General features: G+C 71.2%; 55 protein-coding genes and 2 pseudogenes (2 of these 57 only partly in view). 17 read left to right on the forward strand and 40 right to left on the reverse strand.

The window, feature by feature from the left end:
* Positions 1–898, reverse strand: a pseudogene (locus tag ACM26Y_RS17615) (HD domain-containing phosphohydrolase) (it extends 670 nt beyond the left edge of the window).
* A 125-nt stretch (positions 899–1023) separates the two neighbouring features.
* Here ACM26Y_RS17615 and ACM26Y_RS17620 point away from each other — a divergent pair.
* Positions 1024–1755, forward strand: coding sequence for a hypothetical protein (locus ACM26Y_RS17620; protein ID WP_416061480.1), 732 nt, complete (start codon positions 1024–1026; stop codon positions 1753–1755).
* A 54-nt stretch (positions 1756–1809) separates the two neighbouring features.
* Positions 1810–2238: a hypothetical protein gene (locus ACM26Y_RS17625; protein WP_416061481.1), complete on the forward strand. Its 429-nt coding sequence runs from the start codon at positions 1810–1812 to the stop codon at positions 2236–2238.
* 57 nt (positions 2239–2295) lie between these two features.
* Here the strand turns inward: ACM26Y_RS17625 and ACM26Y_RS17630 are convergent, their stop codons facing one another.
* From ACM26Y_RS17630 to mftA, 7 genes are read right to left on the reverse strand one after another with little or no spacing between them, the layout of a single operon-like run.
* Entirely contained in the window at positions 2296–4260 is a 1965-nt protein-coding gene (locus ACM26Y_RS17630) for a mycofactocin system FadH/OYE family oxidoreductase 2 (protein WP_416061482.1), read from the reverse strand.
* The gene (locus ACM26Y_RS17635; protein ID WP_371383524.1) at positions 4257–5069 is read right to left on the reverse strand and encodes a mycofactocin-coupled SDR family oxidoreductase; all 813 of its coding nucleotides are present in this window, start codon (positions 5067–5069) and stop codon (positions 4257–4259) included. Before ACM26Y_RS17635 ends, ACM26Y_RS17630 begins: the two co-directional genes overlap by 4 nt.
* Positions 5070–5106: 37 nt before the next feature.
* Positions 5107–7005 (reverse strand): mycofactocin system FadH/OYE family oxidoreductase 1, encoded by a 1899-nt coding sequence (locus ACM26Y_RS17640; protein ID WP_416061483.1) that lies wholly within the window; start codon positions 7003–7005, stop codon positions 5107–5109.
* Between the two features lie 16 nt (positions 7006–7021).
* The gene (gene mftD / locus ACM26Y_RS17645) at positions 7022–8197 is read right to left on the reverse strand and encodes a pre-mycofactocin synthase MftD (protein ID WP_416061484.1); all 1176 of its coding nucleotides are present in this window, start codon (positions 8195–8197) and stop codon (positions 7022–7024) included.
* Between the two features lie 38 nt (positions 8198–8235).
* Positions 8236–9483, reverse strand: coding sequence for a mycofactocin radical SAM maturase (gene mftC / locus ACM26Y_RS17650; protein ID WP_003937691.1), 1248 nt, complete (start codon positions 9481–9483; stop codon positions 8236–8238).
* A 46-nt stretch (positions 9484–9529) separates the two neighbouring features.
* Positions 9530–9865 (reverse strand): mycofactocin biosynthesis chaperone MftB, encoded by a 336-nt coding sequence (mftB, locus tag ACM26Y_RS17655; RefSeq protein ID WP_289378820.1) that lies wholly within the window; start codon positions 9863–9865, stop codon positions 9530–9532.
* Positions 9850–9945 (reverse strand): mycofactocin precursor MftA, encoded by a 96-nt coding sequence (gene mftA / locus ACM26Y_RS17660; protein ID WP_003937689.1) that lies wholly within the window; start codon positions 9943–9945, stop codon positions 9850–9852. The genes mftB and mftA overlap by 16 nt, the downstream gene beginning before the upstream one ends.
* A gap of 124 nt (positions 9946–10069) precedes the next feature.
* Between mftA and mftR the strand changes: the two genes are divergently transcribed.
* Together mftR and mftM are read left to right on the forward strand one after the other, a co-directional pair.
* Entirely contained in the window at positions 10070–10729 is a 660-nt protein-coding gene (gene mftR, locus ACM26Y_RS17665; protein WP_003937688.1) for a mycofactocin system transcriptional regulator, read from the forward strand.
* The gene (mftM, locus tag ACM26Y_RS17670; protein ID WP_416061485.1) at positions 10726–11535 is read left to right on the forward strand and encodes a mycofactocin oligosaccharide methyltransferase MftM; all 810 of its coding nucleotides are present in this window, start codon (positions 10726–10728) and stop codon (positions 11533–11535) included. Before mftR ends, mftM begins: the two co-directional genes overlap by 4 nt.
* A 97-nt stretch (positions 11536–11632) precedes the next feature.
* On the opposite strand, the gene ACM26Y_RS17675 is transcribed toward mftM, so the two are convergent.
* Positions 11633–13267, reverse strand: coding sequence for an ABC transporter permease (locus tag ACM26Y_RS17675; protein ID WP_289378825.1), 1635 nt, complete (start codon positions 13265–13267; stop codon positions 11633–11635).
* Entirely contained in the window at positions 13264–14226 is a 963-nt protein-coding gene (locus tag ACM26Y_RS17680; protein ID WP_416061486.1) for an ATP-binding cassette domain-containing protein, read from the reverse strand. Before ACM26Y_RS17680 ends, ACM26Y_RS17675 begins: the two co-directional genes overlap by 4 nt.
* Before the next feature lie 156 nt (positions 14227–14382).
* On the opposite strand from ACM26Y_RS17680, the gene ACM26Y_RS17685 reads away from it, so the two are divergent.
* Positions 14383–15600: a lipase family protein gene (locus tag ACM26Y_RS17685; RefSeq protein ID WP_416061487.1), complete on the forward strand. Its 1218-nt coding sequence runs from the start codon at positions 14383–14385 to the stop codon at positions 15598–15600.
* A gap of 285 nt (positions 15601–15885) precedes the next feature.
* A complete protein-coding gene (locus ACM26Y_RS17690) occupies positions 15886–16371 on the forward strand; it encodes a hypothetical protein (RefSeq protein ID WP_416061488.1) in 486 nt (161 codons plus the stop codon).
* A gap of 20 nt (positions 16372–16391) precedes the next feature.
* Here ACM26Y_RS17690 and ACM26Y_RS17695 read toward each other — a convergent pair whose 3' ends face one another.
* From ACM26Y_RS17695 to mdo, 6 genes are all read right to left on the reverse strand, one after another.
* Entirely contained in the window at positions 16392–17060 is a 669-nt protein-coding gene (locus ACM26Y_RS17695) for a MadR family response regulator transcription factor (protein WP_003937682.1), read from the reverse strand.
* Positions 17057–18496 (reverse strand): MadS family sensor histidine kinase, encoded by a 1440-nt coding sequence (locus ACM26Y_RS17700; protein WP_416061489.1) that lies wholly within the window; start codon positions 18494–18496, stop codon positions 17057–17059. Before ACM26Y_RS17700 ends, ACM26Y_RS17695 begins: the two co-directional genes overlap by 4 nt.
* Positions 18493–19668 (reverse strand): iron-containing alcohol dehydrogenase, encoded by a 1176-nt coding sequence (locus ACM26Y_RS17705; protein ID WP_003937680.1) that lies wholly within the window; start codon positions 19666–19668, stop codon positions 18493–18495. The genes ACM26Y_RS17700 and ACM26Y_RS17705 overlap by 4 nt, the downstream gene beginning before the upstream one ends.
* Before the next feature lie 245 nt (positions 19669–19913).
* Entirely contained in the window at positions 19914–21422 is a 1509-nt protein-coding gene (gene madC, locus ACM26Y_RS17710; protein ID WP_416063702.1) for a MadC family VWA domain-containing protein, read from the reverse strand.
* A 100-nt stretch (positions 21423–21522) separates the two neighbouring features.
* Complete coding sequence (locus tag ACM26Y_RS17715) at positions 21523–22647, reverse strand: MadB family AAA-type ATPase (RefSeq protein ID WP_416061490.1); 1125 nt, start codon at positions 22645–22647, stop codon at positions 21523–21525.
* 88 nt (positions 22648–22735) lie between these two features.
* Positions 22736–24007, reverse strand: coding sequence for an NDMA-dependent methanol dehydrogenase (mdo, locus tag ACM26Y_RS17720; protein ID WP_054374918.1), 1272 nt, complete (start codon positions 24005–24007; stop codon positions 22736–22738).
* A 318-nt stretch (positions 24008–24325) separates the two neighbouring features.
* Here mdo and ACM26Y_RS17725 point away from each other — a divergent pair, with 318 nt between their 5' ends.
* Positions 24326–25381, forward strand: coding sequence for a 2Fe-2S iron-sulfur cluster-binding protein (locus ACM26Y_RS17725; RefSeq protein WP_416061491.1), 1056 nt, complete (start codon positions 24326–24328; stop codon positions 25379–25381).
* Between the two features lie 25 nt (positions 25382–25406).
* Here the strand turns inward: ACM26Y_RS17725 and ACM26Y_RS17730 are convergent, their stop codons facing one another.
* On the reverse strand, positions 25407–26654 hold the full coding sequence (locus tag ACM26Y_RS17730; protein WP_416061492.1) for an MFS transporter: 1248 nt from the start codon (positions 26652–26654) through the stop codon (positions 25407–25409).
* A 227-nt stretch (positions 26655–26881) separates the two neighbouring features.
* Between ACM26Y_RS17730 and ACM26Y_RS17735 the strand changes: the two genes are divergently transcribed.
* Together ACM26Y_RS17735 and ACM26Y_RS17740 are read left to right on the forward strand one after the other, a co-directional pair.
* Entirely contained in the window at positions 26882–27247 is a 366-nt protein-coding gene (locus ACM26Y_RS17735; protein WP_003937674.1) for an SPW repeat domain-containing protein, read from the forward strand.
* 97 nt (positions 27248–27344) lie between these two features.
* A complete protein-coding gene (locus ACM26Y_RS17740; protein WP_054374916.1) occupies positions 27345–27956 on the forward strand; it encodes a TetR/AcrR family transcriptional regulator in 612 nt (203 codons plus the stop codon).
* Positions 27957–27969: 13 nt separating this feature from the next.
* Here the strand turns inward: ACM26Y_RS17740 and ACM26Y_RS17745 are convergent, their stop codons facing one another.
* Both ACM26Y_RS17745 and ACM26Y_RS17750 read right to left on the reverse strand, forming a co-directional pair.
* Entirely contained in the window at positions 27970–28785 is an 816-nt protein-coding gene (locus ACM26Y_RS17745; RefSeq protein WP_416061493.1) for a glutamate racemase, read from the reverse strand.
* A gap of 31 nt (positions 28786–28816) precedes the next feature.
* A complete protein-coding gene (locus tag ACM26Y_RS17750; protein ID WP_416061494.1) occupies positions 28817–30007 on the reverse strand; it encodes an NAD(P)/FAD-dependent oxidoreductase in 1191 nt (396 codons plus the stop codon).
* A gap of 181 nt (positions 30008–30188) precedes the next feature.
* Between ACM26Y_RS17750 and ACM26Y_RS17755 the strand changes: the two genes are divergently transcribed.
* Genes ACM26Y_RS17755 through ACM26Y_RS17775 form a run of 5 tightly spaced genes read left to right on the forward strand, consistent with a single transcriptional unit; the run spans position 30189 to position 32751 of the window.
* Entirely contained in the window at positions 30189–30650 is a 462-nt protein-coding gene (locus ACM26Y_RS17755) for an Asp23/Gls24 family envelope stress response protein (protein WP_003937670.1), read from the forward strand.
* Entirely contained in the window at positions 30647–30964 is a 318-nt protein-coding gene (locus tag ACM26Y_RS17760) for a hypothetical protein (RefSeq protein WP_054374914.1), read from the forward strand. The genes ACM26Y_RS17755 and ACM26Y_RS17760 overlap by 4 nt, the downstream gene beginning before the upstream one ends.
* Positions 30961–31155 carry a hypothetical protein gene (locus tag ACM26Y_RS17765; RefSeq protein ID WP_054374913.1) on the forward strand — a complete coding sequence of 65 codons (195 nt, stop codon included), beginning with the start codon at positions 30961–30963 and terminating at the stop codon, positions 31153–31155. Before ACM26Y_RS17760 ends, ACM26Y_RS17765 begins: the two co-directional genes overlap by 4 nt.
* Entirely contained in the window at positions 31148–32185 is a 1038-nt protein-coding gene (locus ACM26Y_RS17770; protein ID WP_416061495.1) for a DUF6286 domain-containing protein, read from the forward strand. Before ACM26Y_RS17765 ends, ACM26Y_RS17770 begins: the two co-directional genes overlap by 8 nt.
* Positions 32182–32751, forward strand: a complete 570-nt coding sequence (locus ACM26Y_RS17775) for a hypothetical protein (RefSeq protein ID WP_003937666.1) — start codon at positions 32182–32184, stop codon at positions 32749–32751. Before ACM26Y_RS17770 ends, ACM26Y_RS17775 begins: the two co-directional genes overlap by 4 nt.
* 236 nt (positions 32752–32987) lie before the next feature.
* Here the strand turns inward: ACM26Y_RS17775 and tuf are convergent, their stop codons facing one another.
* From tuf to ACM26Y_RS17855, 16 genes and pseudogenes are all read right to left on the reverse strand, one after another.
* Positions 32988–34178 carry an elongation factor Tu gene (gene tuf / locus ACM26Y_RS17780; protein ID WP_003937665.1) on the reverse strand — a complete coding sequence of 397 codons (1191 nt, stop codon included), beginning with the start codon at positions 34176–34178 and terminating at the stop codon, positions 32988–32990.
* Positions 34179–34273: 95 nt separating this feature from the next.
* On the reverse strand, positions 34274–36376 hold the full coding sequence (fusA, locus tag ACM26Y_RS17785) for an elongation factor G (protein ID WP_003937664.1): 2103 nt from the start codon (positions 36374–36376) through the stop codon (positions 34274–34276).
* A 147-nt stretch (positions 36377–36523) separates the two neighbouring features.
* On the reverse strand, positions 36524–36994 hold the full coding sequence (gene rpsG / locus ACM26Y_RS17790) for a 30S ribosomal protein S7 (RefSeq protein ID WP_003937663.1): 471 nt from the start codon (positions 36992–36994) through the stop codon (positions 36524–36526).
* A complete protein-coding gene (gene rpsL / locus ACM26Y_RS17795) occupies positions 36994–37368 on the reverse strand; it encodes a 30S ribosomal protein S12 (protein WP_003937662.1) in 375 nt (124 codons plus the stop codon). Before rpsL ends, rpsG begins: the two co-directional genes overlap by 1 nt.
* Positions 37369–37678: 310 nt before the next feature.
* Complete coding sequence (locus ACM26Y_RS17800) at positions 37679–38203, reverse strand: DUF3558 domain-containing protein (protein ID WP_407041299.1); 525 nt, start codon at positions 38201–38203, stop codon at positions 37679–37681.
* 8 nt (positions 38204–38211) lie between these two features.
* A complete protein-coding gene (locus ACM26Y_RS17805) occupies positions 38212–38754 on the reverse strand; it encodes a DUF3558 domain-containing protein (protein ID WP_003937660.1) in 543 nt (180 codons plus the stop codon).
* Positions 38755–38763: 9 nt separating this feature from the next.
* On the reverse strand, positions 38764–39393 hold the full coding sequence (locus ACM26Y_RS17810) for a TetR/AcrR family transcriptional regulator (RefSeq protein WP_003937659.1): 630 nt from the start codon (positions 39391–39393) through the stop codon (positions 38764–38766).
* Positions 39390–40046, reverse strand: a complete 657-nt coding sequence (locus ACM26Y_RS17815) for a TetR/AcrR family transcriptional regulator (protein ID WP_003937658.1) — start codon at positions 40044–40046, stop codon at positions 39390–39392. Before ACM26Y_RS17815 ends, ACM26Y_RS17810 begins: the two co-directional genes overlap by 4 nt.
* 162 nt (positions 40047–40208) lie before the next feature.
* A complete protein-coding gene (locus tag ACM26Y_RS17820) occupies positions 40209–40988 on the reverse strand; it encodes an enoyl-CoA hydratase family protein (protein ID WP_371383500.1) in 780 nt (259 codons plus the stop codon).
* A 10-nt stretch (positions 40989–40998) separates the two neighbouring features.
* Positions 40999–42159, reverse strand: coding sequence for an acyl-CoA dehydrogenase family protein (locus ACM26Y_RS17825; protein WP_054373963.1), 1161 nt, complete (start codon positions 42157–42159; stop codon positions 40999–41001).
* A 2-nt stretch (positions 42160–42161) separates the two neighbouring features.
* Positions 42162–43181: a biotin/lipoyl-containing protein gene (locus ACM26Y_RS17830; protein WP_416063703.1), complete on the reverse strand. Its 1020-nt coding sequence runs from the start codon at positions 43179–43181 to the stop codon at positions 42162–42164.
* An 81-nt stretch (positions 43182–43262) separates the two neighbouring features.
* Positions 43263–44357 (reverse strand): annotated as a pseudogene (locus ACM26Y_RS17835) (biotin carboxylase N-terminal domain-containing protein); the annotation flags it as partial.
* A 7-nt stretch (positions 44358–44364) separates the two neighbouring features.
* The gene (locus ACM26Y_RS17840) at positions 44365–45963 is read right to left on the reverse strand and encodes an acyl-CoA carboxylase subunit beta (RefSeq protein ID WP_416061496.1); all 1599 of its coding nucleotides are present in this window, start codon (positions 45961–45963) and stop codon (positions 44365–44367) included.
* The gene (locus ACM26Y_RS17845; protein WP_003937653.1) at positions 45960–47108 is read right to left on the reverse strand and encodes an acyl-CoA dehydrogenase family protein; all 1149 of its coding nucleotides are present in this window, start codon (positions 47106–47108) and stop codon (positions 45960–45962) included. The genes ACM26Y_RS17840 and ACM26Y_RS17845 overlap by 4 nt, the downstream gene beginning before the upstream one ends.
* Complete coding sequence (locus ACM26Y_RS17850; RefSeq protein ID WP_003937652.1) at positions 47105–48865, reverse strand: acyclic terpene utilization AtuA family protein; 1761 nt, start codon at positions 48863–48865, stop codon at positions 47105–47107. Before ACM26Y_RS17850 ends, ACM26Y_RS17845 begins: the two co-directional genes overlap by 4 nt.
* The gene (locus tag ACM26Y_RS17855; RefSeq protein ID WP_416061497.1) at positions 48862–49653 is read right to left on the reverse strand and encodes a TIGR03084 family metal-binding protein; all 792 of its coding nucleotides are present in this window, start codon (positions 49651–49653) and stop codon (positions 48862–48864) included. The genes ACM26Y_RS17850 and ACM26Y_RS17855 overlap by 4 nt, the downstream gene beginning before the upstream one ends.
* A gap of 146 nt (positions 49654–49799) precedes the next feature.
* Between ACM26Y_RS17855 and ACM26Y_RS17860 the strand changes: the two genes are divergently transcribed.
* The gene (locus ACM26Y_RS17860) at positions 49800–50681 is read left to right on the forward strand and encodes an EamA family transporter (protein WP_416061498.1); all 882 of its coding nucleotides are present in this window, start codon (positions 49800–49802) and stop codon (positions 50679–50681) included.
* Between the two features lie 83 nt (positions 50682–50764).
* On the opposite strand, the gene ACM26Y_RS17865 is transcribed toward ACM26Y_RS17860, so the two are convergent.
* Complete coding sequence (locus ACM26Y_RS17865) at positions 50765–52411, reverse strand: MFS transporter (protein WP_416063704.1); 1647 nt, start codon at positions 52409–52411, stop codon at positions 50765–50767.
* Positions 52412–52513: 102 nt separating this feature from the next.
* A complete protein-coding gene (locus ACM26Y_RS17870) occupies positions 52514–53431 on the reverse strand; it encodes a LysR family transcriptional regulator (protein WP_416061499.1) in 918 nt (305 codons plus the stop codon).
* A gap of 63 nt (positions 53432–53494) precedes the next feature.
* Here ACM26Y_RS17870 and ACM26Y_RS17875 point away from each other — a divergent pair, with 63 nt between their 5' ends.
* Both ACM26Y_RS17875 and ACM26Y_RS17880 read left to right on the forward strand, forming a co-directional pair.
* Positions 53495–53932, forward strand: a complete 438-nt coding sequence (locus ACM26Y_RS17875; protein ID WP_054373972.1) for a PaaI family thioesterase — start codon at positions 53495–53497, stop codon at positions 53930–53932.
* Positions 53933–53988: 56 nt separating this feature from the next.
* Positions 53989–54795: a class I SAM-dependent methyltransferase gene (locus tag ACM26Y_RS17880; RefSeq protein WP_416061500.1), complete on the forward strand. Its 807-nt coding sequence runs from the start codon at positions 53989–53991 to the stop codon at positions 54793–54795.
* Between the two features lie 91 nt (positions 54796–54886).
* Here the strand turns inward: ACM26Y_RS17880 and ACM26Y_RS17885 are convergent, their stop codons facing one another.
* The 3 genes in view from ACM26Y_RS17885 to ACM26Y_RS17895 are tightly spaced (at most 59 nt apart) and all read right to left on the reverse strand, a layout consistent with a single transcriptional unit that may run on beyond the window.
* Positions 54887–55207: a DUF202 domain-containing protein gene (locus tag ACM26Y_RS17885; protein ID WP_371383494.1), complete on the reverse strand. Its 321-nt coding sequence runs from the start codon at positions 55205–55207 to the stop codon at positions 54887–54889.
* 22 nt (positions 55208–55229) lie between these two features.
* On the reverse strand, positions 55230–55598 hold the full coding sequence (locus ACM26Y_RS17890) for a YidH family protein (protein WP_003937644.1): 369 nt from the start codon (positions 55596–55598) through the stop codon (positions 55230–55232).
* 59 nt (positions 55599–55657) lie between these two features.
* Positions 55658–55882: the final stretch of a ubiquinol-cytochrome c reductase iron-sulfur subunit gene (locus ACM26Y_RS17895; RefSeq protein WP_003937643.1), read on the reverse strand. Its footprint extends 228 nt past the window's final position; only the last 225 of its 453 coding nucleotides appear in the window; its start codon lies off the right edge, out of view; its stop codon occupies positions 55658–55660.

Here is a 55882-nt window from a genome sequence, read left to right on the forward strand (position 1 = left end):
CCGCCGTCGCCGCCAGATCGGCCACCGACCGCGAATGACCGAGCAGGAAAGGCACTTTCAGGTCGACGAAGTCGGCCATCGCGCGCAGCAGCGCGTCGAGTTCGTCGCCGGCGAGGACGCACTCGCGGTCGGGTGCCCGACCCAGTGCCGCCGCCCATGCGTCCTGTTCGAGCAGATCGTGGGTGAACTCGTCCGCGCCCTCCCGGAACACCTGTGCCACCCGCGGACAGAACTGAGTCCCGCTGCGCGCCCGTGCGACCTCGACGGCCCGCCCCGGCCCGCCGGCCCGCAGATGGACCTCGCAGACCTCCGCCAGGTGCACGATGTGCATCTCGAGCGGGATGTCGTCGCCGCGCACTCCCGCGGGCAGGCCGGCGCCGTCCCATCGTTCGAACGCGAAGGCCAGGGCCGCACCGACCTGCCGGTCGAGGCCCACCCGGTCGGACAGCGCTCCCGCCGAGGCGCAGTGCGAACCGATCAGTTCGGCCATGCGGCGGCGGGCGGTCAGCAGGAACGCGGCGACCTCGAGTCCGCGACGCGGCCCGTCGGTCCCGCGCCCGACGTGGCTCGTCAGCATCCGCAGGAACGGCAGCCCCGTCATGTCGACCCCGTAGGTGTCGGCGCGGAGCGCGATGTCGTCGCCGAACAACTGCGCCAGTTCGTGCGAGTCGGCGTGGCATCCGATCCAGGCGACGAGGTTCGCGTAGTAGACGACGGCCTGCTGCCGGGCGTCCAGGCCCATGCGCTCGGCGATCCGTCCGGCCAGCACGGCGGAGCGGAGCATGTGTTCCATGGGCTGCCCCAGGCCCAGGTCGATCGCCAGGGACAGCGCTGCGAGCAACTCGGCACGCCGCGGCCCGTCCCGCGGCCCCGGAGACGACCCGCTCCTGCGCTGCACGGCCCCATTGTCCTCCGCTGCGGGAGCCGGGGCGCCCGGCGGGCAAAGATGAGGCATCGGCCCCATGCCTTCCGGACACGACGCCGCGCACGATCGGAACACGCGCAACGCCGAAGGAGGACGACATGAAGACCACACCGCAAGCAGCCGCCGAGGAGCCTCGCGCCCTGGCCCGGGTCGCCGGTGAGCGGTTCACCGGATACGCGGTGATCGGGGCACCGTTCGCCGGCGGGCACTGTCTGGCACTGCGCCGGTTCACCGCCGGGTCGGTGGGCCCGGCCTTCACCGCGGTCTGGCACCGCGCCCCGGACGGCCGGTGGACCATCTACAGCGATGCCGCGCCGGAGCACGGATGCGCCCGCTACCTCGGCGCCGCCCTCAGCCGGACGGTGCGCACCGACGTCGCCGCCGAATGGACCGACCCGTCCCGATTGCACATCACGGCGGGCGACGACGTCGTCTGGGACGTGCAGGTGACCTCGTCGCCGTCCACCGCCCTGGCGACCCTGGCCGGCCGGCTCCTGCCCGACCGGGCACGGCACAATCCCGCGGTCCTGGCCGGGGTGGCACGCGTCGCCGGCCCGGTCCTGGGCGCCGGCCGGATCCGCCTCACCGGCAACGTGCCGAACGGCCAGTGGTTCCGTGCCGCTCCGCGCCGGTTGTGGTCCGTCCGCACCCTCGCCGCGACGGTGCGTGGCGTCGACCTCGGTGCCGACGGGCCGCTGCCCGAACAGGAGCGGCTCGGCGATTTCCGCATCCCCCAGCGCGCCCTGTTCGCGACCGTCGACGCCTGGTTCGAACCGTTCGATCCCGAGCGGCACGCACCGGCGTGCCCGGGCGGTGCGCTCACCTGCTGACCCGCGCCGGCACTTGCGCGTGCGATGATCTTGTGGACCATCGAGGGGGTGCCATTGACTGAAAGCATCGTGCCGGGGACGAGTAGACGAACCGCACGGGGAGGGTCCGACGATCCCGTGTACGTGCCGCTGCGCAGCGTCTCCGGAGCGGCGACGACGCTGCAGGAGGCGGTGGCGCGACAGAGCGCTACGGACTACTACGAGGTTCGCGCGGCGATGGATGCGGAGTACTACTGGCGCGCCGTGGTGCAGACCTTCCAGATCGCCGACGAGTCGTTCCTGCACGCCTCCCGCGGCACCCAGGACGGTGCCGACATCTCCGCCCACGTGATGGCCCGGGCCGCGGACTGGGTGGCGAAGACGGAACTGGCCGTGGAGGGCACCCGGATGTACGGGGCCCTGGTCGCGTTCACGCAGGGCGTGGGCGACGGGTATGCGGCAGTCGAGTCCTGGGCCGAGGCCACCAAGCGCGCGAGCCGGTAGGCCGCTGCGCGGCCCGTGCGTGTTTCCGGTAGCGGTGGCTACCGGAAACACGCACGGCTAGAGGCGGGTCGCGGCGCGCTCACCCTCCACGATCGCGGCGTCCGCGCGTCGCGGGGTGACTGCGTCGCCGATCCGCACGACGTGGAAGGCACTGCCGCGCAGCGCCGTCCAGAGTTCGTCCACCGGATCCTGATGGGTGGCCACCACCACCGCAGCCACCGTGCGCCGGTGCGCGACGGCGGTCGGGTGGTGCCGCAGCGCGACGTCGAGCCGGCCGTCGCGTTCGTCGACGGCGGTGACGAGGGTGTCGGTCAGCTGTTCGATGCCGTGTGCGTGCGCCCGGCGGGTCCAGCCCTCCATGTCGAGGGTCAGCCCGAGGTCCTGGCCGACGATCATCCCGGCCGTGCAGACGGTGACCGCGGCGCCGCGTTCGGCGAGCAACTCCGCCACCGACGTCGCATGGTGGAAGCCCAGGTCGTCGACGACGAGGACGTCGCCGTGCGGAGACACCCGGCCGTCGAGCACGTCGCGGACGTCGACGACGAGGCCGGTGTCGCCGGCCCAGTCCGGTCGCCGCGGTCGCGCACCGGTCGCGACGACGACCGCGTCGGGACGCGCGTCGCGCACGACGGCGGCGTCGACGTGCACGCCGGTGCGCATCTCCACGCCCGCGCGCCGGCACTCGGCCTCGAGACTGCGGACCAGACCGGCCAGTTCGCCGCGGCCCGGCGCGGTCGCGGCCGTGCGGATCTGCCCGCCCAGCACGTCCGTGCTCTCGCAGAGGGTGACCCGGTGCCCGCGCTGCGCGGCGGTCGCGGCGGCGCGCAGCCCGGCCGGTCCGCCCCCGACGACGAGGACCCGCCGGCCGGGACGGCGGGGCTCGGGCAGCGGCTGCGCCTCGCGTCCGGCGCGGGGGTTGGCCACGCAGCCGATCCACCGCCCGAGGCCGACCCGGCCGATGCACTCCTGGTTGCAGGCCAGGCACGGGCGCACGTCGTCGCCGGCGAGGGCCTCGGCGGCGAAGTCGGGATCGGCGATCTGGCCGCGTACGACGCCGACGAGGTCGCAGCGCCCCTCGGCGAGCGCCGCCTCGGCCTGCGCCGGGGTCGTGAAGCGCCCGACGCCGACGACCGGCAGGCGCACCCGCCGCCGGATCGCGTCGGGCACGAACAGCGCGTAGCCGTGCGGCGTCGCCATGGAAGCCTCGATCAGGTGCAGCGTCTCGGTGGCCACACCGATCGAGGTGTTGACGTAGTCGACGTGCCCGCTGTCCTCGACCAGGGCGGCGAGGGCGACGGCGTCGTCGAGGGTGATCCCGCCGTCGGTGCCGTCGTGCCCGCTGAGCCGGACCCCCACGACCAGGGCGGGCCCGACCGCCGCGCGCAGCGCCTCGACGACCTCGAGCAGGAACCGGGCCCGGTTCCGGAGCGGGCCGCCGTACCGGTCGGTGCGGCGGTTGGTGCCGGGCGAGAGGAACTGCCGCACGATCGACGCCTGCGAGCACTGCAGTTCGACACCGTCGAACCCGCCGGCACGGCAGTGTTCGGCGACGCGGGCGTACCCGTCGACGAGCTCGCGGATCTCGTGCTCCTCGACGGCCTTGGGCACCTCCCGGAACAGCGGGTCGGGCACAGCGCTGGGGGCCCACAGGGGCAGGCCGGTGTACATGCCGGAGCCCTGGGCGCCGTTGTGGTTGAGCTGTGCGAGGATTCGCCCACCGTGGGCGTGTACGGCCTCGGTGATCCGCCGGTAGCCGGGCACCACGGCGGGGTCGTAGCCCCGGATGAGCTTCTCGTAGGGCCGGTCCGTCGGATGCACGGTGTGTTCCTCGGAGACGATCAGACCGGCACCGCCGCGCGCCCGCGCGGCGTAGTAGGCGGCGTGCTGTGCGGTCGGCAGGCCGTCGACGGCGAAGTTCGTCAGGTGCGCGGAGAACACCACCCGGTTGCGCAGCGTGACCGGGCCGAGCCGCAGCGGGGCGGCCAGCCGCGGGTACGGCCGGGCGGGGCGGGACTCGCTCACACCTTCGAGTTCCCCTGGTCGAGAGCCATCTGGCTGCCGGTGATCGTCTTGGCCCGGTCGCTCGCGAGGAACAGCACGGCCTCGGTGATGTCGTCGACGTCGGCGATCGGTTTCTCGGTGAGGATCGGCGCGAAGCTCGGCAACCAGTGCGGGTACTTCTCGAACAACTTCAGCGCACCCTGGTCGGTGCCCATCGGCGTGTTCACACCGTACGGGTGGATGGAGTTGACCCGGATGCGGTACTCGCCGAGTTCCTTGGCGGCGGTCTGGGTCAGGCCGACGAGACCGAACTTCGCCGCGGCGTAGTTGGCCTGGCCGGGCATGGCCTTCAGGCCCGCGACGGAGCTGACGACGATGATCGACCCCCCGTTGCCGGCCTCGATCATGGCGGGTGTGGCGGCCTTGAGGGTCTTGAAGACTCCGGTGAGGTTGATGTCGATCAGTTGTTCGAACTGTTCGTCGGGCATCTCCCAGAAGCGGTTCCAGTTGCAGATGCCGGCGTTGGCGACGACGACGTCGAGACGGCCGAACTGGGCGACGCCCTCGTCGACGACGGTCTGCAGGGCGGCGCTGTCGCGGACGTCGGCGATGCGGGCGTGGATCTTCGCGCCCTCGGCCTCGACGAGCTGGACGGTTTCGTGGAAGTCGGCTTCCGTGACCGGCGCGTACGAGTTGTACTCCGAGACGGGTCCGGCGATGTCGACGCCGATGATCGAGGCGCCCTCCCGCGCGAACCGGATCGCGTGGTTGCGGCCCTGGCCGCGCGCGATACCTGTGATGAACACGACCCTGCCGTCGAACTCGCCCATGTGCCGATCCTTCCGATCCCCAGCATTTTGGAACAGGTTACAGTTCGGATGCGAGTGCGTGCCCCTCACGTACCGCGTGGTGGACACTGCGCGGTGCGAGGCAGTCACCGATCCGCGCGAGCCCGGTGCGGTAGAGACTGTCCTCCGGCAGGCCCGGGGCGCAGTCGACGAGCAGCGCGCCCGCGACGTCGGTGCGCTGCCCGGTCAGCCGGTGCTCGAGTTCGACGGCGTCGGCACCGACCCGGCGCACGGTGACCCCCAGATGCCGGGTGACCCCTGCCCGCTGGAGCCGGGCGTTGGCCGCGACCAGGTCGCCCGTCGGCGCGAGCCGGGCACCGGCGATCGGGTCCGTCGTCGCATACGAGACGCTGTACCCCTGGGCGGCAAGTTGTTCCGCGATACCCACGGCGACGGGCCCGCCGACCGGGTCCCACACCACCACCGGCCGCACGGGGATGGGGCCACCGGCGAGCAGCCCTGCGGCGGTCACGACATGCCCGTCCTCCACGGGGTACTCGGGGGGCCGGTCGCGGCTGCCGGTCGCGAGCACGACCACCGTTCCCCGCGCGGCGGCCGCGTCGAGGTCCGCGGCGGCGACGGCGCTGCGGGTGTCGATCCGCACGCCGAGCGCGCGGCAGCGGACCTCGAGCCAGTCGACGAGCGCGGAGAGCGTGTCGCGTCCCGTGCCCACCGCCGCGGTGCGCAGCATCCCGCCCACGCGTCCGGCGCGTTCGACGAGGCGGACGCGGTGACCGCGTTCGGCCAGGACGCGGGCCGCCTCGAGCCCGGCCGGTCCCCCACCGACGACGAGGACGTCCCGCGCGACGGCCGCCGGAGGCTGCGGCGTACGGGTCTCGTGCCCGGCCTCCGCGTTGCCGATGCAGCCGACCCGGGGATTGCGGAAGTCGCGCACGAGGCAGGCCTGGTTGCACCGCACGCACGGTCGCGGGGCGCGCCCGTCGCGCACGGCGGCGACGAGGTCCGGATCGGCGATCTGCGCGCGGGTCATCTCCACCAGGTCGCACACCCCGTCGTCGAGGGCGCGCTGCGCGGCGTCGGGCTCGACGACGCTGCCCTGCAGTACGACGGGCACGGCTCCGCCCACGGCGGCGCGGACGGCGCCGCACAGCCCGGCGTTGAACCCGGCCGGGGTGTGGGCGTCGGGCCGGTACACACCGGGGGCGTAGAGCCCGCCGCGCACGACGGTGAGCAGATCCAACTGGGGGGCGAATACGGACGCGTGATCGGCGGCCTGCTCCGGTGTGATGCCGGCCCAGGGCGCCTCCTCGTCACAGCTCAGACGCAGCGCCAGGATCCGGTCGGGACCGAGTTCGGCGCGCACGGCCGCGATCACCTGCCGCAGCAGCAACGACCGGTCGGCGCCGTACCGGTCGGCGCGCCGGTTGGTCAGTCCCGAGAGGAACTGGCGCAGCAGCGAGGTCGGCCCGGCGTCCAGTTCGATTCCGTCGACGTCGGCCGCGACCGCGACGGCGGCGGCGGCGCGGAACCCTTCGATCAGCTCCCCGATCTCGTCGTCGCCGACCTCCATCGGCAGTTCGCGGCCGGCCGGATCGGCCACGCGCGACGGTGCCCACAGCGGAGCCTGCGTCCACGCACTCGACCCCTGCAGACCGGCGTGGCCGAGTCCGGCCAGCACGAGGGTGCCGTGGGGTCGGCACGCGGCGACGATCGACGCCCAGCCGGGGCCGCCCTCCGCGGCCAGGGGTGCCCGCTCGTAGGGCTGGTCGTGCGGGTGCACGGAGGCGACCTCGGTGACGAGCAGCCCGGCTCCGCCGCGGGCGCGACGTTCGTAGTACGCCACGTGCTCGGCGGAGAAGGCCCTTCCCGCACCGAGGTTGGTTTCGTGCGGTCCGAAGAGCACCCTGGCCGGCGCGTCGCGGCCGGCCAGGGTGATCGGTTCGGTGAGAGTGCCCATCGGCAGATGGGACCGCTCAGATTCCGAGGTCGCGCCGGAAGTTCGGCGGGACGACGACGTCGTCGGGGGTCAGCTCGTGGATCGACGTCTTGCCGAGTCCGATGAGCGCGGAGCCGATGCCCCCGGCGAGGATGTCGAGGACGTTCTCCACGCCCGCCTGCCCGTTGGCGGCCAGGCCCCACAGGTACGCGCGGCCGATCAGGACGGCCTTGGCGCCGAGCGCGAGGGCCTTGACGACGTCGCTGCCGCGCCGGATGCCGCCGTCGAGCAGCACCTCCACGTCCTTGCCGACCGCGTCGGCGATCGCCGGCAGTGCGCGGATCGGGGCCGGGGTGCCGTCGAGGTTGTTGCCGCCGTGGTTGGACACCGAGATCGCCGTGACGCCGGCGTCGACGGCGCGCTTGGCGTCGTCGACCCGCATCACGCCCTTGAGCATGAACGGCGCGTCGCCCCACTGCTCGCGCAGCCACGCGACGTCCTCCCACGTGGGCAACGGGGTGCCCATCCATTCGCCGTAGGCGCCGAAGAACGTCGGCGCGCTGCCACCGGGCGGGGTCAGGTTCGGGGTGGTCAGGTCCGGCACCTTGCCGGTCCTGGCCCAGTCGAGCAGCCAGCTCGGCCGCAGGAGGCCCTCGGGCGCGAACCGGAACATCGCCTTGAGGTCCATCTTCTCCGGAATGGCGGGGCTGCCCCAGTCCCGGCCGTTGGAGAACGACCAGTCCAGGGTCATGATCAGGCCCTTGGCGCCGGCGGCACGGGCGCGCTCCATCCGCTGGACGAGCACGTCGCGGCTGCCCACCCAGTACATCTGGAAGAAGGTCTTGTCGTTGGCGGCGGCGACCTCCTCGATGGACTTGCTCGCGAACGAGCTCAGGCCCATCGCGACCCCGCGTGCCGCGGCGGCACGGGCGACGGCGACCTCGCCGTCGGGGTGCACCGCCTGCACCCCGGTCGGGGAAATCAGCACGGGCATCCCGACGTCCTGACCCATGACGTGGGTGCCCATCTCGCGCTTGTCGGACAGGCCCGCGACGTGCGGGGCGAAGCCGAGTTCGCCGAACGCGGCCATGTTGTCCTCGACGGTGATGCCCTTCTCGGAGCCGGCCACGAGGGCGCCGTAGACGGACTTGGGGAGCTTCTTCTTCGCGCGTTGCTGCGCGACCGCAACGGTTTCGAACCAGTCGTTGCCCATGGGGAAATCTGCCTCTCGTACTGCTGGGAAGACGCCGGCTACTGCATACCGGCGAGCGGGTTCTCGTCGCACGCCCGCGACGGCGGACGCACCATCAGCTCCAGGGGGACGGGGGCGCGCGGGGTGCGGCGCTCACCGGTGCGGGAGTGGTCGACGCTGGACTTGGGCACGGTGCGGTCGGCGCTGAGCGCGGATTCGCCGTAACCCTGGACGCATTCGGGGTCCGGTCCGTCCATCGGCAGACCGGTGAAGAACTTGGCGGCCATGCAGCCGCCGCGGCACGAATCGTAGAACGTGCACTTGCTGCACGCACCGCCGGTCTGCGGGGAGCGCAGCTCGGTGAACAGTTCAGAATGCTGCCACACCTGCTGGAATCCGCCGTCGGACAGGATGTTTCCGGCGAGGAACTTGTCGTGGATCGCGAACGGGCAGGCGTAGACGTCGCCGACCGGGTCGATCAGGCACACCACCCGGCCCGCGCCGCACAGGTTCAGCCCCGGCAGTGCGCCGGCACCGTCGGCGCCGCCGAACGCGGACAGGTGGAAGAACGAGTCGCCGGTGAGCACGCCCTCGCCGTGGGCGACGAGCCAGTTGTAGAGCTGGCGTTGCTGCTCGTGGGTGGGATGCAGGTCGTCCCACACGTCCACGGCGCGGCCGGACGGGCGCAGCCGGGTGATGCGCAGGGTGGCGCCGTACCGGTCGGCCAGGGCCTTGAATTCGTCGAGCTGGTCGACGTTGTGGCGGGTGACGACGACGGAGATCTTTGCGTCGCGGAAGCCCGCCTCGGCGAGATTCTCGAGGGCCCGCACGGCCATCGCGAACGAACCGGGGCCGCGCACGGCGTCGTTGACCTCGGCGGTGGCGCCGTCGAGGGAGATCTGCACGTCGACGTAGTCCGAGGCCGCCAGCCGTGCGGCAACCTTCTTGTCGATCTTGACGCCGTTGGTGGAGAACTTCACGCCCACCTGGTGTTCGGTGGCGTAGTCGACGAGCTCCCAGAAGTCCGAGCGCACGGTCGGCTCACCGCCGCCGATGTTGACGTAGAACACCTGCATGCGCTGCAGCTCGTCGATGACGGCCTTGCACTGTTCGGTGGTCAGCTCACGCGGGTCACGCCGACCGGACGAGGACAGGCAATGCACGCACGACAGGTTGCAGGCGTAGGTCAGCTCCCACGTCAGGCAGATGGGGGCGTCGAGGCCCTTCTCGAACTGGTCGACCAGGCGGCCGACCTTCGGTGGTGCGGAAGCGTCTCGTACTGCGGCGGATTCGAGCACTGAGGTCATGGGCTGCGTCCTCGTCGGTGGCGGGCGGAAGGTGTGCGGGCGGGGTCTAGGCCGGCACGATCATGTGGGAGTCGGCCAGCGTGGCCAGCGCACGCAGGTACGGACGCTGCGCGGGCTCGTCGATTCCGTGGGCAGCGAGCGCGGCCCGCACGGACGGATGCTGATCGAGGGTTTCGACAACCTGGACGATCGTGGTGTTCTTCAGGAACGAGAGCTTGCGGGTCCCGAAGTGGTAGAGCAACGCCCCGAACGGCTCGGGGCGAAGCGCTACCTGCGGGTGCAGCCTCCACGTCGTATCCGGGTCGAACCCTGCCGAGTCGTGCTCGGTCGAGTCGATCACGGTGGCGGCGGCGTCGGCGGGCACGATCAGTACACGCCGCACATGCCGTCGATGGAGACCTCTTCCACGAGGGACTCCTCGACCAGGTCGGACTCGACGACGCTGTTGTCACGATCGGACATGAAATTCCTCCTCGGATGGGGACTCCACGGTCGGAGTCGGTCGCCACAGGCCTGTTGCGCTGTGACTCGGTTCACCACTGTAATGGCATCGAGTGCAGAATGTCACCCATGGAAGGCTCACACCATGCGTAGCCGCCGGAAACCGTCCGCTCGGATAGGTCGTCGCCCCTCCACTTCGAGGGAGGGCCTCAGTGCAATCGGAATCGAACTGTTCCGCACCCAGGGGTTCGACGAGACCAGCGTCGACCAGATCGCGGAGGCCGCGGGGATCGCCCGGCGCACCTTCTTCCGATACTTCCCGTCCAAGAACGCCGTGCCGTGGGGCGACTTCGACGCGCACCTCGAGCAGATGCGCGCCCACCTCGACGCCCTGCCGCCCGAGGTACCCCTGGCCGAGGCGCTGACCTCGGCGTTGCTGCACTTCAACACCTTTCCCGCTTCGGAGGCGACGTTGCACCGCGACCGCATGGACCTGATCCTGCGGGTGCCGGCGCTGCAGGCGTACTCGGTGGTGATGTACGAGGGTTGGCGCCGCGTGATCGCGGAGTACGTCGCGCACCGCATCGGGGGCTCCGCGGAGGACCACTATCCGCGCACCGTGGGCTATCTCGTCCTCGGCGTCGCGATGGCGGCGTACGAGCAGTGGCTCGCCGACGACTCCCTCGCCCTGCCCGACCTCTTGTCGGCCGGCATGCGCGCCCTCTACAGTGGCCTCGACGCGGCTGCGCCGTCCACCACCGGCCCCGACGTCCCTACCTCCTCGAAAAAGGCTGCGCTGCAATGACTGTGCTCGATTCCCTCGCCCCCTGCCCGGTCGGCCGATGGTCGCACGCCCACGTCACGGTGGAACGGGTGCCCTCGGGCCCGATCTCGCTGCGGCGCGACGCAGGACGACTGCACGTCACGCATTCCCTCGGACCGGAGAACCTCAGCGAACGCCTCGTCGCCGACGTCACCGCCTCGATCGCCGGCAGCGACCTCGGCCGGGAGGAGTTCGAGCTGACGATGGTCGGGCTGGTGCGCTCCACCGTGCCGGGTGCCCTCGATTCGTGGGTCACCTACTACCGCAACTCGCTGGCCGAACTGCTCGACGGCACAGCCGAGTTCGCGCCGATCCACGACAAGGCCGCCGAACTCGTCCGTGGCCGCGTCCTCGATCTCGGGTCCTGCTTCGGGTTCCTGCCCCTGCGCCTGGCCCGCGCCGGGGTCGCCGTGACCGCCACCGACATCCTGCCCGGCACCATGACCCTGCTCGACGCGGTCGCGCCCCGTCTCGACCTCGCGGTGGACACCCTCGTGTGCGACGCGGCCCACGTCCCCGTCCCCGACGACAGCGCCGACACCGTCACCGCGATCCACCTGCTCGAGCACGTCGACGCGGCCACCGGTGCGGCGGTCGTCGCCGAGGCGCTGCGAATCGCCCGGGAACGCGTGGTGATCGCTGTGCCGTTCGAGGACGAAGCCACGGCCTGCCACGGTCACGTGCGCACGTTCGACCTGCCCGCCCTGCACGCCCTCGGCGAGTCGACCGGCCGCACCTTCGAGGCCTTCGAGCACCACGGCGGCTGGCTCGTGCTCGACGCGCGGTAACCGAACCCCCTTGTGACCGAACCCCCTTGTGACCGAATGTCACATCGCGTCGGTCACATCGACGCGATGTGACATTCGGCCGCGCGCCCGGCGCGGGTCACTGGACGACGAGATCGCGACGGCGCAGCGCGCCGATCCCCGCCGTCATGGTGAGCACCGCGAGAACCAGCAGCACCAGCAACGGCAGCACTCGCACCTCCGCGGCCGGCACCGGGGGCACGTGGACGAACGGCGACAGGTCCAGCACAGCCTGCGGCAGGTCCAGCAGGATGCCGAGCTGCCCGATGAGCAACCACACGGCGAACACGCCCCACGCGACGCTCGCGGCGCGACGCGGCACCACACCCACGCACAACACCGCCATCGCCTCCACCAGGAGAACAGCCGGGACGAAGGCCAGTGACGCCGGCAGCAGGTTGCCGAGTGATCCGGTGACGTCGCCGACCGTCAGGCCGTAGGAGACCGCCAGCGTGACGCCCGTGGCGATCTGCAGCACGATCACCCCGATCGTCACCACGCCAATGTGTGCGAGCATCCACGGCACCCGGCCGAGGGCGGTCGAGAGCAGCGGCTCGACCCGCCCGGACGTCTCCTCCCCGTGCGTCCGCAGCACGGCTTGCACCGCGTACCCACTGCCGACCAGCGCCATCATCAGGAAGATCATCGCGAAATACGCGTCGGTGAGGCCCTGCGCCCCGCCGCCGAGCTGCTTCATCATGTCGGCGACGGCGCCCCCCTCGTCGAGGAAGTTGTTCATCTCGTTCGCGACGCTGCCGTACGTCGCGGCGAGAACGACGATGCCGAGCGCCCACCACATCAACGTCGTGCGCTGTATCCGCCACGCGAAGCCCCACGCGGTGGGCAGCCACGACGCCGCCCGGTCCGGCCCCGGCCGCGGTTGCACCAGCCCGGCGCCGTGATCGCGCCGCCCGGTCAGCTCGTACGCGGTCCACGTCGCCGCGACCGTGAAGACCGCGAACAACACCAGGACCCACCAGGCGTCCTCGTCGAACGGCCGGATCTGCTGCGCCCAGCCGATCGGCGAGAGCCACGAGACCCACATGCTCGTGACGCTGACCCCGCCGGGGTCGACGGTGGCGGCGCTGTCGCCGACGGCACGCAGCAGGAACGCGACCCCCAGCGCCGCGCCGGCCAGTCCGTTCGCGGCCCGGGCCCCCTCGGCGACCTGCGCACTCACCGCCGCGACCGACGCGAACGCGATCCCGGCTGCCGCCGTCGCCACCGCAAGAGCGACAGATCCGGACAGCGGCAGTCCGAAACCCAGGGAGACGACGGTGAGCAGCAGCGCGAGTGCGACATTCGCCGCCGTGGCCACGATCAGGGCCGCGGTGAGCAGGGCACGCCGGCCGACGACACTGGCGCCGACCAGTTCCGCGCGGCCGGTCTCCTCGTTCTGCCGGGTGTGCCGGACCACGGCCATCGTGCTCATCAGGCCCGCCGCCAGGGCCAGGAACAGCAGTGTCTGCGCCGCGACGACCGCGCCGAGACTGTCCCCCGAGACCAGGCCGTTGGTGGCCAGCACCACGGGGGACACTGCGGAGCTGACGGCGATGAGGTGCAGGTCCTCCTGTGTCGGATAGAGCCCCTTCAGGCTCGACACCGAGATCGCGTACACGATCGTGATCGTCACCAGCCACACCGGCAGCTGCACGCGGTCGCGGCGGGCTGCCAGACGCACCAGCCGGCCGGTACCGACGAATGCGGCATTCATGCGCTGTCCCCGTCGCCGACGGCCGGCCGGCCGTGCGCGAGGTGCTCGCCGGGGACGTGGATGTGCTCGCCCGGCAGGTCGTCCCCGTAGTGCCGCAGGAACAGTTCCTCGAGGGTGGGCGGGGTACTGGTGAGCGACGTGATGCCGAAGTCGAGCAGCTCGCGCAGCACCGCGTCCATCCGGGCCGTGTCCACCTCGCACCGCACCCGCAGGCCGTCGACCTGCAGGTCGTGCACACCGGGCACCGTCTCGAGCCCGGCCACGGGACGCACGGTGTCGGCCACCACGGACGTGCGGGTCAGGTGCCGCAGTTCGGTCAGCGTGCCGGACTCGACCGTGCGGCCCTGCCGGATGATGGTCACCCGGTCGCACAGCGCTTCGACCTCGGCGAGGACGTGGCTCGAGAGCAGCACCGAGCTCCCGTCGGCGACGACCTCGCGGACGCAGTCCCGGAACACCTCGTCCTTGAGCGGGTCCAGGCCGGAGGTCGGCTCGTCGAAGAGGAACAACTCCACGTCCGAGGCGAGCGCGGCGACGATCGCGACCTTCTGCCGGTTGCCCTTCGAGTACGTGCGGGCCTTCTTGGTCGGATCGAGTTCGAAGCGTTCGAGCAGTTCGGCGCGGCGGCGTTCGTCGATGCCGCCGCGCAGACCGGCGAGCAGGTCGATCGCCTCCCCGCCGGTGAGGTTGGGCCACAGGTTGACCTCGCCGGGTACGTACGCGAGCCGCCGGTGCAGGTCCACCGCGTTGCGCCACGGGTCGCCCCCGAGCAGCTCGACCCGGCCGGAGTCCGCACGCAGCAGCCCGAGCAGAATGCGGATGGTGGTGGACTTGCCGGATCCGTTCGGGCCGAGGAATCCGTGCACCTCGCCTCGGCGGAGCTCGAGATCGAGACCGTCGAGAGCACGGGTGGTTCCGAACGACTTGACGAGCTTTTCCACGGAGATCGCCGTCGACATGGTGCCGAGGCTACGCCCAATCGGGGGTCCGTGCGGTGACGATTTGCGCAACACGCGGGGTCGGGTGAACCCTCGCAAATCGGTCGTTTAGGCTTCGCCCGGATCGCTGGTTTTCGAGGAACGGCACCGGTCGGTGCGCTGGAGAGGTGGGGGGACGTGGCCGCACGGTTCGGTCGGGGAATCCGCAATGCGCTGATCGGCGCCGCGGCGGTGTGCGCCACGGTCGCCGCCACGGGAACCGCGGGCGCCGCGCCCGTGTATCCGGTGCCGCCGGCCGACCCGTTCTACCGCGCGGCCGCCGACGTCGCCGTCGCCCCGGCCGGCGATGCACTCGAGGTGCGGCGCGTGCCCGCACCGCCCGGCATCGTCGACGTCGAGGCGTGGCAGGTCCGCTTCCGGTCGACGGATTCGACCGGCCGTCCGATCCCTGCGGTGACGACGGTTCTCGCCCCCGCCGGCAAGGCTCCGGACGGTCCGCTGCTGTCGTTCCAGCACGTCATCAACGCCCTCGGCACGCACTGCGCACCGTCGCAGACGCTGTGGACGAGCGACCCGGATCTCGCCGTGCGGGAGGCGCCGGCCCTCAACGTGGTGCTCCGGCGGGGCTGGACGGTCGCGATCCCGGACCATCTCGGGCCGAACAGCGCCTACGGCGCGGCTCGCCTCGGCGGACAGATCACCCTCGACGGCATCCGCGCGGTGCAGCAGGTACCCGAGCTGCAGCTCGCCCACAGCCCGGTTGCGCTGGCGGGGTACTCCGGCGGCGGGATGGCCACCGGGTGGGCCGCGGCACTGGCTCCGACCTACGCCCCCGACCTGAACCTGGTGGGTGCGGCGATGGGCGGGGTGCCGATGAACATCCGCAAGATGGCCGAGGCTCTCGGCGAGAACCCGCACCCCGCCTTCGGTCTGGCGTTCGCGGCCGCGCTGGGCCTCGAACGCGAGTACCCCGAACGGATGCGGATCAGCGCGGACCTGACCCCCGCGGGTGTGGCGATGCGCGACGCCCTGGCCAACGCCTGTACCAACGACATCCTCGCGCGCGGTGCCGGCGGCAGCCTGCGGCAGGTGAGCACCAATGCCCACCTGGCCGACGATGCCGACGCGGTCGCCGTCGCGGAGGAGAACAGCCTCGAGCTGTACCCGGGCGTGCCGACCGTGCCCGTGTTCGAATGGCACAGTCCCACCGACGCACTCATCCCGGTGGACTCCATCGACGCCACGCTCGACCGCTACTGCGCCGCGGGCGCGCCGGTGCGCCGGGTCGAGACCCCCAGCCCCGACCACATGTCGGCGGCGGTGCTCGGCCTGCCGGACGCGTTCGAGTTCCTCGGCGAGCGTTTCGACGGAGCACCGGTCACCGGAACCTGCTGACCCGTCCACGTCCACCGGACCCGAACGGATCGGCGGGCGCCTCGACGGAGTCGCCTGCACAGCCGCGTAGCTGCGCGTACATGCAGTATCGGGTCGCTGATCGGCGGACAGCGCTACTGCTTCCGGGTACTCGGTCGTGCTCGGAGCGGGTCCGTCCTCGGTCGGGTAACGCACCCGCGCAACGAGTGCGGCGCCGACAGAGCTGGAACCTCCGAAGATCGTGCCGAACGGTCGCTTTTCCGGCAGGATCACGTGGGAGACGCTCGTTCGACCGGAAGGACACCGATGCGATCGATTACCCGTGCCGCGCTCACAGCAGTGGCCGTCATTCCCTCGTTCCTGGCTGCCCCCGCCTTCGCGTCGGCGGCCGACGCCGGCGAGGTCGCCTTCGCCTTCACCGTCAGCGGATCGACCGTGACGAACACGATCACCAACGACTCGGGCACGCCCCTGGACTGCATGACCGGGCTCGCCCCGGCTCCTGGCGGGGTACTGCCGCCGGTCGCCGAGGTGATCGCCAACGGTCAGACCTTGGGCACGTCGGGCCGGGTACAGCCGGGTGTGACCACCCAGACCGTGACCGAGATCCCCGACGGCACCTATGTCGTCCTCGCCTCGTGCTCGACGGACGGCCTGGCCACCATGTGGGTTTCGGACTACCCCGGCATCGCAGACCATCTGGCGCCCATGCCGGTCACCGCCTACCCGGTCCAGCAGGCCTCCCCCGTCGTCACCGTGCCAGCAACCCTGCCGGCGTTCGGCAGCAGCTGACCCACGGCGTCGCCGCCGCGCTAGATCAAGCCGCGCTTGCTTGCCGCGTACACGGCCTCGGCGCGGCGGCTCACGCTCAGTTTGCGCATGATGTTGCTCACGTGGAACTTCACCGTGGTACCCGAGATGAAAAGGCGCTCACCGATCTTGGCGTTGGACAAGCCTGCTGCGAGCAGCCGCAGCACCTCGAGTTCGCGCTCGGTGAGTTGTTCCTGCGGCGTGGTCTGCCCGTTGAGGGAACGCACCACCGCCGCGGCGCTGCGCGAGTCGAAGGCACTCTCGCCGCGCGACACCGCGCGGATCGCGCGCACCAGCTCGGTCGTGTCGACGTCCTTCACGACGTACCCGCGTGCCCCGGCGTGCACGGCACGCACGACCAGCTGCTCGTCGAGGAACGTGGTGAGCACGAGCAGGCCCAGCCCCGGGTGGGCGGCCGACAGCTGCCCGCACAACGTCAGTCCCTCGTAGTCCGACCCGGCGGAGAGCTTCAGGTCCATCAGGACGATGTCGGGCCGGACCCGGCCCACGAGGGTGAGCGCCTCGGCCTCGTGCGAGGCCTCTCCGACCACCTCGAGGTCCGGCTCCCGCTCGAGGATCGAGCGCAGACCCTGGCGCAGGATCGCGTGGTCGTCGACGAGGACGATGCGGACCGTGCGATTCACCGTCCCGGCTGGGGTTGCCACGTTCATCGCTGTGCTCCTGTCCGCGCCGCGTGTACCGGCGCCGCACTGTTCCCGCTGGTTCCGGTCGTCTCGTCGGCGTCCCGCTCCGCGTCGACGGCCGGTTCGGGCACCGGGATGCGCACCGCCACCCGGACCCCGCCGATGCGGGCGCGACGCACCTCGAGAGTGCCACCGAGCTCGTGTGCGCGGGCCTGCATGTTGGCCAGCCCGCGATGGCGGCCGTCCCAGTCGTTGTCCGCGGCGAGGCGCAGCATCAGCCGCATCCGCGCCGGATCCCCGTCCCCGTCGTCGGCGACCGACAACAGCACCGAGTCCGGCCGGTACGTCAGCCGCAGCACCACGCGCCGGGCATTGGCGTGCACCGCGGCGTTGAACAGCGCCTCCCCCGCGATGCGCAGCAGCGAATGCTCGGCCTCGCCCGGCAGTTCGACCGGCGGGCCGCCCACCCGGACCGTGATGTCGAGTTCGCCCGGCGTGTGCGCGCCGCAGAGCTGCTCGAGCATCTCCGGCAGCGACGTGCGATCCGAGTCGGACGGGTGGTTGAGCGCGTAGATCGCCGAGCGCAGCTGTTCGACCGCGCGCCGGGTGAGCTCCTTGGCCAGGTCGAGCCGCTCGCCGCGCTCGGTGTCGGGAATGTCGCTGCGGCACACCTCGATCTGCATGCCGGCCGACAGCACGGCCTGCGTGACGCTGTCGTGCAGCTCCCGCGCGATGCGGTGACGTTCCTCGTCGAGCGCCTGGTGCCGGTGCGCGGCACCGAGCTGCCGTTGGGTCAATTCCAGCTGGTGCAACGTCGCCTCGAGTTCGGCGTTGCGGGCCTGCAGATCCGCCGCCGCGCGATTCGCCTCCTGGTATGCCTGCTCGGCTCGTCCGAGCAGCAGCTGGCCCCGCTGGTAGAGCGCGGAATTCTGCAGAGCCACGGCGGTCTGGCTGGCGAGGATCGACAGCACGGCGTGGTCGGTGCCGTCGATGGTGCGGTGTTCGGGTGTCCACGCGGCGATCGCGCCTGCCACCCCGCCGTCGAGGACGATGGGGACGAAGGCGTGATGGGTGTCGACGGTGGCGTCCCGGCCGATCGACCCCGACCGGATGTCTTCGAGGCAGCGCACCACGTCGTCGGGCAGCGGTGGACCTTCGACGTTGTCGACGAGGAACGGGGTGGCATCGGGTCCGAGGACCAGCCGGCGCGGCCCTGCGTCGGGCAGGGTTCGGTCGGTCAGGGCGAAGACCACCCAGCGGGCGCTCAGGTGGGCACGCGCGGCCTCGGCCACGGCGCAGATCAGGGTTTCGGGACCCTCGACGGTGCGCACCAGGGCACGCGAGATCAGCTCGAGCGCGTGGACGACCCGCTCGAGACGTTCGGCGGCTCCGCGGTACTGGGGATAGAACGTGGGTTTGCCGGAACGCAGGCCGGTCAGTCGCGACAGGTCGGGAGCGGTCACAATGCCGCCCGGAACAGCGCGACCATCTGCTCGTGCGTCGCTTCGCGGGGGTTGGTGGACATGCACGCGTCGCGTAGCGCGCCCGCGGCCAGACGTTCGAGGTCGGTCGCCTGCACTCCGAGTTCCCGCAGTCCGCGCGGCACTCCGACTTCGCGGGCGAGCCGTTCGACCCGGTCTGCGACGGCGAGTGCGGCTTCCACGGCGGGACCGCGGTGCTCGTCGAGCCCGAGAGCCCGGGCGATCGCGACAAACGGCTCGGGATCGGAGGCGGCGTTGAACCGGATGACGTGCGGGAGGAGCACTCCGTTGATGACGCCGTGCGGCAGGTCCAGCAGCCCGCCGACCTGGTGGCTCATCGCGTGCGCGGCACCGAGGATCGCGTTGGTGAACGCCAGCCCGGCCTCGAGGCTGGCCTGGGCCATGATCGATCGGGCCGCCATCTCCCGGGGGTCTTCGATCGTGCGTACCAGCGTGTCGGTGACGAGACCGACCGCGCGCAGGGCGTGGTGGTCGGTGAGCGGGTTGTGGGCGCGGGAGACGAACGCCTCCACGCCGTGGGTGAGCGCGTCCAGCCCGGTGGCCGCATTCAGTTCGTCCGGCATGGTGGTCAGCAGCCGCGGGTCGATCACGGTCAGGTCCGGGACCAGCGAACGACCGATGATGGTGATCTTGGTGCCCCGGACGGTGTCGGTGACGACGCAGAACTGGGAGACGTCGGCGCCCGTGCCCGAGGTCGAGGGCACCACCACCATCGGTGGGATCGGAACGGCCGCCCGGTCCACGCCTTCGTAGTCGAGGATGCTGCCGCCGTTGGCGGCGAGCACCGCGATGCCCTTGGCGGCGTCGATCACCGAGCCGCCACCGAGCGCGACGAGCACGTCGCAGCCGTGCACACGGTACGTCTCGTGCCCGGCGGTGACCTCGTGGTCCTTGGGGTTGGGGGTGAGATCACCCCACACGATCGGCGTGAGGCCCTGCTCGACGAGATGGCCGTGCAGCTCGTCGACCCAGCCGGCCTCGATCAGCCCCGGGTCGGTGACCAGCAGGGGCCGGACCGCGCCGAGCCGAACCGCCGCGTGCGCCGCTTCGACCAGCGATCCGACCCCGAACACGATCTCCGGGGCATGGAACTTGGCCAGCGTCGTCGCGGTGTGCTCCGATGCGACGGCCACTGCGCACTCCTGACGATCCCGATTGCTGTGATCCAGCTTACGTGGCTTCCGAGCCTAGCCCCTACCCGACGGCGTGGCACCGGGCCGAACGGCAGGTGCGGTACCTGCCCGTTCGGGCAGGTACCGCCGGTCCACCGCGGGCCGGCCATCGGCCGAGAACACCCGCTCGGCCCCCGGCTCTCCGCTGATCCGACAGGAGCAGCGGATGACCGGCCGGGCCGCGGCTGCGCGACCCCGTCTCCCGCTCACCGCAGGGCGTGCCCGAGTTCCGCCGCCCGCGACAGCAGCTGGGCGGCGTCCCGGGCGACGACGACGCGATCGCACTCCTGGGCGTACTCGGGCATCGCGCACGTCGCCTGGGCCCAGTAGCGCTGCGGTTCCGGGGTGATCCAGGCGAGCCGGTGCACGCGACGACGAAGGTCGGCGAGCCGGTCGGCGCGGGCGGGCAGACCGTTGCAGCGGCCGTCGCCGACGACGAGCACACTCGTGCGCGAGTCGACGATGCCGGCGTGCTCGGCGAGCAGTTCGTCGAGCACCCGTCCGTAGTCGCTGCTCGCCTCGAGGTCGAGGCCGGGATGCGCCAGCACGGCCGCGAGGGCGCCGTCGCCCGTGGCGGCCAGCAGTTCCCGCGTCACGTCGACGGGCCGGTCGACGAACGCCAGGACGCGGCAGCGGTGGGCACGGCCGTGCATGGCCTGCGCCAGGCGGAGGGTGAACGCAGTGATCGGGCGCACCGACAGGGATACGTCGGCGAGGATGAGCAACCGGAGCCGGTCGGGACGCGGGGCGCGCACGATCAGGTGGAACGGCACACCTTCGGTGCGCATCCCGGCACGCGCCGTGCGACGCATGTCGAGGCGGCCACGGGTCAGCTCGCGCGGCACCGGCCGCGCCGGGCCGCGCATGCGGCGCAGCACCTCGTGGCACGCCAGTTCGATCTCGGCTCGGGACGCGACGTCGCCGGCGGTGGCGGGGGCGTCGGGCTCGCCGTCCGGCAACGGGCCGCCGAGCCCGGCCTGCGACAGTGCCGCGACGAACGCCTCGACGGCCTCGACGAGCCGGTTCAGTTGTGCCGCGCTGAGTGGCTCGTCGGCGTGGTCGTCGCCGTAGGCACGGCGCGGGTCGTAGGCGTCGAGCCACGCGAGGATGGATTCGGGATCGTCCCATGACAGCGACCCGACGACGGCGGCACCCGGATTCGCGGCCAGCTCGCCCACCGCTGCGGCTCCGGCCCGATCCACGTCGACGGTGTAGGTGACCCCGCGCCGTCCCGAGTCGGCGCCCGTGTCGACCGACAGCGCCGCGTCGGACGAGGTCATCGAGACGTCGTCGTCGTCCTTGTGGGGATTGAAGCCCTTGTCCGCCTCCGGGGTGTCGAAGTGGTCGCCGACCTCCGCGGCGCGCTCGTTGTACTCGGCGTAGCGCGCGACCTGCGGATCGTCGTCGAGCTCGAGCGCGGTCGGCAGGGACTCGGCGAATTGTGCTCGCGGCGAGGACTTCCCGTCTGCCGCACCGACGCTGTCCGCCGCGGCGAACAGCGCGTCGAAGGCGCGGTCGAAACCGGCCTGCTCGTGCGGGTACTTCGCGCACACCGCACGCAGGCAGGCTCGCAGCACATCGCGGTCGCGGGCACCGACGAGTCCGAGCACGCGGCGGACCTCGATGGTCTCGGCGGGCGAGGCGGAGACCCCGTGCCGTCGCAGCAGGCGGCCGAAGACGGCGGCCACCACGTCGAGGGGGTACGACGGGTGCATCGCCGCGAGCGGCGTGACGGACTTCGCCGCGAGCGGCGTGACGGATTTTGCCGCGAGCGGTGTCCCGGGCGTCGTCGTGGGCGGTGTCACCGGCATGGGGTCACCGCCGCGCACCGACACCGACACCGCTGCCCCCGCCTCCGCGCCCGCGGAACACCGCGGTGGTGGTGTTGGCGGGCCGGGAGGCGACCGTGGCCCGCTCGGGTCGCTCCCCTGCCGGCTCGGTGGTCGTCGGCGCGGTCGTCGTCGCCACAGTGGTCCTCGGTGCGGTGGTCGCCGGCGCGGTGGTCGTGGGTGCGGCGAGTGCGGTGTCACCGTCCAGCCGGGCGCGGACGAGGTCGGCGTCGCCGGTGTACTTGAGCAGCGCGGCGAGCAGGATGTCCCGGATCTGCCGGAGCGAGGTGTGGTCGCCGCCGCCGCGCCGCAGCACGGTGGCGGCACGCGCGGCATCGATGACCTCGGAGATGGACGGGCTCTTGCGCAACGGCAGTTCGCGCAGGGTGCGGGCCAGGTCCACGACCTCGCCGGCGGTGACGGTGTCGACCTCGGGGGCGCGGGCGGTGACGATCTCGCGTTCACGTTCGGGGGTGGGGTAGCCGACGTGGTAGTGCAGGCAGCGGCGCTTGAGGGCGGGCGAGAGTTCGCGGGTGTCGTTGGAGGTCAGGATCACCCAGGGCGCGGACCGGGCGGTGAAGGTGCCCACCTCCGGAATGGTGACCTGCCGCTCCGCGAGGACCTCGAGGAGCAGCGCCTCCATGGACTCCTCGGTTCGGTCGACCTCGTCGACGAGGAGGACTACCGGCTCCGGGGAGAGGATCGCCTCGAGCAGGGGGCGCACGGCCAGGAAGTTCTCGGAATACAGGCCGAAGTCCTGCGCGGCGAGGAAGCGGGACGCCTCGGCGACGTCGGGGTAGGCGGCGAGCTGCTCGCCGATGCGATCCCGCAGCATCTGCACGTGCAGCAGCTGCTTCGCGTAGTCCCACTCGTACAGCGCCCGGCTGTCGTCGAGACCCTCGTAGCACTGCAGCCGTACCAGCTTGCGCCCGCCGACGGCGGCGAGCGCCTTGGCGAGTTCGGTCTTGCCGACGCCGGCCGGGCCCTCGAGCAGCAGCGGCCGTTCGAGCGCGGTGGCGAGGTGGACGACGACCGCGAACTCGTCGTCGGCGATGTAGTCGTGGCGGCGCAGCGCGTCGGCGAGTTCCGGTCCGCTGGTGAAGCTGGTCATCGGTGCTCCTGTGTCGTCGTCGGCACTCGAGGTGGGTATGTCCGGGGCGGGTCGCCCCGCCCCGGACACGGATCGGTCGGGTGGTGGGTCAGTAGGCCCGGTTGATGCAGTGGTCGACGACGGGGATCATCGACTCGACCGTCACCTCGCGCGGGTTGCCCGGCGTGCACCAGTCGCCCTGGATGTGCTCGGAGATGGCGCGCACGGTCTTCTCGTCGCCCTTGATGACGTCGCCGCGTCCGGCGTACTTGCCGGTGTTCATGCGGTTCTTCTCGTACGAGTCGACGCGCACCTGACCGAAGTTGTCGGGGATGCCGACGTCCTTGGCCAACCGGATGGCGGCCTCGACCGCGGCGTCCGCCGCCTGGACGGTGGTCATGTTGCGGGTGTCGACACCCATCGCGGTGGCGATGCGGGCGTAGTGCTCGTAGCGCGAGGGCAGGTTGTACTCCCACACGCGCGGCAGGGCGATCGCGTTGTTGAGGCCGTGGTGGCTGTCGAAGAACGCGGACACGGCGTGCGAGATGGAGTGCACGATGCCCAGGCCGCCCGAGTTGAAGGCCTGCGCGGCGATGTACTGGGCGTTCATCATGCCCTCGCGGGCCTTGAGGTTGCGCGGCTCGAAGGTGGCCTCACGCAGGTGCTTGGCGACGAGCTCGATCGAGTACAGGGCGTTGCCGAGCGACGGGGCGAAGTCCAGCCGCGAGACGAACGGCTCGGAGCCGTGGGCGAGGACGTCGAAGCCGCAGTACGCGGTGAAGTGCTGCGGGCAGGTGTAGTACAGCAGCGGGTCGTCGATGGCGAGGGTGACGATCGTGGCCTCGTCGAAGCCGACCCACTTGTGCGGATGGTCCATGTCGGAGGTGTCGGTGATGACGTATGCCCAGGAGGTCTCCGAGCCGGTGCCGGCGGTGGTGGAGACGGCGATGTGCGGCGGGTTCTCCTTGTTGGTGGACTTGGCGAAGCCCTCGAACTCGTTGATGTTGCGGCCGTCGTGGGCGATGACGACGCGGGCGCCCTTCGCGGCGTCGTGGCTCGAGCCGCCGCCGACGGAGATGATGGAGTCGCACTTCTCCTGCTGGTAGAGGGCGGCGGCCTCCATGACGTTGTAGTCCTTGGGGTTGGACTCGACCTTGTCGTACAGGACGACCTCGACACCCTGGTACTCGATCTTGCCGATCAGCTCCTCGATGATGCCCGAACCGCGCAGACCGGTCGTCATCAGCAGGGTGCGCTTGAAGCCCAGGTTCTTCGCCTCGACACCGATGATGTCGTGGGCGCCGACACCCATCAGTGCCCGCGGGAAGGGGTGGAACTCCTTGATGGGGAAGTCCCAGATCTGGTTGAGTTCGATGGCCATCGCGTCTCTCCTGATGTGTCGGCCGGAAGTGGTGGTTCGAATGCGGCGTCCGGTGTGACCGGCGTCTCTTCGCATCTCCACCTTCGGTCTCGATCACGCCCACGGAAAGGGCTTCGCGCCCGAACCGTCCGGTCGCGGCCCCGAAGCCGTCCGGTCGATCGGGCCGGCCTGCCCGATCGGGCAGGGGTCCGTTCCCGCTGATCGGGAGCCGACCGCAGCCCGACGCACCCCGTCCCGGTAGCGTTCTGTTGCTGATATCCTGAAACTAGAACGCGTTCTAGATTGCTTCACCCGCACCACGGAAGGACCGACCTGGCCATGACGACAGTCGAGGTGCCGCACGGCTCGCGATCCGCGATCCTGACCGTCTCCGCAGTCATCGAGGAGACGCCGGACTCGCGCTCGATCGTCTTCGAAGTGCCGGCCGAGCTCCAGGAGAAGTTCGCGTACAAGCCCGGACAGTTCCTGACCCTGCGCATCCCGAGCGAGCAGACCGGCTCCGTGGCCCGTTGCTACTCGCTGGCCAGCTCCCCGTACACCGACGACGCCCCCAAGGTCACGGTCAAGCGGACGGTCGACGGCTACGGGTCCAACTGGCTGTGCGACCGGATCTCCGCCGGTGACCGCATCGAGGTTCTGCCGCCGTCGGGCGTCTTCACCCCGAAGTCCCTCGACCACGACTTCCTGCTGTTCGGCGCGGGCAGCGGCATCACCCCGGTCGTCTCGATCCTCAAGTCGGCACTGACCCAGGGGTCCGGCAAGGTCGTGCTGGTCTACGCCAACCGCGACGAGGCGTCGGTCATCTTCGCCGAGGAGCTGCGCGCCCTGGCCGAGAAGTACCCGACCCGGCTGACCGTCGTGCACTGGCTCGAGTCCGTGCAGGGCCTGCCGTCCGCCGAGCAGCTCGCCACCCTGGCGGCCCCGTTCAGCAGCCACGAGGCGTTCATGTGCGGCCCCGGCCCGTTCATGGATGCCGTGCACCGAGCGCTGCAGATCGCCGGCATGCCGCGCACGCAGGTGCACGCGGAGGTGTTCAACTCTCTCGCGGGAGACCCGTTCGCCGACCACACCCCCGTCGAGGTGAGCGACGAGGAGGCGGCCGACGCCGCGACGGTGGAGGTCGAGCTGGACGGGGAGACCCACACGATTCCGTGGCCGCGGTCGCAGACCCTCGTCGACATCATGCTCTCCAAGGGACTCGACGTGCCGTACTCATGCCAGGAGGGCGAGTGCGGCTCGTGTGCGTGCACCGTCCTCGACGGCAAGGTCGAGATGGAGCACTGCGAGATCCTCGACCCCGAGGACATCGAGGCAGGCTACGTCCTGGGCTGCCAGGCCCGCCCGGTGACGGACACCGTCAAGATCGTCTTCTGAGACGGCTCCCTCGTCGGTCCTCGTCTCAGCGGACGAGGACCGGCGCCTCGACCAGCTGGGCCGCCGGCTTTCGCGGGCCGCGCAGCGCCACACCCACCCCGGCGCCGAGCGCGAGCACGATCACGGCGCCGCCGTAGCCCAGCGTCGTCGCGGTCAGCCCGTACGCGCCGGTCGCGAGGCCCGCGATCACCGCGGGCACGGAGAACGCGAGGTAGCAGACGACGAACGTGGTGGCGAACAGGCGCCCGCGTTCGTGCGGTGCCGCCAGACCGCCGATGACGTTCATCCCTCCCAGGAACGCCGCGCCCCAGCCGAAGCCCGCGACGGCGGTCCCGGCGAAGTAGGCGACGGCCCACCCACCGAGCACGGCGGTCACGACTACGCCGACGCCGGTGGCCAGGATCGCGGTCCCCGCGACGACCACGCGCCGCGGATCGAGACCGCGGAGCATCGTCGCCGCCACCGAACCGGACGCGAAGAGCGTGAAGATCGCCAGCCCGGCGACGAGGCGATTGCCGATCCCGAAGACCGTACCCACGATCGACGGTCCGAGAGACATGTAGAGCCCGCCGAGCGACCACGCCGACAGCAGGGCCGGCAGGATCACCAGGTACGGGCCCCGCACCCCGGCCGGCACGGACGCACTCGGCAGCAGGCTGCGCAGCGCGGCCCGGCGGGTAGCGAAGCCCGGCGCGGGTACCCGGTCGGGAACGAAGACGAGCACGGCGGCCAGCGCCAGCGCCATCAGGACGACGAGGACGTAGACGAGCACAGTCGGAAAGGGCGCGAACTGAACGAGCAGTCCCGCGCCGGCGGCACCGAGGGCGAGCCCGAGCGACGGCGCGACACTGTTGACGAACGATCCGAGCCTGGGGCTCGGTTGCAGGTCGATCACGGCGGCGCTCACGGCTCCGGTAGCCGCCCCGACCGCGAGGCCCTGCAGCACGCGGGCCAGGACGAGCCAGCCCACGTCGTCGGCAAGGATGAACACGCCCATGCTCACCACGAGCAGCAGTAGCGCTCCGATCAGCACGGGCCGGCGGCCGACCTGATCGGAGATCGAGCCGATCGTCAGCAGGGTGGCGAGCAGGGCCAGGGCGTACACGGCGAAGACGGCGGTCAGCATTCCCGGCGAGAAGCCCCATTGCTGCTGGTACAGCGGATAGAGCGGGGAGGGAGCGGACGACGACGCGGTGAGCAGGAAGCTGGCCGTGCCGACCGCCAGGAAACCGTGACGGCGTGGCAGGGAGCGACCCGGCGTCGGCTCCGGCATCGGACCTCCTCGGAACTCGTGGGAACAGTCGACAGTTCGTTGACCAAGGCAACGATCTAGTGGAACATGCCGGGCGCGGAGATCATTCCCCACCCGGTCACTTCCCTGTAAAAACCGCCTCTCACCTGCGCTCGAGCGTTACCGCAGTGCAACGTCCCGACCGTTGACCGACCGGTCGATCAGGGTTATACCGAAGACAGGACCCGATACGCACTAGGAGGCTCGACATGTTCTCCGACAGCCGGCTACAGGATTACGTGGCCGTGATCCTGGGCGTCTTCACCGCCCTGTCCCCCCTGTGGGTCACCACCGACACCACGACGACGTGGACCCTCGTCGTTCTCGGCGTGCTGATCGCGCTGACCGGACTCGCGCAGATCGTCCGGCCCACGATGGCAGCGATCGACTACGCGATGGGTGTATTCGGCGTGCTGTTGTTCCTCTCCCCCTGGGTCATGGGCTACACCGAGTACAGCGGTGCATCCTGGACGGCCTGGGTGGTGGGCGTGCTCACCGTGGTCGTCGCGGTAGCAGCACTGCCCGCGATGAACGCGCGGATGCACGGACACGGCGGACTGGCCACGCACCACTGATCACCACCGCTCACCCCGCGGACGGCCGGCATGCCGGCCGTCCGCCCACGCCCCTGGCGCCTTCACATTCCCGCCCGTGCCCCCGGAGGTGAACGCCATGAGCACCCCGGGCTCGAAACCGCCGCGCCGTCGCGCCCGGCGGGACAACGCCGCGCGAGTACACATCCTCGACGCCGCCGAAACCCTCTTCGCCGCCCACGGCTTCGACGCCACCTCGACGACCGCGATCGCCGTCGCCGCCGACGTACCCAAGGGACTGATCTTCTACTACTTCCCCACCAAGGAATCGATCCTCGAGACGCTCGTCGCCGAGCGACTGCCCGCCGAACCGATCCAGGACGTCACCGGCCTCGTCTCCCCCGGCGACCCGGCGGCCAGTCTCGTCAACCTCGACGCCGCCCTCGACCTGCGCACCCACCACTCCTCGCTGCTCCGGGTCATCTGGCGTGAGGCCGAGAGCCATCCCGGCCTGCGCGCCCCGTTGCGCCGGCTGCGCACCTCCCTCCAGGAGGCCACCATGCGGGTCCTGCAGGCCAGCGTGCCCGGCCCGATACAACCGGGCACCCTGCGGACCTGTGCGACGACGTGGGTGTCGGCGATGTTCTCCGCGGCCACGGTCGACCGGCTGTTCGGTCTCGACGGCCCCTCCCCCGACGAACTCGGCGGCGTCGCGCGGCTCGTCGCCGCGGGCATGGCCGGGATGGGCTGAGCGGAACGACCGGTCAGCGCGTTCCGGCGCGTGGAGCGTCGTCGCCGGGCAGCCCCGCGGTCGGGTCACCGAAGCCGTCGACGAGCCCGCGGCCCGCCGGGTAGCCGAGGGCACCGGGGGGAAGCTCGCCGGGCCTGCCGCTCAGGAACACCTCGACCCGCCCGCTGCCCGCCCAGGGCCGGCCGAGGGCGTCGATACGCCGCAGAGTCTGCGCCGCCACCGCCTCGGCGCTGTCGAACAGGCGTACCCCGGCCGGCAGGTGCGCGGCTATGACGTCGGCCACCAGCGGGTAGTGGGTACAGCCGAGGACGACACCGCGCACGTCGGCCGGGGTCCGTTCCGCCGCCGCCGCGATCGCCGTGGCCGCGGCGGTCGTGTCGCCGCGGTCGATGGCGTCGGCGAGCCCGTGGCAGGCCACCCCTACCACTTTGCTGTCGCCGGCGAACCGCGCGACGAGGTCGGCCTGGTAGCGGCTGGCGGTGGTTGCTGCGGTGGCCCAGATCGCCACCGATTCGCACACCGCGGCGGCCGGCTTGATCGCCGGCACGGTTCCGATCACCGGGATCTCGTCACCGAGGGCCTCGCGCACATGCTCGAGCGCGGTCACGGACGCCGTGTTGCACGGCAGGACGACCACCTCGGCACCCCGGGTCACGGCCCGCTCCGCGGTGCGCACGACCCGGTCGATCACCCAGTCCCCGGGCTTCGGCCCCCACGGGGCGCCGTCCGGGTCCATCGACAGCATCAGGTCCAGTTCGGGACGCAATCGGCGCAGCCAGGCAGACGTCGGGAGCAGGCCGAGACCCGAGTCGATGAGCGCAACGATCACCCTACGAATCTAGCGGTCGCCGACTCGGCGGTTACGACGTGGGCGTGAGGATCTCCGTGATCGGCGCACCCGCGGCGATCTTCCCCCGCATCTTCATCACCTGTCCGGCCAGCCCCGCGCCGACCACACCCGTCAGGTGGCCGTCCCGTTCGTAGTAGGCGAGGAACTTGCGGCCGTCGTCGCGCACCACGTGCACGGTGTCGTCGGCGCGGACCGCGCCGAGCGCCTGGATCTTCACGTCGTACTGATCGCTCCAGAAGTACGGCACCTGCGCGACCGGATCGCTCTCGGAGCCGAGGAGCGCGCCGGCGAGCACCTTCGCCTGCTCTCCGGCGTTTGTCCAGTGCTCGAGCCGCGCGCGGGGGCCGTCCGAGACCTCCCAGGCCGCGACGTCGCCGACCGCCCACACGTGCGGGACGGACGTGCGGCCCACGCCGTCGCACACCACTCCGTCGTCCACGCGCACGCCCGAACCGTCGAGCCAGTCGGTGACCGGCACCGAGCCGATGCCGACGACGACCACATCCACCTCGAGTTCGGTGCCGTCACCGAGGACCGCCCCGGTGACCCGGCCGCCGCCGCGCACCTCTTGCACCCCGACGCCCGTGCGGACCTGCACGCCCTCCTCGGTGTGCAGCCGGGCGACCAGCGCGCCCACCTGCTCGCCGAGAACGGATGCGAGCGGGGCGGCCTGCGGCTCGACCAGTACCACGTCCATGCCCCGCCCCCGCAGACTCGCCGCGACCTCGCACCCGATGAATCCGCCGCCGACGACGAGCGCTCGTCCGCCCGGGACCACCGCAGCGCGCAGGGCCCGGCTGTCGTCCAACGACCGCAGCACGTGTACTCCGGCGAGCCCGGCCGTGCCGGGCAGCGGCCTCGGTCGCAGCCCGGTTGCGATGATCAGTTCGTCGAAGCCGACGCGCTGACCGTCGGACAGGGCGAGGGTACGAGTCGCCGGGTCGAGCCCGCGCGCCCGGACCCCCAGGCGCAGCTCGATGCGCTGGTCGTCGAAGAACTCCCGCGGCCGCAGTGTGGTGTCGTCGGTGCCGCCCCGGACCACCTCCTTCGACAGCGGCGGCCGGTCGTAGGGCAGGTGCGGTTCGTCGCCGATCAGGACGAGTTCCCCGTCGAATCCGCCGCCACGCAGTTCCTCGGCCACGCGCACCCCCGCCAATCCGGCCCCGACCACGACGATCCGCTGCGTACCCGTCACACCCACCCGCTCCGCCCTCTCCTCAGACAGTGACCCAGGCCACCGCAATCCGTGCAACTGTTTTACCAAATGCGCGGACCCCCGGACAGCGCGTCGTTCCTGCGCGAGCCGCGCCCCCCGCACCCGCCCGGAGTTACTACAGTCGGAGGGGACAGAACTTCATCCGGCAGGCCGACGAGGAGCCCCCATGACCAGCGACAGCGGCGCAGGCATCAGCCGCGTGCAGTTCGGCAACGGAATCACGCCGGGACCGGTCGATACGCAGGGGCGCACCATCATCGCCGACGCGGTCGTGGCGAAGATCGCCGGAATCGCGACCCGCGAGATCAGCGGTGTCTACGACGTCGGCGCCGGCACCGCACGCGTGGTCGGGGCGCTTCGGGACCGCATCCCCGGCGCGCGGATCAACCACGGGCAGGGCGTCGCCGTGGAGGTCGGCGAGAAGCAGGCCGCGATCGACATCGGCGTCGTCGCCGAATACGGCGTGGCCCTGCACGAACTCGCGGTCGCGATCCGCCACAACGTGATCACCGCCGTCGAACGGATGACCGGCCTCGAGGTCACCGAAGTCAACATCACCGTCTTCGACGTCGTGCTGTTCGACGAGGCCACGGGCGTCGCCGAAGACCTGAAACCCCGCGTCCAGTGACCACCCCCGCCGAGCCCGCAGAACTGGCCGCGGCCGCCGCCCTCCAGGTGCCCGGCGTCGCCGAGCTGCACGGCGGAGCCTTCGGCGAGGTCGCGACGTATCTGCCGGGCCGGCGTGTCACCGGGATCCGCCTCGGCGCGGACACGTGCGCGGTGCACATCGTCGTCGAGTACCCGGCCGATCTGTACGCCGTCGCGGCCGCCGTCCGGGACCGGCTCGGGCCGCTGGTCGGCGTCCCCGTCGACGTGACCATCGAAGACCTACGGATCCCGTCGCCCGACGGCGAGCACCCGACCAGTGAGGTGACCCCGTGAACCACACCCCTGTCAGCAACACCGCCATCGGACTCCTTGCGGGTCTGCTCCTCGCCCTCGCCGGCATCCTCGGCGGCTTCAGCGGCCTGCTGTTCGGCATCCTGCTCGGCGCCCTCGGCATGGCTGTCGGTGCCCACCGTGACGGCCTCCTCGACCTGGGCGCGCTGCTGCGGAGCCGGGGCCGTGGCTGACTCCAGGCCCACCGAGCCGGAGACGCTGCCGTCCCGGGCCGGCGCCGACGCGGTCGCTCCCGAGACGGTCGACCCCGTCGGGCACCGCGGACAGCTGGTGATCAAGGACCGCGCCGTCGAGCGGATCGCCGCGGCTGCCGCCCTCCAGGTGCCCGGGGTGATCCGCCAGCGCGGCGGACTCAGCCTGTTCACCGGGCGGGACCTGCCCCGCGCCGACGTCACCACCGGCGGCGGCGCCGTCGCGGTCAACCTGTACATCGCGGCCGAATGGCCCTACGACGCCGCCGCCCTCACCCGGCGGGTGCACGACGCAGTCGACCGTCAACTCCACGAGCTGACCGGTCTGCCGGTGCACGAACTCAACGTCCTCGTCGCCGCGACGTCCGTCGCCGAGGCGGCCGAACGCAGCGAACCGTCGGTGCCGGTCGAGTACACCGAGGCCGACATCGTCGCCCGGACCGAGTACCGGGCTCCGGTCCCGGTCGTCGCGCCGCTGCCGCCCCTCGCCTACCCGGCCGCGGCGCCGGCGGCCGCGCTCATCGCCGTGGGGGCACTGGCGCTCGCGTTCGCCGCGGCCCGGGAACTGCTCATCGTCCGCGGCACGTACGCGGGCGCGCCGTGGCTGCGGAACTCCTTCGAATGGTTCGGCCGGCTGCACTGGCAGAGCTGGATCGCACCCGTCGCCGCGGCGCTGGTCCTGCTCGGGGTCGTGCTCGTGGTGGTGGCCGTCAAGCCGCGTCGCCGCACGCACGTGCCCCTGCAGGTGTCCGGACCGGTTCCCACGGTGTGGATGCGCCGAACCGACCTGGCCCGGATGTGCAGCGCCCACGCGTCGACGCTGCCCGGCGTGTACGCGGCCCGCACCGTCGTGGACCGTCGCCGGGCGCTGGTCAGCATCGTGGGATCGGGTGAGGAGTCGACCGCCGATCTGGTCGCCGCGGTCCGGGGCGCGGTGGCCCCGAACCTGGAACTGCTCGCCGAGCCGATCGCGCTCGTGGTGCAGGTGCATCGGCCGAGGACGGCGCGATGAAGCTGCGCACCGTCCTGGTCAACCGGTTGCTCACGTTCGCCGTGGGCGCCGCACTGCTCGGCGCCGGGGCGTTCGCGCTGGCCTGGCTCTGGCAGGTGAGTTTCGCCCGGGAATGGCTGGCCCGCCTGGACCGCCCGCGCATCATCGACATCCCGGACCAGTCCTGGTGGGAGGGTGCGCTGTGGACCGCCGTCGCCGTGGGCGTGACGATCGGGATCGTGCTCCTGGCGGTCAACTTCTCCCGGCGCCGGACGTCGCGGGTGCAGCTGTACGACGAGGTCACCGAGGCCACCCTGGCCGTGGAGCTCGGACCGGTGGCCGACGGCGTCGCCGGCGAGCTGGCGGCCCTGCCCGGGGTGCGGGCCACACGCAGCCGGGCCGTCGTGGAGCGCCACCTGCCGACCCTGTCGATCACGGTGTATGCGGATCCGAACATCGACGTCGCCGACTTCACCGCCCGTGCCGAGGAAACCGCCGAGCGGGCCGCCCGCGCGCTGGGCGGGGCCCGGGTGGCGACGCAGGTGCTGCTGCACCTGGATCCGGCTCACCCCGAACCCGCCGCGTAGCCGCTTTCCCGTCGCTCGAGCCCCCACTGCCCGAGCCCACGGCCGGAGCCGCCGCCGGCCGAGCTGAGCGAATGTCTCGCTCACCGCGGCTTATCGGCTCGGCGATACATTCGCTCGACGCCGGAAACGCCGAACGGCGCCCACCCCGAAGGATGGACGCCGTTCGACGTCAGCGAGAACCAGCTCACTCGATGATCGCGTAGGCGGTGCCTACTTGATGATCGCGTAAGCGGTGCCTACTTGATGATCTTCGTGACGCGACCGGCGCCGACGGTGCGGCCACCCTCGCGGATCGCGAAGCGCAGGCCCTCGTCCATGGCGACCGGCTGGATCAGGACGACCGACATCTCGGTGTTGTCGCCCGGCATGACCATCTCGGTGCCCTCGGGAAGGGTCACAACGCCCGTCACGTCCGTGGTACGGAAGTAGAACTGCGGACGGTAGTTGTTGAAGAACGGCGTGTGGCGGCCGCCCTCCTCCTTGTTGAGGATGTAGGCCTGGCCCTCGAACTCCGTGTGCGGAGTGGTGGTGCCCGGCTTCACGACGACCTGGCCGCGCTCGACGTCCTCGCGCTTGATGCCGCGGACCAGCAGACCGACGTTGTCGCCGGCCTGGCCCTGGTCGAGCAGCTTGCGGAACATCTCGATGCCCGTGACCGTGGTCTTGGTCGAGGTCGGACGGATACCGACGATCTCGACCTCCTCGTTCACGTTGATGACACCGCGCTCGATGCGGCCGGTGACGACCGTGCCACGACCGGTGATGGTGAAGACGTCCTCGACGGGCATGAGGAACGGCTTGTCGGTCTCACGAACCGGATCCGGGATGGACTCGTCGACGGCGTCCATCAGGTCCTCGATGGACTTGACCCACTTCTCGTCGCCCTCGAGCGCCTTGAGCGCCGAGATCGGGATGACCGGGGCGTTCTCGTCGAACTCCTGGGCGGCCAGCAGCTCGCGGACCTCCATCTCGACGAGCTCGAGGATTTCCTCGTCGTCGACCATGTCGGCCTTGTTCAGGGCGACCAGGATGTAGGGCACACCGACCTGACGGGCGAGCAGCACGTGCTCGCGAGTCTGCGGCATCGGGCCGTCGGTGGCGGCCACGACCAGGATCGCGCCGTCCATCTGAGCCGCACCGGTGATCATGTTCTTGATGTAGTCGGCGTGACCCGGGGCGTCGACGTGCGCGTAGTGGCGCTTCTCGGTCTGGTACTCGACGTGGGAGATGTTGATCGTGATACCACGAGCCTTCTCCTCCGGAGCCTTGTCGATCTGGTCGAACGCGAAGCTCTCGTTCAGGTCCGGGTACTTGTCGGCGAGCACCTTGGTGATGGCAGCCGTGGTGGTGGTCTTGCCGTGGTCGACGTGACCGATGGTGCCGATGTTCACGTGCGGCTTGGTCCGCTCGAACTTCGCCTTCGCCACTTGAGGGTCCTCCTGGACTGTTGTTGCTTGCAGTATGCAGCAGTGCGGTTTTGTTACTTACTTGGTCGTGCAGCCGACCGGTTCTGCAACCGAGGTTACTCGCCGGTCGCCTTGGCGATGATTTCCTTCGAGACGTTCGACGGAACCTCAGCGTAGGAATCGAACACCATGGAGAAGTTCGCGCGACCCTGGGTCTTCGACCGCAGGTCACCGATGTAACCGAACATCTCCGAGAGCGGAACCAGCGCCTTCACGACACGGGCACCACTGCGTTCCTCCATGGCCTGGATCTGGCCACGGCGGGAGTTGAGGTCGCCGATCACTTCACCCATGTAGTCCTCGGGGGTGGTGACCTCGACAGCCATGAGCGGCTCGAGGATGACCGGCGCGGCCTTGCGCGCAGCCTCCTTCAGGGCCTGCGAACCGGCGATCTTGAACGCCATTTCCGACGAGTCCACGTCGTGGTAGGCGCCGTCGAGCAGGGTGACCTTGACGTTCACCAGCGGGTACCCGGCGAGCACGCCGTACTGCATCGCGTCCTGCGCACCGGCGTCGACCGACGGGATGTACTCGCGGGGCACGCGACCACCGGTGACCTTGTTCTCGAACTCGTAGGTCGCGCCGTCCTCGCCCACGAACGGCTCGAGGGCGATGATGACCTTCGCGAACTGGCCGGAACCGCCAGTCTGCTTCTTGTGCGTGAACTCGAGCTTCTCGACCGGCTTGGTGATGGTCTCGCGGTACGCCACCTGCGGCTTGCCGACGTTGGCCTCGACCTTGAACTCGCGACGCATCCGGTCGACGAGGATGTCGAGGTGGAGCTCGCCCATGCCGCCGATGACGGTCTGGCCGGTCTCCTCGTCGAGCTCGACGGAGAAGGTGGGATCCTCCTCGGCCAGCTTCTGGATCGCGGTGCCCAGCTTCTCCTGGTCGGACTTGGTCTTCGGCTCGATGGAGACCTGGATGACCGGGTCCGGGAAGGTCATGGACTCGAGCACGATCGGGGCGTCCTGCGCGCACAGGGTGTCGCCGGTCGTGGTGTCCTTCAGGCCGATCATCGCGTAGATGTGGCCGGCCACCGCCTCGTCGACCGGGTTCTCCTTGTTGGCGTGCATCTGGAACAGCTTGCCGATGCGCTCCTTCTTGCCCTTGGTGGCGTTGAGCACCTGGGCACCGGGCTCGATGCGACCGGAGTACACGCGCACGAAGGTCAGCTTGCCGAAGAACGGGTGCGCGGCGATCTTGAACGCCAGCGCGGAGAAGGGCTCGTCCTTGCTCGGCTTGCGGGTGAGGGTCTCCTCCTCGTCGCCGAGCTTGTGTCCCTCGACCTCGCCGATGTCGAGCGGGTTCGGCAGGTAGTCGATGACCGCGTCGAGCATGGGCTGGATGCCCTTGTTCTTGAACGCGGACCCGCACAGCACCGGGTACAGCTCGGAGGCGACGGTCAGCTTCCGGATGGCGCCCTTGATCTCGGCGACGGTCAGTTCCTCGCCACCGAAGTACTTCTCCATGAGCTCTTCGTCGCTCTCGGCGACCGTCTCGAGCAGCTTCTCGCGGTACTCGGCGGCCTTGTCGGCCAGGTCCGCGGGGATCTCCTCGACGGTCGGCTCGGCGCCGATCTCGACGGTGCCACGCCAGGTGTAGGCCTTCATCTCGACCAGGTCGACGACGCCGTCGAACGCGTCCTCGGCACCGATCGGCAGCTGCAGGACGAGCGGCTTGGCGCCGAGGCGGTCGATGATGGTCTGGACCGTGAAGTAGAAGTCCGCGCCCATCTTGTCCATCTTGTTGACGAAGCAGATGCGGGGAACGTCGTACTTGGCAGCCTGCCGCCAGACCTGCTCGGACTGCGGCTCGACGCCCTCCTTGCCGTCGAACACGGCGACCGCGCCGTCGAGGACGCGCAGCGACCGCTCGACCTCGACCGTGAAGTCGACGTGGCCGGGGGTGTCGATGATGTTGATCTGGTTCTTGTTCCAGAAGCAGGTCACCGCGGCGGAGGTGATGGTGATGCCGCGTTCCTTCTCCTGCTCCATCCAGTCGGTGGTCGACGCACCGTCGTGGGTCTCACCGATCTTGTAGTTCACACCGGTGTAGAAGAGGATGCGCTCGGTCGTCGTGGTCTTGCCGGCATCGATGTGCGCCATGATGCCGATGTTGCGGACCTTGTTCAGGTCGGTCAGCACTTCCTGTGCCACAGGTAACCCCGCTCGTAGCTCGTGTCGGTCCTAGGGTGCGGACCAGTGTTCTCGGATGTTCAGCCGGCCTTGAGGGACCGACACAGTTGTGCGAGCGGCCGGCCGGGAGGATGTCGGTAGCACCGGACCCTCCCGACCGGCAGCGACTCACCAGCGGTAGTGCGCGAACGCCTTGTTGGCCTCGGCCATCTTGTGGGTGTCCTCGCGACGCTTCACGGACGCACCCAGACCGTTGCTGGCGTCGAGGAGCTCGTTCGCGAGACGCTCGACCATCGTCTTCTCACGACGCTGACGCGAGAAGGTGACCAGCCACCGCAGCGCGAGGGTGGTCGAACGGCCGGGACGAACCTCGACCGGCACCTGGTAGGTGGCGCCACCGACACGGCGGCTGCGCACCTCGAGGGCGGGCTTGACGTTGTCCAGCGCGCGCTTGAGGGTGACGACCGGATCGGTGCCGGTCTTCTCGCGCGCCCGCTCGAGTGCCTCGTAGACGATGCGCTCGGCGGTGGACTTCTTGCCGTCCAGCAGGATCTTGTTGACCAGCTGGGTGACCAGCGGCGACCCGTAGACCGGGTCGGCGATCAGGGGACGCTTCGGAGCGGGACCCTTACGTGGCATCAGCCCTTCTCCTTCTTCGCGCCGTAGCGGCTGCGCGCCTGCTTGCGGTTCTTGACACCCTGGGTGTCGAGCGAACCGCGGATGATCTTGTAGCGGACACCGGGGAGGTCCTTCACACGACCACCGCGCACGAGCACCATCGAGTGCTCCTGCAGGTTGTGACCCTCACCCGGGATGTACGCGGTGACCTCGACGGAGCTGGTCAGACGCACGCGGGCGACCTTCCGGAGCGCCGAGTTCGGCTTCTTCGGGGTGGTGGTGTACACGCGAGTGCACACGCCGCGACGCTGCGGGCTGCCCTTGAGGGCCGCGGTCTTGACCTTGGCGGCCTTGTCGCGGCGGCCCTTGCGGACCAGCTGATTGATGGTTGGCATCTACCGGCTTTCTCGTTGTCTGAAGACTGCTCGCACGAGCAACCTTGGCTGTTCTGAAATTAGGGATCCATCGGTTGAGGCAAGAGAGCTGCTGCCCCGCACCCACCCCTCGTGTGCACACGAGGTCGGGCGTGTCGCGTACCCCCACACAGGCAGCCGGGGGCTCGCTCCTGCGGAGATTCCACAGACCGCGCGCACGGCACTACCTCGCATAGGCACACAGATCGGCCCGGGCATGCCGGACACGACCCACAACGATACCCGGCGGCGCGGCGCGAGGTCAAAGCGAGTCGCGGGGGTCCGCCGGCGCTCAACTGCTGAGGTCGAGGGTCAGTCGGGCCAGCGTGACGGCCGCCGCACACGGATCCGGGGACTGCGGGCCGGGGGCGTACTGGACCCACCAGCCGAAGATCCCTGTCGTGGACGCTCCCGCCGAGATCCCGCAGGACGCCGGGTCGTCGGGCGGGCGCATCAGCACGGCCCGCCGGCCCTCCACGGTCGTGTTCTCCACCGCGTACCCCAGCCGTTGCGCCGTCCCCCGCTCGGTGTCCAGCGAACCCGTCTCGAACCAGTTGAAGGTGATCTTCGCCGCCCCGCCCGCAGTGTCCCACCGGCAGATCGCCCCGAAGAAGCCCCGCTCGACCGCCTCCACGCCGACCGCCTCCGCGATCTGCTCGTCGGTGACGGCGTCGCACTCGGTGAGCAGGCGGGTGAACTCGGCGGAGGAGCCACCCGATCCGGCCCCCTGCGACACCGCCTGCCCCTCGATCGTGCTGCCGCATCCGGCGAGCGTCGCAGCCAGGACCAGCACCGCCGGCAGGGCCGCCGCCCGCATCGTCCGCGTCACTCCTGTGCCCTTTCCGCGCTGAGCTCGGCCAGGTCGCGGGCCACCACGCACGCGTCCGCGGCCGGGGTGAAGGACCCGTACGTCACGGACCAGTGCACGAAGTCGCCGCCGAACTGCACGCCGATCTCGCACAGCACGGTCTGCCCGACGTCGTTCTGTGCCGAGCCCTGGAAGCCGGGTCTGCCGTCGATCTCCACGTCGATCGCGGGCCGGCCGATCAGGTCGGAACCGGCTCGTTCGCGGCCGATCGGGCTGCCGCGGTACCAGGAGAACGTCACGCTCGGGCCGCCCGCCCCGACCAGCTCCCATTCGCACCCCACCGAGTTGCGGGTGATCTGTGCGAACGACCCCAACCCGAAGGCCCGGGCCACCTCGTCGTCGGTGACCGACCCGCACGCACCGAAGAACGGGCCCGGCTCGGTCACCGCCAGCGTGGGCGCCGCGCCCGGAGCCGGGGTCTCGGCCGCATCCGAACCGCACCCGGCGACGACGGCACCGACGAGCCCGAGGACCGCGACCGTGGCCGGCTTGGGAAGCATGACACCAACCTAACCGGCCGGGTGCTGCGCCGCCGCACGCTGCCGGGCCGCGTCGAGCACCGTGTCGAGCTGCGCGGCCCAGTGCTTCACGATCTCGGCCCGACGCCGCGAGTCGTCGGTGAGGACGTCGGCGAGGCCGAGGCCGCGCGCGAGGTCGAGGGTCGCCTGCACCATGCGGTGCACCGTCGGGTCGACCTCGTCCACGCCGAGCTGCTCGACGGCGACCCGGTGGGCGACGCGGCCGAAGTGTTCCTCGAGCGGGACGATGCGGGCCCGCAGTTCGGGATCGGCGGCCGCGGCCGTCCACACCTGCAGCGCCGCCTTGAACAGGCTGCCGGTGTAGTAGTCGACGAGCCGGCGCACCACCGCCTCGGTACGGGCGACGCCGACGGGCATGTCGACGGGCTCGCGGCGGGCGAGGTCCATCCGGCTGTCGAACATGAACTCGAGCGCCGCGGTGATCAGGTCCTCCCGGGTCGGGAAGTGGTGCTGCGCGGCGCCCCGGGAGACCCCCGCCCGTTCGGCGACGACGCCCACGGTGGTCGCGCCCCACCCCAGCTCCGCGAGGCAGTCGATGCTCGCCTCGAGCAGCCGGCGGCGCGTCACCCGGCTCCGATCCTGTTTGGGCTGGCGGGTCATCGCGGCGCGTCCTCGCCGGTGGCGGCCGTGGGTTCGTCGTCCACGAGGACCTGTTCGAGCTGACGGCGCCACACCGCCAGCTGAGGTTCGGTCAGCGGGTCGCGCGGGTCGATGGCGTAGCCGAGGGCCGCCCCGCGCATCGCCTGGTAGATCAGGTCACGCACCTCCACGAACCGGGGGCGGTTCGCGATCTCGGGACCGAAGTTCGCCGTCGTCTGCTCCTTGATCATCCGCCCCAGGATGCGTTCGAGCGGCAGCAACTCGGCCCGGAGTTCCTCGTGGCCGCGGGCGGCGAGCCACAGTTCCATCGAGGCCCAGAAGTACGGCTGCCGGAAGTGCCACCACATCCGGTCGACCGCGGCGGCGATCCGTGCGATCGGGTCGGTGGGCCAGGGGCGGTCTCGGTCGAGCCCCTGAACCCCCTGGGCGGCGAGGTGATGCACGGCGGCGACGAGCAGCGCGTCCCGCGACGGGTAGTGGTGCAGCAGCCGTCCGCGGGACACGCCGGCTGCCTGCTGGATGCGCACCGTGGTGGCGTTGGAGTAGCCGTGCTCGACCAGCACGGCCACCGCCGCATCGAGGATCCGCTTGCGGGTGGCGCGGCTGCGTTCCTGCTCGCCGCGACGGCGGGTGTCCGGGGACGGGCTGCTCATGGCGATCAGATTAGGCAGACCGCCGCGCCGGCTCGCGGAGGGTGACCGTCCACGTGAGGCACCCGGGACGGGTGCCGCCGACGACCGCCCGCACGTGCGCGCCCGACCCGGCCGATCTCGACCACGTCCCGGTCGGGTCCGGCCGGGACGACGGACCGTCCCTCACGGACGGCTCCACGCCGGTGGCCGCTTCTGCAGGAACGCGGTCATCCCCTCGACGGCCTCCGGCGAGCCGAACAGCCGCGCCGACTGCTCCGCCAGCTCCTCCCCGTACCGGTCGAAGTCGGCGAGCATCCGCATCGTGGTCAGCCTCTTGGATTCGCCCAGCCCCTGCGGGGAACACTCGCGCAGCTGGGCGAGGATCTCTGCCACCGCGGCCCGCGGCTCGTCGGTGTCGACGGTGACCAGGCCGATCGCCGCCGCGACCTCCGGCCCGAACCGCTCCCCGGTGAGGAAGTAGCGGCTCGCGGCGCGGGAGGTGAGCCGAGGCAGCACCGTCAGCGAGATGATCGACGCGGCCAACCCCAGCCGGGCCTCGGTCAACGCGAACGTCGACCGCGGCCCGGCGACGGCGAGATCGCACGCGCCGACCAACCCCATGCCGCCGGCGCGCACGTGCCCGTCGATCCGCCCGATCACCGGTTTGGGCAGCTCCAGGATCGAGCGCAGCACCGCCGTCATCTCCCGGGTCCGGGCGGCGGCCGCCGCCGCGGCGCCACCCTCCGCGGCGCTCGCCTCGCTCAGGTCGGCCCCGGCACAGAAGGTGCCGCCCTCGTGGGTGAGCACGACGGCGCGGACCCCGTCGTCGGCGGCCGCGTCGGCAAGTCCCTGCCGGAGCTGCGCGACGAGCCTGGCGGAGATCGCGTTGCGGTTGTGCGGCGAGTCGAGAGTGAGGGTGGCGAAACCCTCGCTCACCTCGTACCGGACGAATGTCTCGGACACCGGCGCTCCCTCAGTACGACCGCGGCAGACCCAGCGAGTGCTGGGACACGAAGTTGAGGATCATTTCCCGGCTGACCGGCGCCACCCGTGCGATACGCGCGGCGCCGAGCATCGCGGCCAGCCCGTACTCCCGCGTGAGCCCGCCCCCGCCGTGGGTCTGGATCGCCTGGTCGAGCGATTTGATGCTGGCTTCGGCCGCGGCGTACTTGGCCATGTTCGCGGCTTCGGCGGCACCGAAGTCGTCACCGCTGTCGTACAGCACCGCCGCCTTCTGCATCATCAGCTTCGCCAGCTCGAGCTCGATCTTGCACTGGGCGAGCGGGTGTGCGATGCCCTGGTGTGCCCCGATCGGCGACTTCCACACGGTGCGTTCGTTGGCGTACCGCACCGCGGCGTCCAGGGCGTAGCGGCCCATCCCGACGGCCATCGCCGCGCCGAGGATCCGCTCGGGATTCAGACCGGCGAACAACTGCATCAGCGCCGCGTCCGGCTCTCCCACCAGCGCGTCCGCCGGCAGTCGCACGTCGTCGAGGAACAGGGTGAACTGGTGGTCCGGCTCGACGATGTCCATCTCCATCGGCGTCTTGACGAAGTTCTCGGCATCGGTCGGGACGATGAACAGGGCCGGCCGCAACTTGCCGCTCTTCGCGTCCTCGGTGCGGGCGACGACGAGCACCGCGTCGGCCTGGTCCACGCCGGAGATGTAGATCTTGCTGCCGTGCAGGATCCAGTCCTCGCCGTCGCGGCGTGCGACGGTGGTGATCTGGTGCGAGTTGGACCCGGCGTCGGGCTCGGTGATGCCGAACGCCATGATCTTCGAGCCGTCGGCGAGCCCGGGCAGCCAGCGCTGCTTCTGCTCGTCGGTGCCGAACTTGGCGATGATGGTGCCGCAGATGGCGGGTGAGACGACCACCAGCAGCAGCCCGCAGCCCTGCGCGGCGAGTTCCTCCTGCACCAGGGCGAGTTCGTAGATGCCGGCCCCACCGCCGCCGAATTCCTCCGGCAGGTTCACACCCAGGAACCCCAGAGCGGCGGCCTCGCGCCACAGCTCGGTCAACGGTTCGCCCTTGCGGGCCTTCGGCAGCACGTAGTCGGTGTAGTTGTAGCGCTTGGCCAGGCCCGCGACCGCGGCCCGCAGTTGCTTCTGCTCGTCGGTTTCGATGACGCTCATGGTTACTCCTCGATGTCGGCCGGGGCGGACGGTTCGCCGGACTCGGCGGGGGTGACGACGGCCAGCACGGCGCCCAGTTCGACCTGGGTGCCGACGGCGACGGGCAGTTCGGTGAGCACGCCCGCGGTGGGGGCCTTGACGATGTGTTCCATCTTCATCGCCTCGAGCCACAGGACCGGTTGCCCCGCGTCGACCGCGTCGCCGACCGCGGCCCCGATCCGGATCACCGACCCGGGCATCGGCGCGAGCAGCGATCCCGCGGCGACGTGGGCCGAGGGTTCGACGAACCGCGGGATCGCGCGCAGCCGTACCGGACCGAGCGAGGAGTCCACGTGCACCGCGTCGTTGTAGCGCGCGACGTGGAACTGCCGCTGCACGCCGTCGATCGCAAGCACCACCCGGCGCGCACCGTGCGCGACGAGGACGACGCCCGGATGGCCGTCGGCGACCAGACCGTACCGGGTGAGCCGGTACCGCACCTCGTGTTCACCGTGGTCACCGTCGTACCGCTTGACCTGGGGCTGCGACGGCAGGTTGCGCCAGCCGCTCGGCAGGCCGCGGGCGACCGTTGCCGCCGCACGACGAGCGGCGGCGTCGGCCAGGGCGGCGGCGAGCGCGGACAGCGACTCGGCGGCGGCGTCGGCGAGCGGCGCGGCGAGCGTGGCGAGCCCGTGGGTGTCGAAGAAGGCGGTGTCGGTGTTTCCGGCCAGGAACCCGGGATGCCGGAGCACGTTCACGAGCAGGTCCCGGTTGGTGCGCAGACCGTGCACCTCGGCGCGGGCCAGCGACGTCTCGAGCATGCGGGCCGCGCGGTCCCGGGTCGGGGCGTAGGCGATCACCTTCGCGAGCATCGGGTCGTAGTGCACGCCCACCACCGAGCCGTCCTGCACGCCGGCGTCCAGCCGCAGCCCGGGTCCGGTCAGCACCTCGAACTCGGCGACACGACCGGGCAGGGCGAGGCGGTGCACCGTGCCGGACTGCGGCCGCCAGTCCTGAGCGGGATCCTCCGCGTAGAGCCGCACCTCGATCGAATGTCCGCTCGCCTGCGGCGGTTCGGGATCGAGACGGCCGCCGGCAGCAATCTGCAGCTGCAGGTCGACGAGGTCGAGCCCGGTGGTGCACTCGGTGACCGGGTGCTCGACCTGCAGCCGGGTGTTCATCTCGAGGAAGAAGAACTCACCCTCCGCGGTGACACCCCCCGTCGCTCCGCTCGCCCCGGTGACACCCCCCGTCGCTCCGCTCGCCCCGGTGACACCCCCCGTCGCTCCGCTCGCCCCGGTGACATCCCCCGTCGCTCCGCTCGCCCCGGTGACATCCCCCGTCGCTCCGCTCGCCCCGGTGACATCCCCCGTCGCTCCGCTCGCCCCGGTCGCGAGGAACTCGACCGTCCCGGCGCCCTCGTAGTCGATGGCGTGCGCGGCGCGCCGGGCCGCCTCGAACAGCCGCTCCCGCATGCCGGGCGTGGCGTCGACGAGCGGCGACGGGGCCTCCTCGACCACCTTCTGATGGCGGCGCTGGATCGAGCATTCGCGCTCCCCCACCGCCCACACGGTGCCGTGCCGGTCCGCGAGAACCTGCACTTCGATGTGCCGGCCCGTTTCGAGGTAGCGCTCACAGAACACCGTCGGGTCGCCGAACGCGGACTGCGCCTCGCGTCGCGCCGCCGCGAGCTGGTCGGACAGTTCGGCCAGGTCGCGGACGATCCGCATGCCGCGGCCGCCGCCGCCGGCGGAAGCCTTGATCAGCACGGGCAGGTCGGCCTCGGTCACCGCGGCCGGGTCCAGCTCGGCCAGCACCGGCACGCCGGCGTCGGCCATGATCTTCTTGGCCTCGACCTTCGAACCCATCCGGGCGATGGAGTCCGGGTCCGGCCCGATCCAGGTCAGTCCCGCGTCGAGGACCGCTCTCGCGAATTCGGCGTTCTCCGAGAGGAACCCGTATCCGGGGTGGATCGCGTCGGCTCCCGCCGTGCGGGCGGCGGCGATGATCGCCTCGCCGTGGAGGTAGGTGTCGGCGGGGGCGGTGCCGGGCAGGTGCACCGCGACGTCCGCCTCCGTGACGTGCGGACTGTCGGCGTCCGCGTCGGAGAACACGGCGACGGTGCCGAGGCCGGCGCGCCGGCAGGAGGCGAACACGCGGCGGGCGATCTCGCCGCGATTGGCGACGAGCACGGTGGTGACGGTGTCGGAACGGTTCACTGCTGCCTCACATCCGGAAGACACCGAAGCTGTCGGTGCCCTCGATCGGCGCGTTGGCGATGGCCGACAGGCACATCCCCACCACGGTGCGGGTGTCGCGCGGGTCGATGACCCCGTCGTCGTAGAGCCGGCCGGACAGGAACATCGGCAGCGACTCCGCCTCGATCTGGCTCTCGATCGCCGCGCGCATCGCCTCGTCGGCGGCCTCGTCGAACGCCTGTCCGCGCGCCTCGGCAGCGGCCCGTCCGACGATGGAGATGACGCCCGCGAGCTGTGCGCCGCCCATCACCGCGGACTTGGCGCTGGGCCAGGCGAACAGGAACCGCGGGTCGAAGGCACGACCGCACATCCCGTAGTGGCCGGCACCGTAGGAGGCGCCGAGCAGGATCGAGATGTGCGGCACCGTCGAGTTGGAGACCGCGTTGATCATCATCGAGCCGTGCTTGATCATGCCGCGTTCCTCGTACTCGCGGCCGACCATGTAGCCGGTGGTGTTGTGCAGGAACAGCAGCGGGGTGTTCGCACGGTTCGCGAGCTGGATGAACTGGGTGGCCTTCTGGGATTCCTCGCTGAACAGCACGCCGCGGGCGTTGGCGAGGATTCCCACCGGGTAGCCGTGCAGACGAGCCCAGCCGGTGACGAGCGACGACCCGTAGAGCGGTTTGAACTCGTCGAAGTCGGAATCGTCGACGATGCGGGCGATCACCTCGCGCGGGTCGAACGGCACCTTGAGGTCGGCGGGCACGATGCCGAGCAGTTCCTCGGGATCGTGCCGGGGTTCGCGCACCTCCGGGTGGGGTTCGGGGCCCTGCTTGCGCCAGTTCAGACGACGGACGATGCCCCGGCCGATCCGGATCGCGTCGGGTTCGTCGACCGCGTAGTAGTCGGCCAGCCCGGAGGTGCGGGCGTGCATCTCCGCTCCGCCGAGGGATTCGTCGTCGGATTCCTCGCCGGTGGCCATCTTCACCAGGGGCGGCCCGGCGAGGAACACCTTCGACCGCTTCTCGATCATCACCACGTGGTCCGACATGCCGGGTATGTACGCGCCGCCCGCGGTGGAATTGCCGAATACCAGGGCAATGGTCGGGATTCCGGCGGCGGACAGCTGCGTCAGGTCGCGGAACATGCGCCCGCCGGGGATGAACACCTCCTTCTGGGTGGGCAGGTCGGCACCACCCGACTCGACGAGGGAGATGACCGGCAGCCGGTTCTGCATCGCGATGTCGTTGGCGCGGAACCCTTTCCGCAGAGTCCAGGGATTGCTCGTACCGCCGCGGACGGTGGGGTCGTTGGCGACGATCAGGCATTCGACGCCCTCGACGACGCCGATTCCGGTGACGGTACTGCCGCCGACCGGGAACTCGGTGCCCCAGGCGGCGAGCGGGGAGAGCTCGAGGAACGGCGAGTCGGGGTCGAGGAGCAGTTCGATCCGTTCGCGCGGCAGCAGCTTGCCGCGTTCGTGATGCCGCCGGACGTACTTCTCCCCGCCGCCGGCAAGGGCCTTGGCGTGTTCGGCTTCGAGTTCTGCCAGCTGGGCGGTCATCGCCTCGGCCGCGGCGGCGTACTCCGCCGAGGACGGGTCGACGGTCGTCTGCAGGATGCTCACGCGGTGTACCCCAATCGTTTCGCGGCAAGTTCGGTGAGGATCTCGGTGGTACCGCCGCCGATACCGAGGATGCGCATGTCGCGGTACTGTCGTTCGACCTCGGACTCGGCCATGTAGCCCAGGCCGCCGAAGAGCTGCACGGCCTGGTGCGCGACCCACTCCCCGGCCTCGACGGCGGTGTTCTTGGCGAAGCACACCTCGGCGACGAGGTCGCCGTCACCGACGAGGGACCGCTCGACGACGCGCCGGCCGTACACCCGCGCGACGTCGATCCGCCGGGCCATCTCGGCGAGGGTGCGCTGTACCGACTGCCGGGAGATCAGGGGCCGGCCGAACGTCTCGCGGTCCCGGCACCAGGCCACGGTCAGATCCAGGCACCGCTGCGCGCTCGAGTAGGCCTGCGCGGCGAGGGCGATCCTCTCGGAGACGAAGGCCTGCGCGATCTGCGCGAAGCCGCTGTTCTCGGCTCCGACGAGATTGGCGACCGGCACGCGCACACCGGCGAACGACAGTTCCGCGGTGTCGGAGGCACGCCAGCCCATCTTGTCCAGTTTGCGCGAGACGGTGAATCCCGGTGTGCCCTTTTCGATCACGAGCAACGAGACGCCACCGGCGCCGGGGCCGCCGGTGCGCACAGCGGTGACGACGAAGTCGGCGCGGCAGCCGGAGGTGATGTAGGTCTTGGCGCCGTCGACGATGTAGTGATCGCCGTCGCGGACGGCGGTGGTGGTCAGGTGCCCGACGTCGGAGCCGCCGCCGGGTTCGGTGATCGCGAGGGAACCGACGAGCTCACCGGCGAGAGTCGGCGCGACCCACTTGCCGATCTGCGCCTCGTCGCCGGCGGCGACGAGGTGCGGCAGGGCGATGCCGCAGGTGAACAGGGAGGCGAACGCCCCGCCGGAGGCGCCGGCCTCGTGGAAGGCCTCGCACACGGTGAGGCTGTCCGCCGCGTCGCCCCCGGCGCCGCCGACGGCCTCGGGGAATCCGGCGCCGAGCAGGCCGAGCGCAGCAGCCTTCTTGTGCAGTTCGCGGGGCAGTTCGCCGTCGCGCTCCCACGCGGCGAGATGCGGCAGGATCTCGCGCCGGACGAAGGAATGGACCGTCGAGCGCAGCTCGCGGCGTTCGGGTGTGTCCCAGATGCTCACTCGGTGTTCTTCCTCTCGGGGTTCTCCGTCCCGTCGCCGTCCAGGAGGGTCTCGGGGATGTAGAGGTATCGGCTGCGCAGCCACTCGCCGAGGCCCTTCGCCTGCGGGTCGAAGCGGGCCTGCGAGGCGACGCCGCGGCCGAGGATGCCCTCGACCACGAAGTTCACCGCCCGCAGGTTCGGCAGCACATGACGCGTCACGGTCAGGTTCTTCGCTTCGGGCAGCAGTGTTTTCAGCGTGTCGACGGTGAGGGTGTGCACCAGCCACCGCCACTGGTCGTCGGTGCGCACCCACACCCCCACGTTCGCGTCGCCACCCTTGTCGCCGCTGCGGGCGCCGGCGACGAGCCCGAGCGGCGCGTGCCGTACGGGCCCGGGTGGTAGCGGATCGGGAAGTTCGGGTTCGCCGACAGGTTCGAGTGCACGCGTCGGGGTGACGCACGCAATCGGGATTCGGCCGCCGTCCGGCAGCACCGCGGTGTGCGGCACTTCGGCGGCATCGACGTAGCCGGGGGTGAACACCGCGTACGGCTGCCCGTTGCCGGGCGGGGCGGTCAGCGAGAAACCGGGGTAGCTGGCGAGCGCGTACTCGACGGCGACCGACGAGAAGGCGCGGCCGACGACCTTCGGGTCGCGGTCGCGCACGGTGCAGCGCAGCAGGGCGCTGGCCGCCTCCTCGGTGTCGGCGTCCGGATGGTCGGTGCGGGCGAGGGTCCACTCGAGCTCGGCAGGCCGGGTGGTCAGGTCCGCCTCCACCTGCCGTCGCACCAGCGCGGCCTTGGCCTCGATGTCGAGGCCGGTGAGGACGAACACCGCTTCGTTCCGGAAGCCGGCGAGGGCGTTGAGGGAGACCTTCAGCGTGGGTGGCGGCGCCTCGCCGCGGACGCCGCTGATCCGGACCCGGTCCGGCCCGTCCTGGGTGAGCCGGACGGTGTCGAGGCGGGTGGTGACGTCGGGACCGGCGTAGCGGCCACCGGTCACCTCGTACAACAGCTGGGCGGTCACGGTGCCGACGGTGACGGCGCCGCCGGTGCCGGGATGCTTGGTGATCGTGGAACTTCCGTCGGCCTCGATCTCGGCGATCGGGAAGCCCGGCCGGTCGAGATCGGCGATCTCGGTGAAGAAGGCGTAGTTGCCGCCGGTCGCCTGGGCGCCGCACTCGATCACGTGCCCAGCCGCCACCGCGCCCGCGAGAGCGTCGAAATCGTCCCGGGCCCAACCGAAATGGGCCGCCGCGGGCCCGACGATCACCGAGGCGTCGGTGACCCGGCCGGTGACGACGAGGTCGGCGCCGGCGTTCAGGCATTCCGCGATACCCCAGGCGCCGAGGTAGGCGTTGGCAGTCAGCGGCGGTGGATCGGCGGCCAGACCGAGTTCGGCGGCCCGGGCGATGAGGTCGTCGCCCTCGACGTGGGCGACGGCGACGTCGAGTCCGAGCCGGCCGGCGAGGTCGCGCACGGCCGTCGCCAGCCCGGCGGGGTTGAGCCCCCCGGCATTGGCGACGATCTTCACTCCCTTGTCGACGGCGAGCCCGAGACAATCCTCGAGTTGCCGCAGGAACGTCTTGGCATAACCGAGCTCCGGGTCCTTCATCCGGTCCCGGCCGAGGATGAGCATGGTCAGCTCGGCGAGATAATCGCCGGTCAGGTAGTCGAGTTCGCCGCCCTCGAGCATCTCCCGCATGGCCCTGAGCCGGTCACCGTAGAAGCCGGAACAGTTTCCGATGCGCACCGCACGGCCCGCCGGCTGCGCGTTCACGCGTTCGCTCCGTCCGGGGTGCGACCGGCGCCGGGCGGCCCGGCGAATGCCTGAGCGAGGTCGAGCCACGCATCCGCGTCCGGTCCGGTGGCGACGAGGTCGGTGTCGGCGCGGTGGACCCGCTGGGTCACCAGGCGGCAGAAGTCGAGGGCGGATCCCGTGACGGTCTGGGTGGCGCCCTCGGGACCCCAGGTCCATTCCTGCCCGTCGGGGGCGGTGAGCCGGACGTGGAACGACCCGGCCGGCGGGGTGCGCCCGTGCACGGTGAACGCGAAGTCGCGGGTGCGGACACCGAGATGGGCGATGTGGCGCAGCCGGTGCGTGGGCGTGCGGGTGACGCCCAGCGCGTCGGCCACGTCGGAGCCGTGCGCCCAGGTCTCCATCAACCGCGCGGTGGCCATCGAGGCCGCACTCATGGGCGGGCCGTACCAGACGATCTTGGTCCCGGTGGGGACGGCCGCGAGGGCGTCGGCGAGGGCGCGCCGCGCCGCACGCCAGTCGGCGAGCAGTTCGGCCGGCGGCCGACGGGCCTGTTCCCGCGCCCCGTCGTCGACGAAGCGGTCCGGGTCGGTGATCTCGCCGAGCCCGGCGACGAACGCCTCCGGGTCTTCGACGGCGGTGAGGGCGGCGCGGTCGGTCCACAGCAGGTGTCCGACCTGGTGGGCGATGGTCCAGCCCTCGGCGGGCGTCGAGGTCGTCCAGCGCTCGTCCGGAAGGTCGGCGACGAGGGCGTCGAGGGCGTCGCCCTCGGCACGCAGGTCGTCGAGAAGCGGTTGCAGCTCCGTCATGCGACCAGAGTCACACCCCCGGCAGCAAAAATCAAGCTCTCATGATTGTTTTTTGGTCGGCGTCGCCCCTGCTGCCGATCATGCTGCCGTGCGGCAACATTCGTCGCACGCGGGACGACGGATCCCCCAGACCTTCCGGAGGATGCATGAGCGGCACGGCACGGACGCCACGAGGCGGCAGCCGGACCGTGCCCGTCGCGGCCGTGCTCGGCTCGGTGCTCTCCCTGCAGTTCGGTGCGGCCTTCGCCAGCACCCTGTTCGACGACGTCGGCGCCCTCGGCACGGTCACGCTGCGGCTGACGCTCGCCGCGGTGATCCTGTGGGGGGCGGTACGGCCGTCGGTGCGGCACTGGGGCCGGGCGCAGTGGCGGGGCGCGGTCGCCCTCGGAGTGAGCCTGGCCGCGATGAACGGCTTCTTCTATGTGGCGATCGCGCGACTCCCGCTCGCGGCGGCGGTCACGATCGAATTCCTCGGACCACTCACCCTCGCCGCGGTGCTCTCCCGCCGCCCACGGGACGCGCTGTGGGTGGCACTCGCGCTGGCCGGGGTGGCCCTCCTCGGGGCGCGCGGCCTCGGCGGGGACGGCGGCGCTCTCGACCCGGTGGGGGTCGGATTCGCGCTGCTCGCCGCGGCCGGCTGGGCCTGGTACATCGTCGCGGGCTCGCACGTGGCCGCCACCGTATCCGGCGCGGCGGGCCTGACCGTCGCCACCACCGTCGCTGCGGTGCTCGTCCTTCCCTTCGGTCTCGGGACCGCGGGCGCCGGCCTGGCCGATCCTGCGATCCTCGCCGCCGGAGCGGTGGTGGCCTTGCTGTCCTCCGTGATCCCCTACAGCCTGGAGATGCGGGCGCTGCGCGAGCTGCCGAGAAACGTGTTCGCCATCCTCATCGCTCTCGAACCGGCCGCGGCGGCCCTGGCGGGCGCGCTGGTGCTCGGCCAGTGGGTCCAGCCCATCGCGGCGGCAGGCATCGCGCTGGTGGTCGTCGCCGGAGTCGGCGCCCTGCACGGCAGCGGGGAGCCGCGCTGACCCGGCACGGCAGCGGGGAGCCGCGCTGACCCGGCACGGCAGCGGGGAGCCGCGCTGACCCGGCACGGCAGCGGCGAGCCGCGCTAACGGTCCACGTCGCCGGGCTCGGCCTCCGACCGGTCGTCCGCCGCCAGCTCGGCGCCTTCGTCCGCCGCCGGCTCGGCGCCTTCGTCCTGAGCGCGGTACGACGCGAGCAGCCGTCTTTCGGCGTCGCGCTTCGGGAAGGCGAAGAACACCAGGACGGCACCGGCAGCGACGACGAGAAGAGCGGCGGTGTACGCCTTCGTGTCCCCGGCCAGGAACGCTGCGCGCGCCGCGGCCATGATGGCGTCGGCGTACTGCGGATACCGCTCCGCGAGATCGGCGGCACTCGCGAACGACTTGGTCAGCGCAGCCTGTGTCTGGCTGCTGATCTCGTCCGCGTCCGGCGACGACGAGATCGCCGCCGAGATCGACGACACGTACCCGGCGGTGAGCAACGCCCCGAGGACCGACTGCATCACGGCCCCGCCCAGATCGCGCTGCAGGTCGGCGGTCGCCGACGCCATCCCGGCGCGGGTCACCGGAACCGAGCCGGTGAGCGAGCGCGAGGCGGGCGTGCCGGCGAGACCCACCCCGACCCCGACGAAGGCGTACGCGAGGGCGATCTGCCAGTAGCTGGAGGTCTCGTCCCACATCGTCAGTGCGACGGCGAGCCCGAGGAGGATGAACGCGTAGCCGAGCAGCAATGTGGTGCGGGCACCCCGGCTCTCGACCAGACGGGCCGAGTACGGAGCCACGATGAGCATGCACGCTGCGGCGGGGAGGATCGTCGACCCGGCGGCGAGCGTGGAGTAACCGAGGACGTTCTGCAGGAACTGCTGTCCGACGAACATCACCCCCATCAGGGTTCCGAACACGATGATGCCTGCCACCGCAGCCACCCAGAACGTCGGCCGCGCGGCCACCTTCAGGTCGAACAGCGGCTCGGGGACCCGCCGCTGCCGCCACACGAACACCGCGCCCGCGACGGCGGTGACGGCCGCACCGACCAGAGCCGCCGTGCCGCTGCCGCTCTCGGGTGCGAGGTTGACCGTTATCACGAGCGCCGCCACGAACAGCACCGACACGACTCCGCCGACATGGTCGACCGGGCCGGTGGTCTCGTTGACGTGGGCGGGAATCAGCACAGCCGCCGCAACGAGGGCGACGACGGCGAGCGGCAGGGTGATCAGGAAGGCCGAGCCCCAGTAGAAGTACTCGAGGAGCAGTCCGGACAACAGCGGTCCGAGCGCGGCGATCGCCCCGCCGGTCGCCGACCACAACGCGATCGCGCGGGTCCGTGAGGCTCCGGACCACAAGGCCGTGATCAGCGCCAGAGTGGTGGGATACGCCAGTCCCGCGGCGAGGCCGCCGGCCAGCCGGGCCGCGAACAGCACCTCGACGTTCGGCGCGAAGGCCGCCAGCAGACACGCGGGTATCGACAGGGCGACACCGAGCACGAGCAACTGCTTGCGGCCGTAGCGGTCCCCGAGCGCCCCCAGGTACAGCACCGACGCGGCCAGACCCAGCGAATACCCGACCGCGACCAGGTTCAGTTCCGTCTGGCTCGCGTCGAAGGCCCGGCCGATCGCGGGCAGCGCGATGTTGGCCACCGAGAGATTGAGGTTGGCGACGGTGGCGACGAGAATCAGCGTCGCGAGAACCGCACCCGCTCGCTGCGGGCGACGATCGATCTCGGCGACCGTCACAGCCTCGTCCCGCGCGATGCGTCCATGTCTCACTCCCGATGGCAGCGTCCCCGTCGATCATGATGACGAATCCGGACGCCGGACCAGGGGCGATCGGGGCGATCAGGCGCCGCGGACGATCATCCGCACCAGCTCTCCGGCCGGCCCGGCGAGCTTGCGAGGGGGGCGCCACACCGCGCGCAGGGTGCGGGCCAGATCGAGGCCTTCGACGTCGACGGCCCGCAGTTCCCCGGCCGCGACATGGTCGGCCACGGCCAAGGTGCTCAGCACGGCCGGGCCCACGCCCCCGAGCGCCGCGGTGCGTACCGCGGCGCCGCTGCCGAGTTCGAGCAGCGGTGCCGGCCGATCGAACTCGCGCAGGGCGAGGTCCAGCGTGTGCCGCGTCCCCGAGCCCTCCTCGCGCACGACGAGCGGTGTCGCGGCCAGTTCGGCGACGCTGAGCGGTCGCCGGCGTCGTGCCCAGGGATGAGCGGACGTGACGACCACCACGAGCCGATCCTGCGCCACCGGGGTGCTGTGCAGTCCCGGTGGGACGGCGGGAGCTTCGACGAATCCGACGTGGCAGCGGCCCGCCGCGACCGCGTCGCACACCTGCCGCGAGTTGTGGACCTGCAACTGGATGTGCACGTCGTCGCGGAGACCGCGGAAGCGGCCCAGCCAGCGCGGGATGAGGTGTTCGGCGACGGTCATGCTGGCCGCCACGGTCAGTTCGGCCTGCCGGTCGCTGCGCAACGCCGCCGCGGCGTCGAGTAGTCGACGGGCGTCGGTGAGGGTCTGTCGCGCCCAGTGCGCGACGACGGTGCCCTCCGGGGTGAGCGCAGAGCCGGCGCGTCCCCGGCGCACGAGCACGGCCCCGAGCTGCTTCTCGAGGCGGCGCACCGCACGGCTGGCATTGGGTTGCGCGACACCGGCGGCGCGGGCAGCCGCCCCGAGCCCGCCGTGGTCGTCGATGCCGACGAGCAGTTCGAGGGCGGCGAGGTCCGGCCAGCGGACCGTAGGCGACGGGGGTGGCTGCGTCATGCGCGAATGATATGGCCGTTCCCGGCAGGGTGGGGCAGACTGCAGTCCGTGGAACTTCGCGGAGTGGACGACGCGGCGGCCGTGCTCGCAGCGCAACCGTTCAGCGTCCTGGTCGGCGCCCGGGTCGTCGGGTACGAGCCGGGACGTGCGGTGCTCGAGATCCCCCTGCGCCCGGAATTGCTGCAGCAGTTCGGGTTCGTCCACGGTGGAGTGCTGGCCTATGCGGCGGACAATTCCCTGACGTTCGCAGCGGGAACCGTGCTCGGATCGTCCATCGTGACGACCGGGTTCACGATCGACTACCTGCGTCCGGGTCGTGGCACGCTGCTGCGGGCCGAGGCGGCGGTCGTCGACTCGAGCCGGCGGCAGGCGCTGTGCCGGTGCGAGATCGTCGCCGTGACCGAGGACGGCACCGAGACCAAGGTGGCCGCGGCGCAAGGCGGCGCACGGGTGATCGAGCTCGACCGCCGTCCGGGCGGGACGCCCGGATCCGGTTCGTAGGAAGCGGGGACGGTCCGCGCAGGTCGGCTCCGGAGGTCGGAGAGAGGAAGACAGCGATGACGGATCACGCCGCCGACGCCTGGGAGATCGCCGAGGCATACGAGCGCTATGTAGGCCGCTGGAGCCGCCCGGTCGCTTCGAAGTTCCTGCAATGGCTGCCCCCTGGCGGCGCGGGCGCGGTGTGGTGCGACGTGGGATGCGGGACCGGCGCCCTTGCGCACGCCGTCCTTGTCGCCGCGGAACCGGCCCGAGTTGTCGGGGTCGAGCCGTCCGAGGGCTTCGCCGCGGCGGCCCGGACAGCGGTCGACGATCCCCGCTTCGAGGTCCGGCCGGGTACCGCTGCGGCGCTCCCGGCCGGGGACGGCGAGTTCGACCACGTCGTGTCGGGATTGGTGCTCAACTTCCTTCCCGATCCGCTCGAGGGTCTTGCCGAGATGCGTCGCGTGACCCGATCGGGCGGGACGATCGGCGGCTACGTGTGGGATTACGCCGAGGGCATGGAGATGATTCGCACCTTCTGGGATGCCGCCGTCGACCTGGACGAGACGGCACGGGACCTGGACGAGGGCGTCCGTTTCCCGCTCTGCCGTCCCGGTCCCCTCCACGACCTGCTGGCGTCCGCAGGTCTCACCGGGGTGCGGATCGAGTCCCTCGAGGTTCCCACCGTGTTCGCCGACTTCGACGATTTCTGGGCACCGTTCCTCGGCGGTCAGGGACCCGCCCCCGGATATTGCCTGTCACTGCCGGCCGGGCGCCGAGCCGAGCTTCGGGCGGCACTCGATGCCCGCCTGCGCCGCGACGGAGCCGGCCGGATCGCGCTGACCGCCCGGGCGTGGGCCTTCCACGGTTCCGTGCCCGGGTGACACGGGCGTAGATCGTCCAGGCATGCCTCGCGCTGTCGCGGTGTGGTGGCGAGCGTGCTGCGGAGGTAGACGGCGCGCATAGGCGCGGCGCTCACACCTGCGACGTGACGATGAGCGTGGCGGCGGCGAGCGCGAGGACCACGACGGTGACGGTCAGGACGATGTTGCGCCACCAGTGGTGCCTCGCCCGTCCCTCGATGAAGCGGCTCACCCGGGCGCGGTGCTCGCGTCCGCTCGTCACGAGCAGCACGAGCGCCGGGACCAGGCACAGCAGGCCGATCGTCACCACCACGGGGGCGGGGCCGGGGGCCAGGCGCAGAAACAGCAGGACCACCGCTCCCAGCCCGGTCGCCGTGCGCAGCCACGCGAGAGTGGTGCGCTCGGGCTGCAACCCGGGGTCGTCATGTCTCATCGTCGGCCGGTCCGCGGCGCGCTCATACCAGGAGAGCCACGGTGAGGGCCAGAGCCCCGACCGCCAGCATCGCCGCCAGCAGGAAGGCGATCCGCGGCGGCGGCAGGGGGCGTTCGGTGCGCATCGCGGCCTCGATCTGCAGCCAGCGCCGCAGGGCGGCGATCACCAGGACCGCAGAGAACACGAGCAGCGCACACGACAGTGTGGTCCGCACCACCGGTCCCACGACGTCGCCGGCAAAGGTCTCGAGCGCGACGGCCGCCGCGATGACGCCGAGCGCGGTGCGGATCCACGCGAGGAACGTGCGTTCGTTGGCGAGAGTGAAGCGGGCGTCGGGTTCGCCGCCTTCACGCAACGCCCGCGGCCGCCAGTCGCGCAGAGGTCCGATCACGCAGTCGACCCTATCCCGGTGCGGCCCCGGGCGATCCGGCGGCCGGACGGCGGACCCGATTACGCGAGCGTGATCTCGCCGTTGTCGACGGTGACGGCCCTGCTCTCGAGGGGACGCGCGGCAGGGCCGTTCGCGACGGTGCCGTCGAGGTTGAACCGGCTGCCGTGGCAGGGACAGTTGATCGTGCCGTCCTGCACGGCTGCGACCGTGCAACCCTGATGAGTGCAGATCGCGCTGAAGGCGAGCACCTCGCCCGCGACCGGCTGGGTCACCACGACCTTCTG

Origin of the sequence: Rhodococcus indonesiensis, from assembly GCF_047782815.1 — a bacterium.
Classification (GTDB): Bacteria; Actinomycetota; Actinomycetes; order Mycobacteriales; family Mycobacteriaceae; genus Rhodococcus; species Rhodococcus indonesiensis.

Coding starts and splice junctions, on each gene's coding strand:
- ACM26Y_RS17620 (WP_416061480.1), top strand. CDS start 1,024: ATGAAGACCACACCGCAAGCAGCCGCCGAGGAGCCTCGCGCCCTGGCC.
- ACM26Y_RS17635 (WP_371383524.1), bottom strand. CDS start 5,069: ATGGGCGAGTTCGACGGCAGGGTCGTGTTCATCACAGGTATCGCGCGC.
- ACM26Y_RS17640 (WP_416061483.1), bottom strand. CDS start 7,005: ATGGGCACTCTCACCGAACCGATCACCCTGGCCGGCCGCGACGCGCCG.
- mftD (WP_416061484.1), bottom strand. CDS start 8,197: ATGGGCAACGACTGGTTCGAAACCGTTGCGGTCGCGCAGCAACGCGCG.
- mftC (WP_003937691.1), bottom strand. CDS start 9,483: ATGACCTCAGTGCTCGAATCCGCCGCAGTACGAGACGCTTCCGCACCA.
- mftA (WP_003937689.1), bottom strand. CDS start 9,945: ATGTCCGATCGTGACAACAGCGTCGTCGAGTCCGACCTGGTCGAGGAG.
- mftR (WP_003937688.1), top strand. CDS start 10,070: ATGCGTAGCCGCCGGAAACCGTCCGCTCGGATAGGTCGTCGCCCCTCC.
- mftM (WP_416061485.1), top strand. CDS start 10,726: ATGACTGTGCTCGATTCCCTCGCCCCCTGCCCGGTCGGCCGATGGTCG.
- ACM26Y_RS17675 (WP_289378825.1), bottom strand. CDS start 13,267: ATGAATGCCGCATTCGTCGGTACCGGCCGGCTGGTGCGTCTGGCAGCC.
- ACM26Y_RS17680 (WP_416061486.1), bottom strand. CDS start 14,226: ATGTCGACGGCGATCTCCGTGGAAAAGCTCGTCAAGTCGTTCGGAACC.
- ACM26Y_RS17690 (WP_416061488.1), top strand. CDS start 15,886: ATGCGATCGATTACCCGTGCCGCGCTCACAGCAGTGGCCGTCATTCCC.
- ACM26Y_RS17695 (WP_003937682.1), bottom strand. CDS start 17,060: ATGAACGTGGCAACCCCAGCCGGGACGGTGAATCGCACGGTCCGCATC.
- madC (WP_416063702.1), bottom strand. CDS start 21,422: ATGCACCCGTCGTACCCCCTCGACGTGGTGGCCGCCGTCTTCGGCCGC.
- ACM26Y_RS17715 (WP_416061490.1), bottom strand. CDS start 22,647: ATGACCAGCTTCACCAGCGGACCGGAACTCGCCGACGCGCTGCGCCGC.
- mdo (WP_054374918.1), bottom strand. CDS start 24,007: ATGGCCATCGAACTCAACCAGATCTGGGACTTCCCCATCAAGGAGTTC.
- ACM26Y_RS17725 (WP_416061491.1), top strand. CDS start 24,326: ATGACGACAGTCGAGGTGCCGCACGGCTCGCGATCCGCGATCCTGACC.
- ACM26Y_RS17730 (WP_416061492.1), bottom strand. CDS start 26,654: ATGCCGGAGCCGACGCCGGGTCGCTCCCTGCCACGCCGTCACGGTTTC.
- ACM26Y_RS17735 (WP_003937674.1), top strand. CDS start 26,882: ATGTTCTCCGACAGCCGGCTACAGGATTACGTGGCCGTGATCCTGGGC.
- ACM26Y_RS17740 (WP_054374916.1), top strand. CDS start 27,345: ATGAGCACCCCGGGCTCGAAACCGCCGCGCCGTCGCGCCCGGCGGGAC.
- ACM26Y_RS17755 (WP_003937670.1), top strand. CDS start 30,189: ATGACCAGCGACAGCGGCGCAGGCATCAGCCGCGTGCAGTTCGGCAAC.
- ACM26Y_RS17775 (WP_003937666.1), top strand. CDS start 32,182: ATGAAGCTGCGCACCGTCCTGGTCAACCGGTTGCTCACGTTCGCCGTG.
- rpsG (WP_003937663.1), bottom strand. CDS start 36,994: ATGCCACGTAAGGGTCCCGCTCCGAAGCGTCCCCTGATCGCCGACCCG.
- rpsL (WP_003937662.1), bottom strand. CDS start 37,368: ATGCCAACCATCAATCAGCTGGTCCGCAAGGGCCGCCGCGACAAGGCC.
- ACM26Y_RS17800 (WP_407041299.1), bottom strand. CDS start 38,203: ATGCGGGCGGCGGCCCTGCCGGCGGTGCTGGTCCTGGCTGCGACGCTC.
- ACM26Y_RS17805 (WP_003937660.1), bottom strand. CDS start 38,754: ATGCTTCCCAAGCCGGCCACGGTCGCGGTCCTCGGGCTCGTCGGTGCC.
- ACM26Y_RS17810 (WP_003937659.1), bottom strand. CDS start 39,393: ATGACCCGCCAGCCCAAACAGGATCGGAGCCGGGTGACGCGCCGCCGG.
- ACM26Y_RS17815 (WP_003937658.1), bottom strand. CDS start 40,046: ATGAGCAGCCCGTCCCCGGACACCCGCCGTCGCGGCGAGCAGGAACGC.
- ACM26Y_RS17825 (WP_054373963.1), bottom strand. CDS start 42,159: ATGAGCGTCATCGAAACCGACGAGCAGAAGCAACTGCGGGCCGCGGTC.
- ACM26Y_RS17855 (WP_416061497.1), bottom strand. CDS start 49,653: ATGACGGAGCTGCAACCGCTTCTCGACGACCTGCGTGCCGAGGGCGAC.
- ACM26Y_RS17860 (WP_416061498.1), top strand. CDS start 49,800: ATGAGCGGCACGGCACGGACGCCACGAGGCGGCAGCCGGACCGTGCCC.
- ACM26Y_RS17870 (WP_416061499.1), bottom strand. CDS start 53,431: ATGACGCAGCCACCCCCGTCGCCTACGGTCCGCTGGCCGGACCTCGCC.
- ACM26Y_RS17880 (WP_416061500.1), top strand. CDS start 53,989: ATGACGGATCACGCCGCCGACGCCTGGGAGATCGCCGAGGCATACGAG.
- ACM26Y_RS17885 (WP_371383494.1), bottom strand. CDS start 55,207: ATGAGACATGACGACCCCGGGTTGCAGCCCGAGCGCACCACTCTCGCG.